General features: G+C 72.6%; 54 protein-coding genes (2 of these 54 cut by a window edge). 23 read left to right on the forward strand and 31 right to left on the reverse strand.

All coding sequences use genetic code 11. The features are described from left to right. Positions 1–1,081: the 3' portion of a low temperature requirement protein A gene (locus ACT01A_RS02780; protein ID WP_445150719.1), read on the forward strand. It extends 104 nt beyond the left edge of the window; the window shows 1,081 of its 1,185 coding nt (coding positions 105–1,185); its start codon lies beyond the left edge, outside the window; the stop codon is at positions 1,079–1,081. Positions 1,082–1,141: 60 nt separating this feature from the next. Here the strand turns inward: ACT01A_RS02780 and ACT01A_RS02785 are convergent, their stop codons facing one another. The 6 genes from ACT01A_RS02785 to ACT01A_RS02810 all read right to left on the reverse strand — a co-directional run bounded on the left by ACT01A_RS02785 (position 1,142) and on the right by ACT01A_RS02810 (position 7,297). Next, positions 1,142–1,708, reverse strand: coding sequence for a DsbA family protein (locus tag ACT01A_RS02785; protein ID WP_445150720.1), 567 nt, complete (start codon positions 1,706–1,708; stop codon positions 1,142–1,144). 89 nt (positions 1,709–1,797) lie between these two features. Further along, on the reverse strand, positions 1,798–2,958 hold the full coding sequence (locus tag ACT01A_RS02790) for a hypothetical protein (RefSeq protein WP_445150721.1): 1,161 nt from the start codon (positions 2,956–2,958) through the stop codon (positions 1,798–1,800). Between the two features lie 535 nt (positions 2,959–3,493). Then, on the reverse strand, positions 3,494–5,149 hold the full coding sequence (gene recN, locus ACT01A_RS02795) for a DNA repair protein RecN (protein WP_445150722.1): 1,656 nt from the start codon (positions 5,147–5,149) through the stop codon (positions 3,494–3,496). A 93-nt stretch (positions 5,150–5,242) separates the two neighbouring features. Continuing rightward, positions 5,243–6,097 carry an NAD(+)/NADH kinase gene (locus ACT01A_RS02800; protein WP_445150723.1) on the reverse strand — a complete coding sequence of 285 codons (855 nt, stop codon included), beginning with the start codon at positions 6,095–6,097 and terminating at the stop codon, positions 5,243–5,245. Beyond that, positions 6,094–6,894 carry a TlyA family RNA methyltransferase gene (locus ACT01A_RS02805; RefSeq protein ID WP_445150724.1) on the reverse strand — a complete coding sequence of 267 codons (801 nt, stop codon included), beginning with the start codon at positions 6,892–6,894 and terminating at the stop codon, positions 6,094–6,096. The genes ACT01A_RS02800 and ACT01A_RS02805 overlap by 4 nt, the downstream gene beginning before the upstream one ends. 31 nt (positions 6,895–6,925) lie before the next feature. Next, positions 6,926–7,297 (reverse strand): DUF2294 domain-containing protein, encoded by a 372-nt coding sequence (locus tag ACT01A_RS02810; RefSeq protein ID WP_445150725.1) that lies wholly within the window; start codon positions 7,295–7,297, stop codon positions 6,926–6,928. A 545-nt stretch (positions 7,298–7,842) separates the two neighbouring features. Between ACT01A_RS02810 and ACT01A_RS02815 the strand changes: the two genes are divergently transcribed. Next, positions 7,843–9,081 carry an EAL and HDOD domain-containing protein gene (locus ACT01A_RS02815; protein ID WP_445150726.1) on the forward strand — a complete coding sequence of 413 codons (1,239 nt, stop codon included), beginning with the start codon at positions 7,843–7,845 and terminating at the stop codon, positions 9,079–9,081. Beyond that, positions 9,078–10,292 (forward strand): EAL and HDOD domain-containing protein, encoded by a 1,215-nt coding sequence (locus ACT01A_RS02820; RefSeq protein WP_445150727.1) that lies wholly within the window; start codon positions 9,078–9,080, stop codon positions 10,290–10,292. Before ACT01A_RS02815 ends, ACT01A_RS02820 begins: the two co-directional genes overlap by 4 nt. Before the next feature lie 117 nt (positions 10,293–10,409). Here the strand turns inward: ACT01A_RS02820 and ACT01A_RS02825 are convergent, their stop codons facing one another. Genes ACT01A_RS02825 through ACT01A_RS02840 form a run of 4 tightly spaced genes read right to left on the reverse strand, consistent with a single transcriptional unit; the run spans position 10,410 to position 14,454 of the window. Then, positions 10,410–11,333: an alpha/beta hydrolase gene (locus tag ACT01A_RS02825; RefSeq protein WP_445150728.1), complete on the reverse strand. Its 924-nt coding sequence runs from the start codon at positions 11,331–11,333 to the stop codon at positions 10,410–10,412. Positions 11,334–11,336: 3 nt separating this feature from the next. Then, entirely contained in the window at positions 11,337–13,313 is a 1,977-nt protein-coding gene (gene dxs, locus ACT01A_RS02830) for a 1-deoxy-D-xylulose-5-phosphate synthase (RefSeq protein ID WP_445150729.1), read from the reverse strand. After that, positions 13,310–14,233 (reverse strand): polyprenyl synthetase family protein, encoded by a 924-nt coding sequence (locus ACT01A_RS02835; protein WP_445150730.1) that lies wholly within the window; start codon positions 14,231–14,233, stop codon positions 13,310–13,312. The genes dxs and ACT01A_RS02835 overlap by 4 nt, the downstream gene beginning before the upstream one ends. Positions 14,234–14,235: 2 nt before the next feature. Continuing rightward, positions 14,236–14,454 carry a hypothetical protein gene (locus ACT01A_RS02840; protein ID WP_445150731.1) on the reverse strand — a complete coding sequence of 73 codons (219 nt, stop codon included), beginning with the start codon at positions 14,452–14,454 and terminating at the stop codon, positions 14,236–14,238. 207 nt (positions 14,455–14,661) lie between these two features. Between ACT01A_RS02840 and ACT01A_RS02845 the strand changes: the two genes are divergently transcribed. After that, on the forward strand, positions 14,662–18,552 hold the full coding sequence (locus ACT01A_RS02845) for a LamG-like jellyroll fold domain-containing protein (protein ID WP_445150732.1): 3,891 nt from the start codon (positions 14,662–14,664) through the stop codon (positions 18,550–18,552). Positions 18,553–18,599: 47 nt separating this feature from the next. On the opposite strand, the gene ACT01A_RS02850 is transcribed toward ACT01A_RS02845, so the two are convergent. Then, positions 18,600–21,404 (reverse strand): AAA family ATPase, encoded by a 2,805-nt coding sequence (locus ACT01A_RS02850; protein ID WP_445150733.1) that lies wholly within the window; start codon positions 21,402–21,404, stop codon positions 18,600–18,602. Between the two features lie 151 nt (positions 21,405–21,555). Between ACT01A_RS02850 and ACT01A_RS02855 the strand changes: the two genes are divergently transcribed. After that, positions 21,556–25,272, forward strand: coding sequence for a LamG domain-containing protein (locus ACT01A_RS02855; protein WP_445150734.1), 3,717 nt, complete (start codon positions 21,556–21,558; stop codon positions 25,270–25,272). A 37-nt stretch (positions 25,273–25,309) separates the two neighbouring features. Here ACT01A_RS02855 and ACT01A_RS02860 read toward each other — a convergent pair whose 3' ends face one another. The 4 genes from ACT01A_RS02860 to ACT01A_RS02875 all read right to left on the reverse strand — a co-directional run bounded on the left by ACT01A_RS02860 (position 25,310) and on the right by ACT01A_RS02875 (position 27,907). Then, positions 25,310–26,212, reverse strand: a complete 903-nt coding sequence (locus ACT01A_RS02860; protein ID WP_445150735.1) for a hypothetical protein — start codon at positions 26,210–26,212, stop codon at positions 25,310–25,312. A 27-nt stretch (positions 26,213–26,239) separates the two neighbouring features. Further along, positions 26,240–26,503 (reverse strand): helix-turn-helix domain-containing protein, encoded by a 264-nt coding sequence (locus ACT01A_RS02865; RefSeq protein ID WP_445150736.1) that lies wholly within the window; start codon positions 26,501–26,503, stop codon positions 26,240–26,242. Beyond that, positions 26,504–26,983 (reverse strand): DUF2975 domain-containing protein, encoded by a 480-nt coding sequence (locus ACT01A_RS02870; RefSeq protein ID WP_445150737.1) that lies wholly within the window; start codon positions 26,981–26,983, stop codon positions 26,504–26,506. Between the two features lie 75 nt (positions 26,984–27,058). Further along, entirely contained in the window at positions 27,059–27,907 is an 849-nt protein-coding gene (locus ACT01A_RS02875; RefSeq protein ID WP_445150738.1) for a CHAP domain-containing protein, read from the reverse strand. A gap of 188 nt (positions 27,908–28,095) precedes the next feature. Between ACT01A_RS02875 and efp the strand changes: the two genes are divergently transcribed. Then, positions 28,096–28,656 (forward strand): elongation factor P, encoded by a 561-nt coding sequence (gene efp, locus ACT01A_RS02880; protein WP_445150739.1) that lies wholly within the window; start codon positions 28,096–28,098, stop codon positions 28,654–28,656. Here the strand turns inward: efp and ACT01A_RS02885 are convergent. Then, positions 28,653–29,177 carry a GNAT family N-acetyltransferase gene (locus tag ACT01A_RS02885; RefSeq protein WP_445150740.1) on the reverse strand — a complete coding sequence of 175 codons (525 nt, stop codon included), beginning with the start codon at positions 29,175–29,177 and terminating at the stop codon, positions 28,653–28,655. The genes efp and ACT01A_RS02885 overlap by 4 nt on opposite strands. A gap of 30 nt (positions 29,178–29,207) precedes the next feature. On the opposite strand from ACT01A_RS02885, the gene ACT01A_RS02890 reads away from it, so the two are divergent. Next, on the forward strand, positions 29,208–29,618 hold the full coding sequence (locus ACT01A_RS02890; RefSeq protein ID WP_445150741.1) for a transcription antitermination protein NusB: 411 nt from the start codon (positions 29,208–29,210) through the stop codon (positions 29,616–29,618). Here ACT01A_RS02890 and ACT01A_RS02895 read toward each other — a convergent pair. From ACT01A_RS02895 to ACT01A_RS02905, 3 genes are read right to left on the reverse strand one after another with little or no spacing between them, the layout of a single operon-like run. Next, complete coding sequence (locus ACT01A_RS02895) at positions 29,615–30,565, reverse strand: sensor histidine kinase (protein WP_445150742.1); 951 nt, start codon at positions 30,563–30,565, stop codon at positions 29,615–29,617. The genes ACT01A_RS02890 and ACT01A_RS02895 overlap by 4 nt on opposite strands. Continuing rightward, positions 30,558–31,643, reverse strand: coding sequence for a hypothetical protein (locus tag ACT01A_RS02900; RefSeq protein ID WP_445150743.1), 1,086 nt, complete (start codon positions 31,641–31,643; stop codon positions 30,558–30,560). Before ACT01A_RS02900 ends, ACT01A_RS02895 begins: the two co-directional genes overlap by 8 nt. 10 nt (positions 31,644–31,653) lie before the next feature. Next, a complete protein-coding gene (locus tag ACT01A_RS02905; protein WP_445152788.1) occupies positions 31,654–32,376 on the reverse strand; it encodes a response regulator in 723 nt (240 codons plus the stop codon). Between the two features lie 120 nt (positions 32,377–32,496). Here ACT01A_RS02905 and ACT01A_RS02910 point away from each other — a divergent pair, with 120 nt between their 5' ends. Continuing rightward, the gene (locus ACT01A_RS02910; RefSeq protein WP_445150744.1) at positions 32,497–32,742 is read left to right on the forward strand and encodes a hypothetical protein; all 246 of its coding nucleotides are present in this window, start codon (positions 32,497–32,499) and stop codon (positions 32,740–32,742) included. 57 nt (positions 32,743–32,799) lie between these two features. On the opposite strand, the gene ACT01A_RS02915 is transcribed toward ACT01A_RS02910, so the two are convergent. Beyond that, on the reverse strand, positions 32,800–32,997 hold the full coding sequence (locus tag ACT01A_RS02915) for a hypothetical protein (protein ID WP_445150745.1): 198 nt from the start codon (positions 32,995–32,997) through the stop codon (positions 32,800–32,802). A gap of 17 nt (positions 32,998–33,014) precedes the next feature. Next, positions 33,015–33,218, reverse strand: a complete 204-nt coding sequence (locus ACT01A_RS02920) for a cold-shock protein (RefSeq protein ID WP_445150746.1) — start codon at positions 33,216–33,218, stop codon at positions 33,015–33,017. Positions 33,219–33,331: 113 nt separating this feature from the next. Here ACT01A_RS02920 and ligA point away from each other — a divergent pair, with 113 nt between their 5' ends. Continuing rightward, complete coding sequence (gene ligA / locus ACT01A_RS02925) at positions 33,332–35,353, forward strand: NAD-dependent DNA ligase LigA (RefSeq protein ID WP_445150747.1); 2,022 nt, start codon at positions 33,332–33,334, stop codon at positions 35,351–35,353. A gap of 16 nt (positions 35,354–35,369) precedes the next feature. Here the strand turns inward: ligA and glgP are convergent, their stop codons facing one another. After that, entirely contained in the window at positions 35,370–37,475 is a 2,106-nt protein-coding gene (gene glgP / locus ACT01A_RS02930) for an alpha-glucan family phosphorylase (protein WP_445150748.1), read from the reverse strand. 113 nt (positions 37,476–37,588) lie between these two features. Between glgP and ACT01A_RS02935 the strand changes: the two genes are divergently transcribed. Then, on the forward strand, positions 37,589–38,581 hold the full coding sequence (locus ACT01A_RS02935; RefSeq protein WP_445150749.1) for a hypothetical protein: 993 nt from the start codon (positions 37,589–37,591) through the stop codon (positions 38,579–38,581). Here ACT01A_RS02935 and ACT01A_RS02940 read toward each other — a convergent pair. After that, the gene (locus ACT01A_RS02940) at positions 38,578–38,790 is read right to left on the reverse strand and encodes a hypothetical protein (protein ID WP_445150750.1); all 213 of its coding nucleotides are present in this window, start codon (positions 38,788–38,790) and stop codon (positions 38,578–38,580) included. The two genes, ACT01A_RS02935 and ACT01A_RS02940, sit on opposite strands and share 4 nt — an antisense overlap. Continuing rightward, positions 38,787–38,948 carry a hypothetical protein gene (locus tag ACT01A_RS02945; RefSeq protein ID WP_445150751.1) on the reverse strand — a complete coding sequence of 54 codons (162 nt, stop codon included), beginning with the start codon at positions 38,946–38,948 and terminating at the stop codon, positions 38,787–38,789. The genes ACT01A_RS02940 and ACT01A_RS02945 overlap by 4 nt, the downstream gene beginning before the upstream one ends. A 21-nt stretch (positions 38,949–38,969) precedes the next feature. Here ACT01A_RS02945 and ACT01A_RS02950 point away from each other — a divergent pair, with 21 nt between their 5' ends. Together ACT01A_RS02950 and ACT01A_RS02955 are read left to right on the forward strand one after the other, a co-directional pair. Then, positions 38,970–39,593, forward strand: coding sequence for a hypothetical protein (locus tag ACT01A_RS02950; protein WP_445150752.1), 624 nt, complete (start codon positions 38,970–38,972; stop codon positions 39,591–39,593). After that, positions 39,594–41,402, forward strand: a complete 1,809-nt coding sequence (locus tag ACT01A_RS02955) for an ABC-F family ATP-binding cassette domain-containing protein (protein WP_445150753.1) — start codon at positions 39,594–39,596, stop codon at positions 41,400–41,402. Here the strand turns inward: ACT01A_RS02955 and ACT01A_RS02960 are convergent. Together ACT01A_RS02960 and ACT01A_RS02965 are read right to left on the reverse strand one after the other, a co-directional pair. Beyond that, positions 41,399–41,854 carry a hypothetical protein gene (locus ACT01A_RS02960; protein WP_445150754.1) on the reverse strand — a complete coding sequence of 152 codons (456 nt, stop codon included), beginning with the start codon at positions 41,852–41,854 and terminating at the stop codon, positions 41,399–41,401. The genes ACT01A_RS02955 and ACT01A_RS02960 overlap by 4 nt on opposite strands. Positions 41,855–41,868: 14 nt before the next feature. After that, positions 41,869–42,603: an SDR family NAD(P)-dependent oxidoreductase gene (locus ACT01A_RS02965; RefSeq protein ID WP_445150755.1), complete on the reverse strand. Its 735-nt coding sequence runs from the start codon at positions 42,601–42,603 to the stop codon at positions 41,869–41,871. Positions 42,604–42,658: 55 nt separating this feature from the next. On the opposite strand from ACT01A_RS02965, the gene ACT01A_RS02970 reads away from it, so the two are divergent. The 4 genes from ACT01A_RS02970 to ACT01A_RS02985 are packed head-to-tail and all read left to right on the forward strand — an operon-like array spanning position 42,659 to position 44,678. Continuing rightward, the gene (locus ACT01A_RS02970) at positions 42,659–43,252 is read left to right on the forward strand and encodes a TetR/AcrR family transcriptional regulator (RefSeq protein WP_445150756.1); all 594 of its coding nucleotides are present in this window, start codon (positions 42,659–42,661) and stop codon (positions 43,250–43,252) included. 7 nt (positions 43,253–43,259) lie between these two features. Beyond that, positions 43,260–43,595 (forward strand): translation initiation factor, encoded by a 336-nt coding sequence (locus ACT01A_RS02975; RefSeq protein WP_445150757.1) that lies wholly within the window; start codon positions 43,260–43,262, stop codon positions 43,593–43,595. Between the two features lie 11 nt (positions 43,596–43,606). After that, a complete protein-coding gene (locus ACT01A_RS02980) occupies positions 43,607–43,984 on the forward strand; it encodes an FKBP-type peptidyl-prolyl cis-trans isomerase (protein WP_445150758.1) in 378 nt (125 codons plus the stop codon). 4 nt (positions 43,985–43,988) lie between these two features. After that, complete coding sequence (locus ACT01A_RS02985; RefSeq protein WP_445150759.1) at positions 43,989–44,678, forward strand: TVP38/TMEM64 family protein; 690 nt, start codon at positions 43,989–43,991, stop codon at positions 44,676–44,678. Here the strand turns inward: ACT01A_RS02985 and ACT01A_RS02990 are convergent. Beyond that, entirely contained in the window at positions 44,675–45,103 is a 429-nt protein-coding gene (locus ACT01A_RS02990) for an RNA-binding S4 domain-containing protein (protein WP_445150760.1), read from the reverse strand. The two genes, ACT01A_RS02985 and ACT01A_RS02990, sit on opposite strands and share 4 nt — an antisense overlap. Positions 45,104–45,122: 19 nt before the next feature. On the opposite strand from ACT01A_RS02990, the gene ACT01A_RS02995 reads away from it, so the two are divergent. Continuing rightward, positions 45,123–45,782: an alpha/beta hydrolase family protein gene (locus ACT01A_RS02995; protein WP_445150761.1), complete on the forward strand. Its 660-nt coding sequence runs from the start codon at positions 45,123–45,125 to the stop codon at positions 45,780–45,782. Here ACT01A_RS02995 and ACT01A_RS03000 read toward each other — a convergent pair. Next, positions 45,757–47,427, reverse strand: coding sequence for a dihydroxyacetone kinase subunit DhaK (locus tag ACT01A_RS03000; protein ID WP_445150762.1), 1,671 nt, complete (start codon positions 47,425–47,427; stop codon positions 45,757–45,759). The genes ACT01A_RS02995 and ACT01A_RS03000 overlap by 26 nt on opposite strands. Before the next feature lie 45 nt (positions 47,428–47,472). Here ACT01A_RS03000 and ACT01A_RS03005 point away from each other — a divergent pair, with 45 nt between their 5' ends. Beyond that, positions 47,473–48,447 (forward strand): Gfo/Idh/MocA family protein, encoded by a 975-nt coding sequence (locus ACT01A_RS03005; RefSeq protein ID WP_445150763.1) that lies wholly within the window; start codon positions 47,473–47,475, stop codon positions 48,445–48,447. Here ACT01A_RS03005 and ACT01A_RS03010 read toward each other — a convergent pair. The 3 genes from ACT01A_RS03010 to ACT01A_RS03020 are packed head-to-tail and all read right to left on the reverse strand — an operon-like array spanning position 48,416 to position 51,144. Further along, positions 48,416–48,844, reverse strand: a complete 429-nt coding sequence (locus ACT01A_RS03010) for an OsmC family protein (protein ID WP_445150764.1) — start codon at positions 48,842–48,844, stop codon at positions 48,416–48,418. The genes ACT01A_RS03005 and ACT01A_RS03010 overlap by 32 nt on opposite strands. A gap of 44 nt (positions 48,845–48,888) precedes the next feature. After that, on the reverse strand, positions 48,889–49,332 hold the full coding sequence (locus tag ACT01A_RS03015; protein WP_445150765.1) for an SRPBCC family protein: 444 nt from the start codon (positions 49,330–49,332) through the stop codon (positions 48,889–48,891). Positions 49,333–49,386: 54 nt separating this feature from the next. Continuing rightward, positions 49,387–51,144, reverse strand: a complete 1,758-nt coding sequence (locus ACT01A_RS03020) for a DEAD/DEAH box helicase (RefSeq protein WP_445150766.1) — start codon at positions 51,142–51,144, stop codon at positions 49,387–49,389. 124 nt (positions 51,145–51,268) lie between these two features. Here ACT01A_RS03020 and ACT01A_RS03025 point away from each other — a divergent pair, with 124 nt between their 5' ends. The 5 genes from ACT01A_RS03025 to ACT01A_RS03045 all read left to right on the forward strand — a co-directional run. Then, complete coding sequence (locus ACT01A_RS03025; RefSeq protein ID WP_445152789.1) at positions 51,269–52,471, forward strand: MFS transporter; 1,203 nt, start codon at positions 51,269–51,271, stop codon at positions 52,469–52,471. A gap of 69 nt (positions 52,472–52,540) precedes the next feature. Next, on the forward strand, positions 52,541–53,098 hold the full coding sequence (locus ACT01A_RS03030) for a cupin domain-containing protein (RefSeq protein WP_445150767.1): 558 nt from the start codon (positions 52,541–52,543) through the stop codon (positions 53,096–53,098). A gap of 101 nt (positions 53,099–53,199) precedes the next feature. Continuing rightward, on the forward strand, positions 53,200–53,850 hold the full coding sequence (locus tag ACT01A_RS03035; RefSeq protein ID WP_445150768.1) for a TetR/AcrR family transcriptional regulator: 651 nt from the start codon (positions 53,200–53,202) through the stop codon (positions 53,848–53,850). Further along, complete coding sequence (locus ACT01A_RS03040; protein ID WP_445150769.1) at positions 53,847–55,295, forward strand: amidase; 1,449 nt, start codon at positions 53,847–53,849, stop codon at positions 55,293–55,295. Before ACT01A_RS03035 ends, ACT01A_RS03040 begins: the two co-directional genes overlap by 4 nt. Further along, positions 55,292–56,097 carry the 5' portion of an amidohydrolase gene (locus ACT01A_RS03045; protein ID WP_445150770.1) on the forward strand. The gene runs 799 nt beyond the window's last position, so the window shows 806 of its 1,605 coding nt (coding positions 1–806); the start codon lies at positions 55,292–55,294; the stop codon falls past the right edge of the window. The genes ACT01A_RS03040 and ACT01A_RS03045 overlap by 4 nt, the downstream gene beginning before the upstream one ends.

Here is a 56,097-nt window from a genome sequence, read left to right on the forward strand (position 1 = left end):
GCTCGCGCACGACCTGACCCTCGGCGGCGCGGCGAAGACCGGGCTGCTGGTGCTCGCGGCATGGTGGGCGTGGGTCTACACGACGTGGGTCACGAACTGGTTCGACGCGGGCACGCTGGTGGTGCGCGGGATCCTCCTGGTCGGGATGTTCGCCGGCATGGTCGGTGCGATCTCGATCCCCGCCGCCTTCGGTGCCCGGGCGTGGCTGCTCGTGGCCGGCTACGTGGGCATCCAGGTCGTCCGCAACCTGTTCGTCGTCCTCGTGACCCACCGCGAGGACCCGCTGTATCGCCCGGCCCTGCGCATCTTCGGCTGGTCGTGCGCCGTGATGCCCCTGTGGATCGCCGGGGCGCTGGTCGACGGCTCGGCGCGTGTGGTCCTCTGGTCGATCGCGCTCGCCCTCGACTACGCCGGTCCGCTGGCCGGCCATGCGCTGCCGGGCCTTGGTCGCTCGCACCCGAGCGATTGGCACCTCGAGCCGTCGCACTTCGTCGAGCGGCTCGAGCTGTTCCTCATCATCGCGCTCGGCGAGTCGATCGTGGAAGCGGGCGCGACCGCCTCGCGCCTGTCCCCGACGCCCCTGCGGCTCACCGCGGTCCTGGTGGCGATGCTCATGACCGCCGCGTTGTGGTGGTTGTACTTCGACACCCATGCCGGGCGGACGCTCGAGCGCCTGCGAGGGGCGGCCGAGGAGCGCGGGCGCCTCGGACGTGATCTCAGCTACCTGTACGTCCTGCTCGTCGCCGGGATCATCGTCGCGGCGGTCGGCAACGAGTTGGTCATCGCGCATCCGAGCCGTCGCCTGGGCGACGCGGAGTTGGTCGCCCTCGCCGCCAGGCCCGTCCTGTACCTGCTCGGGAGCGTGGCGTTGAAGGTCCGTGTGCTCAGAGTCCCGTGGGAGCGGCGCTTCATCGCGGCGGTGGTCGTCGTCGGCGCGGTCGCGGTGGGCTCGTCGCTGCCAGGGCTCGCGCTCTGGGCGGTCGTGCTCTTCATCCTCGGCGGCCTCGCCACCGTCGAAGCCGTCGAGACGCGGCAGGACGCCACCGCGCCGACGCGATCAGCGTCACGTGGCTCCAGTTGACGACTGCACCACGCCGTCGGTGCCCTCGAGCTTGACCGGGTTGGGGTGGTCGCGGCGTGCTCAGCGCGTGAGGGCGGCGACCGCTGCCGCGATCGTCCGCGCGTTGGCCGGCACCGGCGTCCCGGCGACGTAGACGCTCGGTGTGCCGCTCACGCCGCGCTCGACCGCGCGCTCGGTCACGAACACCGCCCACGGCAGGTAGCGCCGGGCCATCACGCACGCGCCGAAGCTGTCGACGTCGAGCCCGACGTCCGCGCCGACGGCCACGAGCTGCTCATCGCTGAGACCGGGGCCGCCCTCCTCCGGCTGGACGGCGAACAGGGCGTCCTTGAACGCCACGAAGCGTCCGCCGTCCGACGCGCAGCCCGACGCGGCCGATGCGCGCGACGAGTAGGCCGTGGTCGACAGCCGGTCCAGGAAGCCGAGCGGGTGATAGACGAGCGTGATGAGCTGCTCGGCGACCATCTGCTTCAGCGCGTCGCCGGAGGCGGCCTCGAACTGGCGGCAGAACGGGCAGAGGAAGTCGATGTAGGCGTCGACGCGTACGCCGGTCTCGCCGACGGCGATGCCGTCGCCCTCGGCCGTGACGCCGGTGGGGAGCGCAACTTGGGTTCCGGTGGTGGTCATGCCGGTGGGCGATAGGACCCGGCGCGCGGCCAACAAGGACCCACGTTCGTCCACAGCGCCCGGCCTTGCATCGCACGGGCACAGCGGGCTCATCGCGCTTCGTCCTCCGGCGCGTACCGCAACGCCCGTTCCGCGTCGGGATCGGGGCGGTACCCGTAGGCCGCCTGACGCACGGTCTCGTCGTTCTCGAGGCCACCACCCAACGCCCCGCCGACCATCGACAGCGACGAGACGAGCCAGGCGAGCCGCAGGTAGTCGCTCGGGTGCGGCGAGTGACCGAGGGTCTGGGCTAGCTGGCCGTTGGCCAGCATGACCCACGCGCCCGCCAGGGCAATGGCGAACAGCGCTGCGTAGAGCACGAGCACGCCGAGGAAGACGGTGATCGTCGTCGCGGTGTTGAACAGCACGGCCTGCTCGCGGCGCAGGCCGTCGCCGCCGCGCTCCCACAGCTCGTGGGCCACGATCAGCGTCACGACCGTCGCGCCGACCGAAAGCACCGTGAGCCCGGCGAGCCGGATCGGTCCCAGGCTGTCGGCGAGCTTCCAGATGTCGCTGGTGACCAACGAGAACGCGACCGCCCCGACCGCTGCGGCGAGGGCACGCGACAGCCCGACCGCCAGCCGCCACGGCCGGTTCGCCGCCACCATGCCGAGCAGCAACCGCACGTTGCCCCGAAGGACGCCCGCGACGAAGCGGACGTCCTCGCCATCGGGCGAGCTGGCCGTCTCCGCGACGTCGGAGAGCCGGCGGTCGACGCGGCTGCGCCGCCGCCGGTCGCCGCGCTCGCCGGCGGTGACGGGGCGTACGGCCATGAGTCCGTCGATGAGCTGGAGGATCGTCTCGAGCGCGCGCGGGCGCAGCCGGGCCGCGCCCAGGGCGGGCAGCGACACGATCGCGACGCCGTGCATGGCGCTTGCATCGGCGATCACCGGGCGGCGGCCGTTGCGCAGCGGCAGATCGGTCAGGCAGACGGCGAGGTGCCAGCCCTCGCGCTGCATCCGCTCACGCGCCCGGTCGATCATGTCGACGCCGGAGAGCCGGGCGTCGGCGGCGAAGGCATCGGCGACCAGCGGGACCTCCCACTCGACCGCGGAGGACGCCTCCCCGCGCAGGGCCTCCGGCAACTGCGCGGCGATCTCCCGGGCGAGGTCGTGGGCGACGCCCGGCGTCGCAATCAGGCCAAGCCGGATCGTGCCCAGGCGCCGCTGGCCCGCTCCGATCGCCGCATTGGCCTCAGGCTCATCAGACATCGGCTGGGCGGAATCTATTCGCGCACCTCGCCGAGTGCACGGTCTTGCCCCGGGCTCCGGGTCTACGGTTGCGATCGTGGTGTCGCCGGCCCACGTCCTCCGGCGGCTCGTCGACGCCGTCGATCCGCCGCGGGAGCGGTTCGTGAAACTCGTAGTCGCGGCGGCATAGACGTTCGTCGGGCGTCGCCGGCTAAGCCGCATCTCCGGGCGCCTGCGCGGCGCGGGGCCCGACGCGACCTCGCGCCGCGCTGACAACGCGATGAGAGCGCTCTAGCGCTTGCGAGGGACACCGGCTCCCGCGTCGGGATGGGCGAGCGTCCGGAGGGCACCCGAACGCCGGTAATCCCCGGCGAACCAGTCACATATCTCGGAATAAAGGCCCTGGTGCCTGAAACGGAGCGGAACTCGGGGCGATTCAGGGCCACCCCTGAACGACGAAACCCCAGCAATAGCAGGGGTTTCGTCCAACATGGAGCCAGGGACTCGATCCCCCGACCTCCTGGGTGCGATCCAGGCGCTCGCGAAGGCGCGCGGCTCAGGCCGCCTTGCGCAGCTCCTTGGCATGCCGTCGCGCCGCGACGTCGTCGGTAGGTGCGCCGAGCATGCGGACGAGTTCGGAGACGATGGACTTCTCCGGGAGTTGGGTGACGGTGGTGAGGGTGGTGGAGTTGGAGGTGGACTTGGAGATGGAGAAGTGGCGGGTCGCGAGGGAGGCGACTTGAGGGAGGTGGGTGATGCAGAGGACCTGGCGGCCGGCGGCGAGGTCGCGGAGTTGGGAGCCGACGGCGCGGGCGGTGTGGCCGCCGATGCCGGCGTCGATCTCGTCGAAGACGAGGATGCTCGACCCGGTCGCGTTGGCGGCGCCGAGCAAGGCCAGCATCACCCGTGAGAGCTCGCCGCCGGAGGCGGTCTCGCGCAGGGGCGCGGCCGGCACGCCCGGGTTCGGCGCGATGAGGAACTCGACGGCGTCGACGCCCGTCGGACCTGCGTCGCGAGGCTCGATCGAGATCTCGAAGGACGCGGACTCCATGGCGAGGTCGGCGAGGCGGGCACGGACCTGCTTCGCCAAGGACTTCGCGGCCTTCACGCGGGACCCGTGCAGCTCGGCGGCCAAAGAAGCGCGGTCGGATAGAGCGGCAGCCAGCGCCGCCTGCGCGTCCTCCAGCGCCACCTCGGCGTCGTCCAGCTCGGCGATCCGCGCGCGGCACTCGTCGGCGTGCGCGAGCACGGTGGCGATCGTGCCGCCGTGCTTGCGCTTCAGGCGGTCCCACGCGGCCAGGCGCTCTTCGATGACGTCGAGACCGGCCGCGTCGTCGTCCTCCATGCCCTCGCCGTAGGAGCGCAGCTCGGCGGCGAGGTCGTCGGCCTCGATCGCGAGCGCGTGCCAGCGCGCCGTGAGGGTGTCGAGCTGAGCGTCGACGCCATCGAGCGCGTCGAGCAGCGAGGCCCCGGAGGCGAGCGCGAGCGAGACGCCGCCCTCGTCAGCCACGATCGCCTCGGCCGCGCCCAGCGCCGAGTCTCGCAGCGCCTCGACGTGCCGCAGCCGGTCGCGCTGCGCGACCAGCGACGCCTCCTCGTCCTCCGACGGCGCCGCCGCGTCGATCTCCGCCAGCTCGAACTGCAACAGGTCCAGCTCGCGATCCCGCGCGCCCGCCCGCTCGCGCAGCTCGTCCAAGGATCCCTCCAGCGACCGCACGCGCGCGTGCAGCGCCGCATAGCGATCCCGCCGCGCCGCCTGCGCGTCCCCGCACGCGCCGTCCAGCAGCTCGAGCTGCGACGACGCCAGCGTCAGCTTGCGGTGCTCGTGCTGCCCGTAGAACGCGATCAGCCCCTCGGCGGCCGCGCGCAGGTCCGCGACCGGCACCGAGCGACCGTTCATGTAGGCCCTGGTCCTCCCCTCCGACGACACGCGCCGCGACAGCACCAGCTCGTCGGCGTCCGGCGCCACAAGATCGCCCAACAACGACCGCAAACCAGAAGGCAGGTCGAAGACCCCCTCCACGTACGCCTCCGCCGCGCCTGGCCGCACGATCCCCGCCTTCGCGCGCCCGCCCAAGAGCAGGTCCAACGCGTGTGCCAAAACGGTCTTCCCCGCCCCCGTCTCGCCCGTCAGGACGTTCAGCCCGGGCGCCAGGCACAGCTCGGCCCGCTCGATCAGCAGGAGGTTCTCGACGCGCAGCTCGTGGAGCATGCGCGAACTTCTACTACCTCGGTCGGACGAACACGTGTTCGCGCAACGGAACCTGCACAACCCGAACGCACATTCGGCGCAGAGACAGACCGACTACGACGCCAAGCGCCCGAACCGCTCCCGAACCCGCAGGTAGAACGACGACCCCGGCAGCTGCGCCAGATCCGCCGCCTCGCGGACGAAGCGCGAGGCCAAGGCCTCACCGGGCGAGAGCTCCCCCGCCGGCCGGCCATCAATTGACACGTCAACCGGCTCCAGAGAGCGGTTGTGAACCTCCAGCACGTCGGTCGGCGAGACCACCAGCGCCCGCGCCGTCAGCGAGTGCGGCGCGATGAACGACACCACGTAGCCCTCCACTCCCCACGCCAGCACCGGGCCGCCGTTGGCCAAGTTGTAGCCGGTGGAACCCGCGGGCGTGGCGATCACCAAGCCGTCGCAGCGCACCGACCCGACCTCCTGCCCGTCGACCACGTAGGCCAGCGTCGCCACGCGCTCGCCGAGCTTGCGGTGGAAGGACACGTCGTTGATCGCGGCCTGGTCTCCCCCCGGCGTCTCCAGCGCCAGCGCGGGCAACGTCATGACCTCGAACTCACCGCGGAACGCCTTCGCAAAGCCCTCGCCGACCGCGTCCGGGTCGATCGTCGCCAGGAACCCGACCTCGCCGAAGTTCACCGCGAACACCGGCACCGACGTGCCCGCGTAACGCCGCAGCGCACGCAGGATCGTGCCGTCGCCGCCCAAGACCACGCACAGGTCGACGTCGTCAGACAAGGGCGCGTCCAGCTCCAGCCCCTCGGCCGGCGCAAGACCGTGCTTGGTGACCTCCTCGCGGTCGAACCGCAGCACGTACCCGGCCTCCAGCGCCGCGCGGCGCAGCGACTCCAGCGCGTCCGCGGTCTGCCCAGGGCGCCCGTGCGTCAGGACCGTCGCGAGCTTCACGCGGTTCATGACGGCTCCACCTCCTCGGCGGCAGCGACCACGCCATCGTCATCCAGAGCGCCCTCGCGCCCCGGCTCACCCAGCCACACGAAGGTCTCCAAGTTGCCTTTGGGTCCGGGCAATCCGGACGAGGCGAAGCCGAGCACCGAGGCGACCGAAGCGACCGACCGCGCGACCCCGACCAGCGCCGAGCGCCGGTCCGCGGCCTCACGCACCACCCCGCCGGAGCCGATCCGCTCGCGCCCGACCTCGAACTGCGGCTTGATCATCGCCAACGCGTCGAACTCATCAGCGGCGCAGGCCAGGACGGCGGGGAGCACTTTGGTCAAGGAGATGAAGGATACGTCGGAGACGATCAGGTCAGGCCGGTAGGGCAGCTCGTCGACCGTCATCGCCCGCGCGTTGGAGCGCTCGATCACGGTCACGCGGTCGTCTGATCGCAATGACCATGACAACTCTCCGTACGCCACGTCGTATGCGATCACGTGCGAGGCCCCCGCCTGCAGCAGGAAGTCCGTGAACCCGCCGGTCGAAGCGCCGACGTCCAGGGCAGAACGACCCGCCACGTCCACCCCGAACCCCGCCACCGCGTTCTCCAGCTTCACGCCCCCGCGCGACACGTACCGCGGCTTCTCATCCACGGTGAGCTCGATATCCGAAGCCACCATCTGCCCCGGCTTCGCCGCCCGCGCGCCGCCCGCGCCGCCGAGCCGCACCTCCCCGGCCATCACCGACGCCGCCGCTCGCGAACGCGAGTCGAACAGGCCGCGCTGGTGCAGCAGGGTGTCCAACCGAACCTTGACCACCCGGGAACCGTACCGACGCGGCGCCGCGCGGCTACTCCGGCTCCAACACGAACAGCTCGACGGCCATCTCCGGCTCGATGTGCGTTTGGCTGAAGTACGCGCGCACCCGCCGGCCGCAGGCGACCTCGACGGCGGCGCTGAACCGGTCGCGCATCACGTCGGCGAACGCAGTGCGCGTCGCCTGGACCTGGTCGCTGCGCCCCGCGGCCACCAGCGTGCGCTCAGCGGTCGTGAAGACGTCCTCCAGGACGACCAGGACGAAGTCCTCGTTGATGTGCGCGCGGGCGCGCGTTGGCCCGCGGCCGAAGTGCTCGGCGTGCAGGCGGACGATGGCGTTGGCGATCGCGGAGCGCGCGGATCCGCGGTCCGTCGTCGTCAGTTCGGGTTCGGTGCTGGATGACATGTGCCCCCTCGGGAATGAGGCCCGCTGGACGGTCGGCGTCGTAGTAGGTCGTACGCCGCGCCCAGTCCGGGCAAAGGAAGCTGTCCGCCACCGGCATCGACAGTCGGTCGCCGCCTACCGTGCGCCCCAGCCCCCGGCTAGAGCCGAGAACCGAGCGTGCCTGACAGGCGGTCAAGCGCCGCCGGGGCACCCAACGGGCGCAATGTAGCAACACGCGGAGACGTGCTGAGCGCCACGGTCAGCAGGCCACTGTGTCCGTGATCACAGTGCGTCGGGCTGACAAGGGGCATAGTGATTGCAGAGCGAACGAGACGCAGTACCGCAGGCCACAAACTTCTCTCATCGCTCGCCGCCCTCCGGGCGGACCCACATACGACACATAGCAGTATCTCTCCTCCCCTGAAACGGCCTGCCTCTCCCGGCGGGCCGTTTCTCTTTAAGCGATCGACGCCTGGGGACGCCTGTGCGCCAGGCCCCACCCAAAAGGCCGGACGTCCGTCGAGCCCACCTCCAGTTCCACGCGCGGGCGACCGACGAGACGAGAGATGGCCGAGCAAACCGCTCTGGCGGCCACCGCGCCCCCCGTTTCCGAGACCGAAGTCCTCTTCGCCCGCCAGCCGATCCTGGACGGCGATGGCCGCCTGGCCGGCTACGAGCTGCTCTACCGCGGCGAGACCGGTACCGAGTCGCCCCACGCTGCGACCTCGCGCGTCGCGGCGTCCGCCCTGAGCGACCTCGGCCTGCGCCAGGCCACCGGCGGCGCACCGGCGTTCATCAACGTCACCACCGAGTTCCTGCTGGCGATGGACCCGCTGCCGTTCGGCCCGGACGGCGTGGTCCTGGAGATCGCCGCCGACCGCGTGCCCGACGAGCCGCTGGTGGAGCGCCTCGGCCGCCTGCGCCAGCACGGCTACATGCTCTGCCTCGACGGCTACGCCGGCCAACCGGCCGCCGACCCGCTGCTGGACTACGCGACGCTGGCGAAGATCGACGCCAACGGCGTCGGGCCGTCAGGCCTCGCGGTCCTCGTGTCGATGCTGCGCGGCCGCGGCATCCGGCCGATCGCCAACAGCGTCGACACCCATCTCGACCACGACCGCTGCGCCGACGCCGGCTTCGAGCTCTTCCAGGGCGACTTCGTCTGCCGCCCGCGCGAGGTCGTCGGCACCAACGTCCCGACCGCGTCGATCGGCGCGCTGCGCCTGGCGGCCGGCATCAGCGCCGCGGGCGACGATGGCATCGACGAGCTCGAAAAGGCGATCTCGCTCGATCCGGGCCTCAGCCTCCGCCTGCTCCGATTCGTGAACTCGGCCGCGTTCTCGCTGCGCCACCAGATCAAGTCGATCCGCCAGGCGATCGTGCTGCTCGGGCCGCGCACGGTCCGCCAGTGGGCGATGCTCCTGCTGCTCAGCGGGATCGACGAGAAGCGCGGCCCGCTGCTGATCACGGCGCTGTCGCGCGGGCGGACCTGCGAGAGCATCGCGCGCCGCCTGGGCGCCGACGACGCCGAGGCCTACTTCTTCACCGGGATGATCTCGGTCGTCGACGCGTTGCTGGATCTCCCGATGGACGAGGCGATTCGCGACCTGCCGCTGAGCGAGGACGTCGTCGCGGCGCTCGTGCAGCGCGCGGGCGGCAAGGGCCGCACGCTGACGATGGCCGAGGCGTGCGAGCGCGGCGCGTGGGACGACGCGGCGCTGCCGTCGCTGTCGGCCGCTGAGCTGGCGGTCCTGCACGTCGAGGCGATCACCTGGGCCGACGGAACGGCGGCGGGGCTCACGTGAGCCTCGCGGCGGCGCCGGCGACGGACGCCCCGCGCGTGCTGTTCGCCCGGCAGGCGATCGTCGACCGCCGGGGACGGCTCGCCGGCTACGAACTGCTGTACCGCGGTCCGCGCGGTGCCGACGGCGAGATCCCGGACGCCGAGCACGCGACCTGCAGCGTGCTGGTCGGCGCGTTCGCCGAGGTCGGGTTCGGCGCGGCGGTCGGCGGCTCGACCGCGTTCCTGAACGTGACCGAGCGCTTCCTGCACGAGGTCGACCCGCTGCCTTTGGCGCCGGAGTCGACGGTGCTGGAGCTGCTTGAGGACGCCAAGCCGACGCCGGAGCTGCTGAGCCGCTTGCGGGCGCTGCGCGCTCAGGGCTTCCGCGTGGCGCTGGACGACTTCGCGCCCGGGCCGATGTCGACGCCGCTGCTCGAGGTGGCCGACCTGGTCAAGGTCGACCTGCGCGCCCACTCGCGTGCCGAGGCCGAGCGCTTGATGGGGTCCTTGGTCGCGCGCGGCGTGACCGTGGTCGCCGAGAAGGTCGAGGACCAGGCCGAGTTCGAGTGGAGCAGCGCCGCGGGCGCCAAGCTGTTCCAGGGGTACTTCTTCTGCAAGCCGGTCGAGCTGGCGGGCACCGAGCTGCGCGCCGCGTCGATCGAGCGCCTGCGCGCCGTGGCCGGGCTGACCCATCCAGACGCCGGCATCGAGGAGATCGAGCTCGCCATCCGGACGGACCCGCACTTGTCGTTGCGGTTGCTTCAGCAGCTGAACTCCGCCGCGATCTCGCTCCCTCATCGGATCTCGTCGATCCGCCAGGGCGTCATGCTGCTCGGCCCGCGCACCGCCCGCCAATGGGCCTTGGTGCTGCTGCTGAGCGGCATCGGCGAGCACCGCGGCCCGCTGCTGGCGACGGCTCTGGCCCGCGCCCGCACGCTGGAAACGTTGGCCCACATCAAGGGCGCCACCGACCCCGACGCCTGGTTCTCGGTCGGCCTGCTCTCCGTCAGCGACGCCCTCGCCGGAGCACCGCTGCCCGACGTCGTCTCCCAACTGCCGCTGGCCGAGGACGTCATCGACGCGCTCGTCCACCACGCCGGCCCCAAGGGCGCCGCCCTCCAGGCCACCATCGCCTGCGAGCGCGCCGAGCTGCCGGAGACCGACCGCCGCCTGGTGCTGATGGCCTATGGCGACGCGATTGCCTGGGCCGACGCCCACGCCCAGGGCGCCTGAGCGGCGATCGCCGAGATCAGCCTGGGCCGACGCGCACGCTCAGGGCGCCTGAGCGCCGAGCGCTCCACTCGATCGCGCGTAACCCGCGATATGCGCGGGTTAGGTGCGACTCACCGATCAGGCCAGCGCGTCGCGCGCAGCGGCGCCCAGCCAGCGCAGGCAGTCGCCGGCGTCGTCGACGGCGCCACCCCAGCGGATGAAGCCGTGGACCATGCCGTCGAAGGTGCGGACGGTTGCGTCCGGGAGGTGGGTGGCGAGGGTCGCCCCGTCGTCGTGGAGGAGGTCGATCTCGGCGAGGGCGATGGTGGTCGGCGGCAAAGCCGAGAGGTCCGTGGCGAGGAGCGGGGCGATGTCGGGGTTCTCGCGGGGCGTGTCGCCGAGGTAGTAGGACCAGCAGCGCTCCATGTCCTCACGCGTCAACATCGGGCCTTCGGCGTAGCGTGCCGCGGAGGCGCTCGACAGCGTCGGGTCGAGGGCCGGATAGGCCAACAACAACGCGCGGAGCGGCGGCGCGGAGGCATCAGCCGCATGCCGCGCCGCGACCACCGCCAGCTGGCCGCCGGCCGAGTCGCCACCCAACACGACCCGCGCCGGGTCGATCGAAAGCTGCTTCGCCCCCGCCCCGCGCGCCCACGCGACCACCGCGTCGGCGTCGTCGACCGGCGTCGGCCACGGATGCTCCGGCGCCAGGCGGTACTCCACCAACAACACCTTCGCCCCGCTCGCGTTCGCCAGCACGCGCGCGACGCGGTCGAAGGACTCGATGTCCCCCACGTACCAGCCGCCGCCGTGCAACCACACCAACAACGCGTCGGTGTCCTCGTCGTGCAGCGGCGCGTACACCCGCGCCGGCAGCCGCGCGCTGTCGGACGCCGGGATGACGACGTCCTCCGTCGACGCCACCTGCTCCGCCGCCCCGCCCAAGCGCAACGTGGCGTCCAAATACGACGCCCTCTCGGCCGCCAGATCCGCCGGCGGCGGCGCGCCGTCTTCGTCCATCGCCCGCAGGAGCGACCGCACCTGCGGGTGCAGGTCGCTCAAAGCCTACGCCTCGGACAGCACTTCGCCGCGGCCCGCAAACAGCGCGGCCTCGACGCGGCGGGCGATCTCGCGCCCCGTGAAGCCGACCTCGGCGTGCAGCAGCGCGGGCTTGCCATGCGTGACGTACCGGTCCGGCAGGCCGATCCGCAGCATCCGCGGCACCGCGACCCCGCGGTCGTTGAGCGCCTCCCAGACGCCGGACCCGAAACCACCGGTCAAGACGCCTTCCTCCACGGTCACCAAAAGCTCGTGGTCGGCGGCCAGCGTCGTCATCAGCTCGACGTCCAACGGCTTGGCGAAGCGCGCATCGACGACCGTGACGTCGAGGTCGTGCTCGGCCAGCAGCGCCGCGGCCTCGAGCGACTTGCCCACACCGGACCCATAGCCGACCAAAGCGACCCGCGAGCCCTCGTGCAGGACCTCGCCGCGGCCGACCGGGATCGCCGCCACGTCGCCCGCGCCGGGCAGCGGCACGCCGACGCCCTCGCCGCGCGGGTAGCGCAGCCCGAACGGGCCGCCTGTCGTCAGCGCCGTGCGCAGCAGGTGCTTCAGCTGGGCCTCGTCGCGCGGCGCGGCCAGCACGATGTTCGGCAGCGGCCGCAGGTAGGAGATGTCGAAGACGCCGTGGTGCGTCGGGCCGTCGTCGCCGACCAGGCCGGCGCGGTCCATCGCGAAGACGACGTCGAGCTCCTGAAGGCAGACGTCGTGGACGATCTGGTCGTATGCGCGTTGCAGGAACGTCGAGTAGATCGCGCAGACCGGCTTGGCGCCCTCGAGCGCCAGGCCGGACGCGAACAACACGGCCTGCTGCTCGGCGATGCCGACGTCGAAGTAGTGCTCGGGCTCGGCCTTCTGGAGGATGTTCAGGCCCGTGCCGGAGTTCATCGCCGCGGTGATGCCCACCACGCGACGGTCCCGGCGGACCTCGTCGACCAGCGCGTCGCCGAAGACCTGCGTGTACTGCGGCGGCGCGGTCGCCGCCGCGGCCACCGCCGCAGGCGACGGCACGGTAACGGTCGGCGCCCGGTTGACGATCGACTTCGGCTTGGCGGCATGCCACTTCTCCATGCCCTCCAGGCCACCGTCCTCGGCAGGAGTGAAGCCCTTGCCCTTGACCGTCGCCGTGTGGACGACGACCGGGCGCCCCGCAGCCAACGCAGCGGCCAGAGCGCGGCGCAAAGCCCGCACGTCGTGGCCGTCGATGACACCCATGTAGGCCCAGTCGAGCTCCTCCCAGAAGAGCCCCGGCGCCCAGAACGACTTGATCGACTCCTTCAGCTGCGGACCGAGACGGTCAAACGCGGCGCCGATCCCGCCGGGCAGCGTCGTGAGCTTCTCCTCCATGCCCTCGCGGGCGTGCCACAGCTTCGGGTTCAGCCGAACGCGGTTGAAGTACCGCGACAGCGCGCCGACGTTGGGCGCGATCGACATCCCGTTGTCGTTGAGGACGACGACGATCGGCGTACCCAGGCCACCGGCCTGGTGGATCGCCTCGAACGCCACGCCGCCGGTCATCGCGCCGTCGCCGATCACCGCGACGACCTTGCCGGCATCGATGTCCCCGGCGATCTTCATGCCCTCCTTGATCCCGACGGCGTAGCCGATCGAGGTCGAGGCGTGGCCCGCGCCCATGATGTCGTGCTCGGACTCGTGGATCGCGCAGAACGGGGCGAGCCCCTCGTACTGGCGGATCGTCGACAGCTCGTCGCGGCGCCCGGTCAGGATCTTGTGCGGGTAGGCCTGATGGCCCACGTCCCAGAGGATCTTGTCCTTCGGCGAGTCCAGCAGCGAGTGCAGCGCGACCGTGACCTCGCACATGCCGAGGTTGGCGCCGAAGTGGCCGCCGATCTCCCCGACCGTGTCGATGATGTGCTCGCGGACCTCCTGCGCGACGCGCTGCAGCTCCTCCTCCGACAGGCGGTGCAGATCCTGCGGGCGGTCGATGGAGTCGAGCAGGCGTTCGTGAGGAGGTTCGGTCATGAAGTCCGCGTGTAGATGAAGTCGGTGATCTGCTCCAGCTCGGGCGCGCCGTGCGGAGCGGAAGAGCTAAGGGTAGCCCTGGCAGCGGCATGGGACTCCTGCGCGAGCTTCTTGGCGCCTTCCAGCCCGAACTCCGTGACGTAGGTGCGCTTGCCGTGGCGCTCGTCAGAACCCTGCGGCTTGCCGAGCGCGTCGTCAGTGCCCGTGACGTCAAGGATGTCGTCGACGATCTGAAACAGGACGCCCAGTTCGGACGCGAAGCGGCGCCACGACAGCGTCTCGTCGGCGTCTGACGGCGAGCCCGAGAGCAGCAGCACGCAGATCACCGACGCGCCGATCAGCCGGCCGGTCTTCAGCTCGTGCAGCCGCCGCAGGTCGCCGGGCGTCTCGGAGACGCCCGCGACGTCCAGGTACTGGCCGCCGACCATGCCGTCGACGCCGGTCGCACCGGCCAGCTCGCGCGCTGCGGCCAGCACCCGCGCCGGATCACCGGGCTGCGCCGTGAGCAGGTGCCGGAACGCCTCGGCGTAGAGCGCGTCGCCGGCCAGGATCGCGACGTCCTCGCCGAACTTCACGTGGCACGTCGGCCGCCCGCGGCGCAGGTCGTCGTCGTCCATCGCCGGCAGGTCGTCGTGGATCAGCGAGTAGGTGTGGATCAGCTCCAGCGCCGCGGCCAGCGGGAGGATCGAGGACCGCTCCAGCCCGACCGCGCCCGCGGTGGCCAGCGCGAGCACCGGCCGGATCCGCTTGCCGCCCGCGAGGAGGCTGTAGCGCATCGCCTCCTCCAGCCCGTCGGTGCGCGGCGCGCGCGACGGGAAGCGCAGCGCGTCGAGGTAGACGTCGACCTGCGCGCGGAGGTGGTCGGGATACCCCACGGCCGCGGCGGCCGCGTGCGCTTCAGTCTTGGTGGACGGCGCCACGGCTAAAGCAGCCCGCCCTGGCCCGGATGCGGCTCCGCGGCGGCCGCGCGCGACAGACGCTCCAACTCCGCCGAGGCCTGGGACGCCAACGACGCGGCGTCCTCGACCAGGGTCGCGGCCGCGTCCGGGGACACGTCGCCGGACCGCAGCTGCTCGGCCGTGCGCTCCAGGCGCGTCACCAGGGCGTCGAGCTGGGAGGCGGCGTCGTCGGTCGTGCTCATCGCCTCGCATTGTGCCGCAGGCCGCGGCGGGGAGCGGTCAGACGCACCGGTGACGACCCGAAAAGCGGACGCATGGAGCGCGGACATGGTTTGGACGTTTGTCGGTCTTGCGGACTCAAGATCGCTCAGTACCCTCATCGCCGCCGAGCGCTGCGAACGCTCTCCCTCGGCATCCCCACCCCTCTTCAACGAACGGTCCAGTTCTTCATGTACGCCCTTCTGCGCGACCCGCGTCGCGTCGTCTTGCTCTGCTCTCTGGCGCTCGCCGCGCTGCTCGCGCTCGCCACCGGTCCCGTCGCCCCGGCACGCGCCGACTACGACTCTGCCGTCCGCGCCGACGCACCCGCCAGCCGCTGGCAGCTCAACGACGCGACCACCACCTCTGCGCCCGACAGCGCCGTCGGTGGCACCCGCACGCTCACCGGCATCACGACGTACGGGACGATCACCACCAACGTGACCGGCCCGTTCGCGGGCTCCAAGGGCGTCGCGCTCAACGGCGGCTACTACACCGGCACGTACTTCAACAAGACCGACAACTTCGCGATCGAGCTGTGGGCGCGCTCCAACCGCGCCTCTGGCCTGCAGGCGATCGCGTCCAACGGCTGGGTCGGCAACACCGCCAACAACCGCTGCTGGAACGGCGCCGTCCTCGCCGCGATGAGCGCCGACGCCCACGCCTGGGACAACACCACCTGTTACAACGTCGGCAACACCGGTGGCGGCACCAACGTCTTCGCCTCGGCGACCGACTGGCACCACCTCGTCTTCCAGCGCACCGCCGGCACCACGACCCTGTTCGTGGACGGCAACCCGCGCGGCGGCCAGGACACCCACACGATCACGCTCTCGGGCGGCAGCTTCCGCATCGGCAGCTGGCAGGACCCGTGGAACGCCGGCGGCATCGGCGACTCGGGCGGATCGTTCGGCCAGTTCACCGGCGCGGTCTCCAACGTCGCCTTCTACGACAAGGCGCTGAGCGCCGCCCGCATCGCCGCGCACTTCAACGCGACCATCGGCCTGCCGTCCAACACGACGGCGCCGACCGCCTCCCCGACGACGGCGATCGGCCCCGGCTCGCGCCTGCGCGCCACGACCGGCCAGTGGACAGGCGCCGGGCTGACCTACGCCTACCAGTGGCAGCGCTGCGACGCCGACGGCACCGGCTGCACGGCGATCGCCGGCGCCGACAAGTCCATCTACACGGCGACGGCCGACGACGCCGGCCACCTGCTGCGGGTGCGCGTCACCGCGACCTCCAGCGAGGGCGACACGAGCGCGGCCTCCACCGCAACCGCCGCCGTCTCGGCCAGCACCCCGTACGGCCAGGCGCTCTACGGCCAGACCGTGCTCGGCGACAGCCCCCTCGGCTACTGGCCGCTGGACGACGTCACGCTCGACACGGCCGCCGACCTCACCGGCCACGGCTACACGCTGACGCGCCAGGGGACCGTGACGCCGGGCACCGCCGGCCCGTGGCCGGGCGCGACGTCCGCGCGGTTCACCGGGGCGGGCGACCTCTCGCGCCCCTACTTCAACAACCCCAACGACTTCGCGATCGAGTTCTGGGCGCACTCTGACCGCTACGTGGCGCGTGAGGCCATGGTCAGCAACGGCTGGGTGACCTGGCAGGGCGCCAACCGCTGCTGGTACGGCGTGATCGTGGGCACCGACCAGACCACGGCGAACACGAGCTCCAACCTGTTCGGCTTCGACGCGGCCGGCTGCTCGGCGGCCAGCAGCCTCGGCAACACCGCCGGCTTCCCGACCGCGCAGACCTGGCACCACGTCGTGGTCCAGCGCACCGCGGGCCTGACCTCGATGTTCGTCGACGGCGCCCAGCGCGGCGGCAGCACCGACCGGACGCCGACGCTCAACGGCGGCACCTTCCGCGTCGGCGGCTGGCAAGACGCCACGCAGTCCGGCGGCATCGGCACCTCGGACTCGTTCACGCGCTTCCACGGCGACGTCTCCAACGTCGCCTTCTACGGCCAGGCGCTGTCGGCGGCGCAGATCCGCGCGCACTACGGCGCCGGGGTCGGCGTCCCGGCTGTCCTCACGCGTCCGTCGGTCACCCCGTCCGGCGCGGTCTACGAGGGCGACACGCTCACCGCCGACCGCGGCACGTGGGCCGGCGCCGGGACGTTGTCCTACACCTACCAGTGGCAGTCGTGCACGACGGAGTCCTCCTGCGCGCCGATCGCCGGCGCCACCTCTGGCACCTACACGCTGACGGCGGCCGAGACCGGCAAGACGATCAAGGTCGTCGTCACCGCCACCAACAGCCTCGGCGCGAGCACGTCGACCAGCCCGGCGACGACCACGGTCCGCGCCGGGATCCCGGTCGCGACCGCGCCGCCCGTGATCTCCGGCACCACCGCCGACGGCCGCACGCTCACGGCGACCGACGGGACCTGGACCGGCGCGTCGACGATCACGACGACCCGGCAGTGGCAGCGCTGTGACGCCGACGGCACGGGCTGCGCCGACATCGCCGGCGCCACGGGCAGCAGCTACACGTCGACGAGCACGGACGTCGGCCACACGCTGCGCGTCGTGGCCACCGCGACCAACGCGCTCGGGTCGACCACCGCGACGAGCGCCGCGACCGATCCGGTCGTCGCGGTCGCCCCGCAGCCCACGACCGCCCCGCAGGTCTCCGGCACCGCGACGGACCTCACCACGCTGACCTCCACGCTCGGCGAGTGGACCGGCACGACGCCGATCGCCTACGCCCGCCAGTGGCAGCGCTGCAACGCCGAAGGCAGCGACTGCGCCGACATCACCAACGCGACCAGCGACACGTACACGTTGACCAGCACCGACGTCGGCCATCCGGTCCGCATCGTCGTCACCGCGACGAACGTCGCCGGCACCGCGTCGAAGGCCAGCGCGCCGACGACGGCCGTCAGCGGCATCGCGCCGAGCAACGCCACCGCGCCCGTGATCTCGGGCGACACAACGGCCGGCGCGACGCTTTCCGCCACCGCCGGGACCTGGACCGGCACGACGCCGATGACCTACACCTACCAGTGGCAGCGCTGCAACACCGGCGGCATCGGCTGCAACGACATCGCCGACGCCACCAGCAACACCTACACGCTGACCGCCACCGACGTCGACCACACGATCCGCGCGGTCGTCACCGCGACCAACGTCGCGGGCTCCACGACGAAGACCACCGCCGCCACGGCGGTCGTCGTCGCCGTCGTGCCCAGCGTCACGAGCCTCCCGACGATCTCAGGCACCGCGGTCAACTACAACACGCTGACGGCCACCGACGGGACGTGGAGCGGCACCACGCCGATGACCTACGCCCGCCAGTGGCAGCTCTGCAACGTCGACCTCTGGTGCTGGGACATCCCCGGCGCCACGGGCAGCTCCTACACGTTGACCAGCACGGCCTTCCAGTACCGGGTCCGCGTCGTCGTCACCGCCACCAACGTCAAGGGCAGCGCCACGATGGTCAGCGAGCCCACCGCCGAGGTCGCCGCGGCGCCCCCGCGCAACCTCACCGCGCCGACCCTCGCGTTCGGCGACGCGTACGAGGGTGGCGACAAGCTGACCACGACCGGCACGTGGGAGGCCACCTCGCCGATCACCTACACCTACCAGTGGCAGCTCTGCGACGCCGACGGCGCCAACTGCGCCGACATCTCCGGCGCCGCCGCGAAGGAGCCGTCGTTCTACGCGACCAGCGCCTACGTCGGCCACCGGCTTCGCGCGGTGGTGACCGCGACCAGCGCCGCAGGCTCCACGTCGAAGGCCGGCGAGCTGACCCCCGTCATCCTCAGCGCCCGGCCCTTCAACACCTCCCCGCCCACCATCTCCGGCCAGCCTCGCGCGAACACCGCGCTGACCGCGAGCCCAGGCGCCTGGAGCGGCCAGCCCACCTTCTCCTACAGCTACCAGTGGCGGCGCTGCAACGCCGGAGGCACCGGCTGCGTCAACATCTCCGGCGCCACCGGCACCACCTACATGTTGGACTCCAACGACATCGACCAGACCGTTCGCGTCGTCGTCACCGCCCTCAACCCCGGTGGCACCGCTACCGCCACCAGCGCGCCCACGGCCGAGATCCGCTCCGCGGCGGACTAGCCCCTGGCCCCCGAGGTCGCGCGGCGACGGCCGCGCGGCCACGGGGCTCAGCCCTGATCCAACGCGCCGCCCAGGCGCCGCCGCGCGCCTGGGCCCGACAACCCCAACTTGGCGTAGATCCGCGTCAGGTGCGTCTCGATCGTCTTCAAGGACACGAACAACTCCTGCGCGGCGTCGGCGTTGGTGCGGCCGCCGGCGATCAGCCGCGCCACGCGTGCCTCGCTGGCGGTCAGCGCCTCGACGCCAGTGCGCTCCGGGCGCCGCGGCCGTGCGCCTGCCGCGCGCAACTCCTCGACCGCCTGCGCGGCGGTCCCCTCCGCCCCGCAGCGGTGCGCGAGCTCAAGCGCCGCGGCCAGCGGCTCACGGGCGTCGGCCCGCTGCCCGCGCCGGCGCAGCGCGGACCCCAGCGCGACCAGCGACCGCGCGTGTTCCAGCCGCGCTCGCGTTCCCTCCAGCAGCGCGACCGACGCGCGCAGCCGGTCGACCTCCTCGTCACCGCCGTCCACCAGCGCCAGCGTCCGCAACGCGATCCCGTGCGGACGCGCCAGGCCCGACGCCTCGGCCAGCGCGACCTCCTCGGCCGCCAGCGAGTGCCGCTCGTCGGCGGCGTCAGCGCCGAGCGCGAGCGCCAGCGTCGAGCGCCACGTCCCGCGGCTGGGCGCGAAGCGCAGGCGCCGGTAGGGGTGCGCGGCGGCGCGCAGGTCGGCGATGCCCGCCGCGCGGTCCCCGGCCTGCAACCGGTGGCGCCCACGCGTCTCGACCATCATCGCGCCCGCGGCCGTGCGGGCGAACTCGTCGCGCGGCTCGAACAGCGCCGCCGGGGCGACGAGCGCGTCCAGGCTGGCCCGCTCGCCGAGCACGTCGTTGAAGAACCAGTAGACCGACGCGACCTCCATCTGCAGCGCCGGCGGCAGCTCGACCGCGGCGACGGCCTGCATGTCGGCCTCGGCGGCGACGAGATCGCCGCGACGGACGTGGATCCAGGATCGGAACGCGGTCGACAGCGCGGTGCCGACCAGCGAGCCTTCCGCGCGCCCGAGCACCAGCGCCTCGTCGATGACCTCCAGCGCCAGCACGTCCTCGTCGGCCGCGATCAGCCCGCCGAGCACCTGGGCGACCGGCCACGCGCCGCTGCCGCGCTCGCGCAGCAGCGCGCCGTCGCGCAGCGCGTGCTCGGCCAGCGCCCGCAGGTCGGCGCTGCGCTCGCCGCGTCCGCCCCAGGTGATGGCCAGGACCGACGCGATCGCCCGCGCCGGCCATTCGGGCCCGCGCGCGAGCGTCTCCAGGCGCGCCTCGTCGCGGTCGTAGAGCTCGATCAGCTCGCTGTCGTTGGACAGCGCCCCGGCCCGCAGGGCCTCGACCTCCAGCGCGAGCTCGTGGTGGCTGTCGCCCAACCTGGCCAGCACCTCGTCCACGAGTGCGATGAGCCGGTCCCACTGCCCGAGCGCCGCCAGCAGCGCGGCCAGCGAGATCGCGACCCGCGCGCAGCCGCGCGGGTCCTCGGTCAACTCATAGGCCTCGGTCAGGTGCTCGAGCGCGCGGAGGTCGCGCGCGGCCATCTCGATCTCCCCGAGCTCGAGCAGCAGCTCGGCGCGTGGCGGCGCGGGCGCGTCCTCCTCCAGCGCGCGGCGCAGCGCCGCGGCGGCAGCCTCCGGCGCGCCGCGACCGATCGCCTCGGCGGCAGCGCCCCGCAACCCGGCGACGACCTCCGAAGAGCGCGCGGGCGCGAGCCGCACGAGGTGCTCGGCCACCGCGCCCGGCGCGGCGCCGCGGGCGGTCAGCAGTCGTGCGGCGGCGGCGTGCCGGCGCTCGCGCTCGGCCACCGTCAGCGCGTCGTAGACCGCGCGGCGCACGAGCGGATGGGCGAAGGCGACCGGATCCTCGTCGCTGAGGATCTCCACGCGACGCAGTCCGGCCGCGACCGACGCGGCCTCGACGGCGTCCAGCTCCGCCACCGCGGCGGCCTCCGCCAGCCGCGCGCCGTCGCCCAGGACGGCCATCGCCTCCGCCAGCGCGACCGCGTCCGGTCCAGCGGCCGCGACACGCCGGGCGATCCGGTCGCCCAACTCAGGCAGGGCGACCTCGCGGGCGCGGGCGGCGCTCGCGTCGCCGTTCATCGACGCCAGCAGCTCGCGCAGGTAGAACGGGTTGCCGGCGGTGATCTCCGCGCACGCCGCGCAGAGCGCGTCGTCGGCCGTCGGGACCGCGGCGCGCACCAGCGCGGCCACCGCCTCGACGGTCAGCGGCGGCACCGAGACCGCCGCGGCGCCGGGCTCCGCCCGCAGCGCGTCGAGGAGGTGGTGCGGCGCGCCGGGCTCGGCCGGGCGCAGCCCGACGACGACGCCGATCGGGACGTCGGCCAGGCGCCGTGCGAGGTAGACGATCGCCTCCAGCGACGGCTCGTCGACCCAGTGGACGTCATCGACGATGATCAACAGCGGCTGTTGCAGCGACAGGTTCGTCGCCAGCCAGTAGACCGCGTGCAGGACGCCGGGGCCGGCGGCCGCCCCTGAAGCGCCAGCCCCTCCGCTCGCCACCAGCGCCGCGGCCGGCGCCGCCGCGCCGGACAGCAGCGTGGCGCGGGCGTCCGGATCGGTCTCGGCGACCGCGCGCTCGAAGAGCTGGCGGATCGCCCCGAACGCGTAGGCGCGCTCCAGCTCGCCGCCGCGGGCGTGCAGGACGCGCAGCCCCGCGGCAGGAGCCTCGGTCGCCAGCGCGGCCAGCAGCGTGCTCTTGCCGCGTCCCGCGGGTGCCTCGACGATCAAGAGCCGGCCGCGGCCATCACGGATATCCGGCAGCGGACCACGCAAGGCCGTCAACTCGGCCTCACGCTCCAGCAGCGTGCTCGTCACGCGCCCCCGCAAAGATCAGGGGCAACCCCCGACGCGCAGCCCCGCTGTCCTGTGAAAGGTTGCCGCCGCCGTAGTGGCCGCTCGCGGTCCATCGGTCCAGCCAACCATGCGCAGCCTCCGGGAGCAACCCATCATGCGCCTAGGTATTGCCGTGCTCGTCGCTCTCCTGCCGACGGTGCTCGGGGTGGGGATCCCCGCAGCGCACGCCGCAGCACCACTCGTCGCCCAATACCACGTGGACGACTTGTCCGGTGCGGACTCGTCCGGCAATGGGCTGAACGGGGCGGCCGGGCCGGGTGCGACGCTCGTGCCCGGCCGCTTCGGCAACGCGGTTCACCCGGCGTCAGGCTCCGGTCTGACGGTCCCGGGCAACGCGCTCTTCCGTCCGGCGACGGTGAGCCTCGTGCTGTGGTTCAAGCAGAGCGGCGACCCGGGCACGTTGAAGTACTTGGCCAGCGGCGGCGGTGAAGGTCCGGGCGGCTGCAACGGCTCGCCGTACGCGATGTACACGCACTACCAAGCCGGTCAGGGGCTGAGCTTCTACGTGCGCGGGGTCTCCGGCGCGCCGCACCTGGTCAGCGCCGGCACCGGCGTCTGGGACGGCAACTGGCACCTGGCCGTCGGCACGTTCGACGGGACCTACACGCGCCTGTACGTCGACGGCAAGGAGGCCGGCGGCAGCGCGCCGCCCTCGCCCGACACCATCAACTACGGGGTCGCCACCGACCAGACGTTCCGGATCGGCGAGTACAGCGCGCAGGCCGGCTGCGGACCGAGCAGCTCGTTCCCGGGCGCGCTGGACGAGGTCCGCATTTACGACCGCGCGCTCAGCGCCACCGAGATCGCGCGGCTGGCCGCGGCGACCGGGTCCGAGCCGCCCGCGCTGGTCCCGGACGGCGGTGGCGGCGGCGACCCTCAGCCGATCCCGGTCGGCCCGTCGCCGATCCCGCTCGGCCCCGGCCAGGGCGCCAACCCGCCGCGGCTGTTCGGGCTGAACCCGAGCGCACCGGTCCGCGCCGGCGGCCTCTCGACGATCGGGCTCGGCGTGGAGGGTGCGTCGCAGATCAACGTCGACGCCAACGGCGACGGCAAGGACGACGGCTCCTGCCCCGGCACCTCCAACGCGATCGCGCTGCGCGCGCCGACCGCGGCCGGTCGGTCGGGGATCAACCGCGCGGCCGGCGTGCCCACCCTGACCTCGCGCATCAACCTGTCGGCCATCGGCCTCAACGGCGTCCGCTCGCCCGCGCAGCAGATCATCGTGCCGACCCTGCCGGCGCCCGCCGCGCCGGCGGGCGGCGGCCAGCTGATCCGCCCCGCGTTCATGTTCACCTGCGGCCACGTCTCGACCCCGGGCGACATCTCCAACGGGATCGGCAACGTGCTGTCCGCGCAGATCAACTGCATCGACCAGAGCCTGACGTTCGGGATCCTCGAGGTCAGCGGCTGCATGGTCCACGCCACCAGCCGCAGCGCGATCCCGACCGAGGACCGCAAGCTGATCGACGAGTGGACCAAGAACGGCGGCAACCCCAACGTGCCGATCGACGTCTGGGCCTCGGCCAAACCGGTGAAGGTCAACGGGTTGACGGTCGACGCTGACGGCGCCCGGTTGACGTACGTCTTCCCCAACCTCGGTCGCGTCGTCGCGAGCAAGGGCACGGTGAAGTTCGGGACGTTCACGGTCCGCGAGGGCGCCATCAACCTCGACGCCCGCGCCCAGCCCGGCACGCGCCACGACGGCATCCCCACGGTCGCGCCCGCGACCTACAACCCGGCGATCCGGGAGGGCGGCGCGACGATCGACGGCGGCTTCGACGCCAAGAAGTCGCTCAACGCGATCGGTGGCTTCCCGCTCGACGCCAGGGCGCAGCTGCAGCTGTGGTCCGAAGGCGGCCGCCACTACTCCGAGGCGATGCTGCACCTCGGCCTGCCCGACATCTTCACCGCCTTCGGGGGCAAGCCGCCAAGCGCGGCGGCGCGGATCACCGCCGACAACCGGGGCGGGCCGTCGATCGACGGCCTCGACATCAAGGTTCCCAACTTGGAGCTGGGAAGCGTCCAGCTGACCGACGTCGCGTTCCACTACAACGTCAACGGCCACGCCCAGGAGCCGACCTGCGGCGCGAAGTACTGGTCGGCCACGGCCAACATCTTCATCGGCGACAAGTCCTCGGAGAACGGCCGCGCCGGCTTCCGGTTGGCGCCCGACCCGCCGCAGAACGGCGTGCACTTCTGCGGCGGCGGGTTCTTGGCCGCGGGCGGCACCGTCGACTTCGGTGGGCCGATCCCGCCGCCGGTGATCTTCCCTGGCGTGACGCTTCAGAGCGTCTCGCTCCAGGTCCAGCTCGACCCGCCGCTGCTGCACGGCGGCGTGACGATGGACGTGGCGGAGGTCGCGCGCGTCAAGGGCGACCTGCTGGTCGTGCTCGCCTCGCCCGGTTCGCCGTACACGATCACCACGGCGGACGCGGCCAGTTTCCAGGCGGTCAGCGGGACGCGGCTGGTGGCGCCGACCGTGGCCGTGGGCGGCGAGGTCTCCGTCAAGCTCCCGGGCGGTGGCGAGCTCGGGATGGGCTCCGGGCACTTCTTGTACGAGTACCCCGACTACGTCGACCTCGGCGGCTCGGTCTCGCTCGCGGTACCGGGCATCCGGCTGACGGGCTCGCTGCGCGGCCAGTTCAAGGGCTCGACCAAGCAGTTCAACATCGAAGGCCGCGTCGACGCGTGCCTCGGCGTCGACCTCTTCTGCGGCACGGTCGCGGGCTGGATCAGCGACCGCGGCGTGGCGGTCTGCGTCGGCGACATCGTCAAGGACGACTGGGTGCCGGGCGTCGGCTACGGCTGGGGCAACCTGCTGCCCGACATCTGGTTCCCGACCGGCTGCAAGCCGAGCCGCTACTGGGACCACAACATCTCCGCGCCCCGCTCGGCGCGCGCCGCACAAGGCGCCGCGCCGGTGACCTTCGAGGTCTCCGCGGACGAGGAGCGCAAGTCGGTGATGTTGATCGGCGCCGACGGCAAGGCGCCGGACGTGACGCTGAAGGCGCCCGACGGCGAGACCGTCACGCTCGGGGCCGACAAGGCGCCGCCGCGGATCGTGCACGGCAAGCGCATCGGGCTGGCGCAGGACGCGTCGCAGGGGATCACGGTCGCCGGCGTGTTGAAGGGCAAGCCGGGCACCTACACGGTGACGCCGCTGCCGGGCTCGCCGTCGATCGTCAAGGTCAAGGAGACGCGCGAGGACGACGGCGAGGGCGTGACCGCGAAGGTGACGCGCGGCAAGGGCGAGTCCTACGTGTTGGAGTACGACGCGGGGCCGGTCGGTGGCAAGGAGGTCACGTTCGCCGAGGCCGCCAACGGCGTCGCGCACGACATCAAGACGGTCAAGGGCGGCAGCGGGAAGATCGCCTTCACGCCCCAGGACGGCCGCGGCGGCACGCGCGAGCTCGTCGCCCGGACGACGCTCGACGGCAAGCCGATCCCGGACGAGGAGGTCGCCAAGTACGCGGTGGCCGACGGCGTCACGCCCGGGACCGTGCGCGACCTGAAGGTCAAGCGGGTTGGCAAGGACCTTGAGATCTCCTGGGCCGAGGCCAAGAACGCCGAGCGCTACGGCGTCGCGCTGCGCCAGGCCAACGGCGCGCTGAAGCTGCTCTCCGCGCGCGCCGAGCACATCACCATCAAGAACGTCTCACGCGAGTTCGCCGGGACCGTGACCGTCTCGGCCGAGGGCGGCCTGCCCGGCGTCTACGGCACGCAGGACAAGGCGTCGTTCTCTGCGCCGGAGCGCCCGGACAGCGCGTTCTTGGACTACAAGAAGCTCGGGACGGGCCAGGCGAAGCTGGGGAAGGCGACGTCGAAGTAGCGCCCTTTTTGACGCCCGCCCCGTCCGTCGCGCGCCCTTAGCGGCGGCCGTTCGCGCCGCCGCGCGCCGCGCGGGCCTTCTTGGCCGTCGGCGTCTTCTTCACCAGCTTGGCGACCTGCTTCTGCAGCGTGGCCAGCGACTTGGACAACTTCGCGTTGGACTTCTCCAGCGCAGCGATCCGCCGGTCGGCCGCGGCAAGCGTGGCGAGGTCGGCGGTGGCGGCCGCGCCAGCGTCGCCCTTCGCGCCGGCCGCGCCAGACGATCCTGCCTCGCCCTTCGTCCCCGTGTCGCCCTTCGGCCCCGGGGTCAGCGCGATCGCGGTCACGCGCGCGTCCAGCGCCTTGACCGCGGCCAGTGCGACCGTGGCGACGTCCTGAGGCGCGAGCCACTGGTTGCTCGCCGCGCCCAGGCCGAAGGCGGAGTTGAACGCGACCGGGAGCGCGTGCGTCTCGCCCGCCGTGGTGTAGGTGTTGAGCGACAGCCCGCGCACCCCGGCCAGGACGCCGTCACCGTCGATCGCGCCGGTCGGGGCAACCGACTGCACGCTCTGCTGGACGAGCCCCGTCGTGTTGACCGTGCCGCTGGTCTGGATGTCGATGCTGCTGGTCGGCGCGCCCGGCCGGATCCGGAACGGCAGCTTGCTGCCGCCGGTGAGGTCGCGGATGAAGAAGTTGGCCTCGTTGCCGGCGACGTCCCAGGTCTGGGCCGTGTACCCACCGCCGTTGCCCTGCGCCAGCCGGATGCCCGGCGTGTCGTTGGACTTCTCCCACAGCAGCGGGCCGGTCATCGCCTCGCCGTCGGCGCAGGTCGGGCCCAGGCACTGGAAACCCTGGACGATCTGGTTGTTGGGGACGACGGTGTCGGCACCCATCGCGACGGCGGGCGCGAGGACGGCTGCCGACAGCGCAGCAGCAGCGGAGACGAGCAGGCGATGGCGCATGAGCACCAAAGCCTACGGGTTGCTTTTTCAGCGATCGGACACCGGTCCGCCGCCCTCAAGCACAGGCTCCGGCGACCGATCTCCTTCGTCTGAAACCCACTCCAACAGGTCGCCCGGCTGGCACTCCAGCACCGCGCACATCGCCTCCAGCGTGGAGAACCGGACTGCCTTCGCCCGCCCGTTCTTCAGCACCGCGACGTTGGCCGGCGTCAGCCCCACGCGCTCTGAGAACTCGCCCACGCTCATCTTGCGCTTGGCCAGCTCGACGTCGATGCGCACGACGATCGGCATCTAGATGACCGCGTCCATGTCGGTGCGCAGCATGGTGGCCTTGCGCAGCAGCGCGCGCATCACCACCATCAACAACCCGGCCACCGCGACGCCGACCGACAACAGGAACAACAGCAGCGGCAGCCCCGGGTCGTCGGCCGTGAAGCCGACGTAGAGGAAGACGCCGATCAGCGTCACCCACCCGGCGGCGATGGCGTACACGATCGCGTCGACCCATGCGAACGACGCGTCGCTGAAGATCCGGTCGCGCTCCACCCGCCCGAGCAGCTTCCAGATCGCGACGATCACGACCTGGACGCAGACCACCCAGAACACGGTCACGACCGTCAGCGGCCACCGCAGGTAGGCCAGGTCCGGCTCCTCGTCGGCCATGTGCGCGAACTGCCCCGGCAGCGACAGCGTCTGGAACACGACCAGCACGCCGAACAGCACCACCAAGAACGCCCGCAGCGCGACCACGACCCGATGCTCCGTGAACATGCATCGAGTCTCGCCCGTTATCTATCGAATGTCAATAGATACAGACCGATCGCGCTGCGGTGCCCTTGCCCTTACCTAGAAGCGGAAGTGGATGAAGTGGTCCCAGTCGCCGTTGGGGGCGCGGCTGATCCAACGCGTGCCGTAGCCGTGGTCGACGTTGTGGTTGTACTCCTCGACCATGAACTGGGTCTTGGTCACCTTGGAGACGATCGCGACGTGGCCCCACGTGCCGCTGTCACGGACCATGACCGAGCCGACCGTCGGCGTGGTGTCCACGCGGTAGCCGAGCGCGCGGGCGTTGTCATCCCAGTTGCCGGCATCGCCGAAGTGGCCGCCGTTCATGCGGTTGCTGAAGGTGAAGCCCTTGAGGCGGTTCAGGCGCGAGGCGACGAAGCTCGTGCACTCGCGGTAGTAGAACCCCCACTTGTCGGCATCCTTCGGCGACGCGTTCGGGAACGGGTAGTCGTCCTTCAGCGTCACGTCACGCGGCCGCCCCTTGGGCTGGGCCGGGGGCTGCGTGCCGGGCGTCGGGTGCGAGGCCTTCGGGCACTCGGGCGCGACGCGGCCGTCGGAGCCGGTCGAGACGTAGGTGTCGCTGACGTAGCCGCCGTGGATCAGCTTGTCCCACAGGCGCGAGGTGCCGAACGTGCCGGTCGTGCTCTCGCCCTCGGTCTGGCAGACGATGATGACCCCGGCCCCGTCGGCGAGCTTGCGCACCGCGCGCGCGCCGCTGCGGGGGCCCTTACGGACCGTGAGCGTGTAGCCCGCGGCGACGTCGACGGTGCCCTTTGCGTTCTTCGGGCCCTGCGGACACGGGTTGCCGCCCTCGCCGCACACGGGCATGGCGTGAGCCCCTGAAGCGGCGAGCGCCGCGGCGGCCATGCCGGCGGCCGCGGTGAGGGTCAATGAGCGAACGTTGATCACGAACAGCTTCCTTCCTGCTGTGGTTTGGACCACGGCGACCTCCCCGGCCGCCGAACAGGATCTTCAGTGCCCGGTGCGCCAAGTTCCGGTGAGCGCTCTCACAGTGCTCTCATGAGCGCGGTCCGCACGCCGACCACGCCGGGCGCAGCACAGCCGAGCCGTGCGCTGCGCCATACTGGGCGGCGGTCATGATCAGCACGAACCAGCTTAAGAACGGCAACCACATCGAGGTCGACGGGACCATCTACAAGGTCGTCGAGTTCCAGCACGTCAAGCCCGGCAAGGGCCCCGCGTTCGTGCGCACGAAGCTCAAGCGCTCTAGCGACGGCAACGTGATCGACAAGACCTTCCGTGCCGGCGAGAAGTTCCGGGCGGTGCGCACCGAGGCGCGCAAGATGCAGTTCCTGTACTCCGACGACACCGACGCGCACTTCATGGACACCGAGTCCTATGAGCAGATGGCGGTGCCGGTCGGCGGCATCGCGGACGCGCTGCGGTGGACGAAGCCCTCCGATGAGGTCGACGTCGTCTTCATGGACGGCAACCCCTCGTCGATCCAGCTGCCCTCCTCGGTCGAGCTCGAGGTCACCGAGACCGAGCCCGGCGTGCGCGGTGACACCGCCTCCGGCGGCGGCAACAAGCCAGCGACCGTCGAGACCGGCGCAGTCATCCAGGTCCCGTTGTTCGTGAACATCGGCGACCGCGTGAAGATCCAGACCGAGACCGGCGACTACATGTCGCGGGCCTAGGCCTCCGGCTCGCGCCCTCGCAGCTCCTCCGCCTCGCGCACCAGCGCGAAGCCGCGCGACCGGTAGTGGTCCAGCGCGTGCGGGCCGTCCAGCTCGCACGTGTTGACCGTGACCCTCGTCGCGTCCATCCCCCACGCGCGCTCGATGGCGGCCGTCAGCAGCACGCCGCCCGCACCCTGACCGCGAAACGGCGCCAGGATCCCGAACGTCCAGACCTCGACGGCGCCCGCGCCGTCGGCGTCAGCCCGCAGCTCCGCGTAGCCGGCCGGCGTCCCGCGCACGAGCGCCAGCCACGTCTCGACCGCCTCGGCGTGCGCCTGCCACTGCTCCGCGCTGTCCTCGCGCCGGTCCACCCAGTGGTGCCCGCGGCCGATCTCCAGGTACATCATGCGGTTCAGCGGCCCGAGCGGGATCTCCGCGCGCACCACCTCGACGCCCTCGCGCGGCGCCGCAGGGCGCAGCCGCTCCGGGTCGTTCATCTCCAAATACCAGACGCGGGTGGGTAGGCGGTCGGCCATCATCACCATCTTGACGCTACGCTGATCCGCTGCATGTCCCGCCGTTCTGATCAGCGCCGCGCCGCCGCTTTCGCCCTCTACCAGCACGACGTCACCAGCCGTGAGTTGGACGACGTGTTCCCGCGCGAAGCCACGACCTTCACCCGCGCGCTGGCGTACGCCTCTGCGGACTACTCCGAGGACCTCGACGGCATCATCGAGCGTCACGCCAAGGGCTGGACGATCGACCGCATCGCGCCGTTGGAGAAGGCGATCATGCGCGTTGCCCTCCTGGAGATGATCCACCCCGACGCGGTCCCGGCCGACACGCCGATCCCGGCCGAAGGCGCGATCGACGAGGCCGTGGAGACCGCCAAGGAGTTCTGCGGCGCCGACGCGCCGGGGTTCGTCAACGGCATCCTCGCCGCCGCGCTGCGCGAGCAGCGCGCCAGCGCCGACGCCTAGCGCCCGTCGGCCGGCAGCGTCGCCCGCACGCGCCAGCCTGCGCCGCCCTCTTTGGGCCCGACATCCAGCCGCCCGCCGGCCGCGGTAACGCGCTCAGCCATGTTGCGCAGGCCGTGCCCGCCGCCCGGGCCTTCTCCACCGCGCTCGGCCGGACCGTTGACGACGTCGACGACCAACGTGCCGTCCCGGTGCTCCAACAGGACCTCGACCGGCGCGCCGGGCGCGTGACGGACCACGTTGGTCAGCGCCTCCTGCACGACGCGAAACGCCGCCTGGTCGGCTTCCGGCGCGAGCGTCGCGGTCCCGCCGCCGCCCCGCACGCGCACGTCCACGCCGGCGGCCGCGGCACGCGCCACGACCTCGGCCAGCGCGTCGAGACCCGGCGCCGGCCCCGCCTCCAGCACGCCGCGCAGGCGCTCGACCTCGGTCCGGGCCTGGTCGCCCGCGGTGACGATGGCGGCCAGCGCCTGCGCCGCCGCGTCCGGATCGCTGCGGGCCAGGTGGCGCCCGGCCGCCGCCTGCAGGACGATCAGGCTCATCGCGTGGCCGACGACGTCGTGCAGGTCACGAGCGATCATCTGCCGCTCGCGCTCGACGGCGAGCTCGACGTAGGCGGCGCGCTCGGCCTCCAGCGCGGCCGCGGTCTCCTCCAGCTGCGCGGCCAGCTCCCGGCGCGAGCGCACGACGCGCCCGATCAGCCACGGCCCGGCCACGGCGTACAACAACGGCGGCGTGCCGTCTCCGGTGAGCGCGAGCTGCGCCCCGTAGCTCCCCGCGAGCAGGACCGCCGACGCCGCGATCGACGCGCCCAGCCCCGCCCACGCGCTGACGACGCCCACCGCGACGAGCATCACGTAGGACTCGTCGCGCGCGCCGAGCCCGGCCGCGAACGCGACGGCGCACGCGACGCCGGCGCCGATCGCCGCGATGTCCCGGCGGTCAGGCACCACCGGCGGCGGCCGCCGGCAGCAGGACGCGCGCCACGCCGCGCCGCAGGTCGATCGAGCCGCCGACGGCCGCCACGCGCTCGCGCGCCGCGGCGACGAGCGCGGGATCCGACTCGACGTCTGCACGACCGTCCAGCTCGACCGCCAGCTCATCAGCGCCGTAGCGGACGCGCACGCGCACGCCCGCGTCGCCGGGGTCGACGACGCCGAGCAGCAGCTCCACGATCCGGCACGCCGCGACCTCGACGCCCGGGGCCAGCGGCCGGCGCTCGCCCTCGACCGCGAGCGTGCTCGCGCCGCGCTCCGCCACGAGGTCGTCCAGCTGCGCCAGCGTCGGCGCGGGCGCGGTGCCTTGCAGCCCGTCGACGACGCGCCGCATCTCGGCCAGCCCGGCGCGCCCGTCGGCCTCGATCGCCGCGAAGTCGCCCTCGCGAGCGCCGGCCAGGACGCCCTCCAACCGCTCGTCGACCGTGCGCCCGACCTGGCCGCCGATCCGCACGCGCTCGTTCTCGACCGCCAGGCGCGCGGTCTGCTCGCGCTGGGCCTCCAGCGCACGCGTCCCGTCGGCCAGCCGGGCGACGGCGATGTCGCGCCGCCGCACCACGCGGCCGCCGACGACCGCGCCGCCGAGCACCAGCACGCAGGCCAGGATGCCTTCGGCGCCCAGCTCGAAGACGACCGTGAGCGTCCCGATCGCCGCCATCAGCCCGGCGATCGCCGCCAGCTGGAGCCGGTCGTTCGCCCGCCGTGCCGCGGCGAACCCGAGGTAGGCGGCGCTCGGCAGCACCACGCCGCAGCGGACGTGCTCGCCGAACGCGGCGATGTTGATGAGGTCGGCGAGCGCGAGGCCGGCCAGTCCCAGCAGCGGCGCGGGCCGGCGCGCCAGCAGGGCCAGCGCGACGAGGGTCATCCCCAACCCCGCCGCGGTGCTCCCGCCGGCCTTGTCGCCGTCGTCCCCGGTCACCATGAAGAAGCCCAGCACCGCGACCAGGACGGCCAGCGGCACGTCGCCCGCCGCGGGACCCCACCGCCCAACCGGCGTTCCGAGGGTCTTCTTCACCGGCAGGAGAGCGGTCATGGGCGCCACGCTACGGGCGTCCTGCGCCCGCGCCATCGCTCTCAGGAGCGATCTCGCCCGCCGCCTGGTCCTCCCCAGGAGCGACGAACCCGCTCTCATAGGCGAAGACCACCAACTGCACGCGGTCGCGCAGCCCGAGCTTCATCAGCAGCCGCGCGACGTGCGTCTTGACGGTGTGCCGCGTGACGACCAGCGCCTCGGCGATCTCGGCGTTGGAGCGTCCGCGCGCGACCTCGGCAAGCACCTCCCGCTCGCGCGCGGTCAGCTCGTCGGGCAGCGACGCGCGCGGTGTCGCGCCGCGTTCGGGCAGCGCCGCGAAGCGCTCCACCAGCCTGCGGGTCACGGCGGGCGCGACGATCGCGTCCCCGCGCGCGACGACGCGGATGGCGGCGACGAGCTCCTCCTCCGGGGCGTCCTTGAGCAGGTAGCCCGACGCGCCGGACCGCAGAGCCTCGAAGACGTAGGCGTCGGCGTCGAAGGTCGTCAGCACGAGGACCCGGAGCGCGTCGCCGTGCCGGCCCAGCAGCTGCCGCGTCGCCTCCAGCCCGTCGACGTTCGGCATGCGGATGTCCATCAACACCACGTCGACCGCGCGCCGCTGCGCCAGCGCGATCGCCTCCGCCCCGTCCGCGGCCTCGCCGGCGACCTCGAGGTCGTCGTGCTGCTCCAGAAGCACGCGCAGCCCGGCGCGCACCAGGCGCTGGTCGTCGGCGATCAGGACTCGGGTCGAGATGTGAGCGACCCTAATCGCTCTGGCGAGCGACGCCAAGATCGCTCGCAGGGGCGACCGCATCGTCGTGCACGGCGGGCTCTTCGACGCGGGACGCAAGCGCCTCGGCGCGATCTCCGTGTCGTGCACGGCCGTCGGCCCGACCCGGCCCGGCCCGTGGGCCGCGCCGAGCTGCTCTGCGACGCCACCTACGACGTCACCGGCCGCGGCCAGATCCTGGCCGCCGGCCACTTCTACCTCGACGGCCGGATCCCGATGCCGATCATCGGCGGCAGCGGCGAGTTCGCCGGCGTGACGGGATCGGTCGCGTCGAACACCGCGCCGGCCAAGGGCTTCGAGGACGTAGACGTCCTCACCCTTCAGCGCTGACCGGGCGGGGCCCGCGCGCGCTCCGCGCCGAATCTCGGCGCGGAGCGAGGACCAGCCCTAGAGCTGGTCCGGGTCCAACCCGCGCGTCAACTGCCAGGCCTCTTCGACGGGCTCGTCGCCCTCTTCGGAAGGGGCCGGCGTCAGCTCGCCACGCTGGCGAGCCTCCTTGCGCGCGTTCTTCTGCTGGCGCTTCTCCCGCTGACGGTTCTCGCGGTTGAGCTTCGCCATCGTCGTCTTCTTGTTACGCGCGGCCATAAGCAGCGACCGCCCGTCTAGATGGTCTGCACGTTGGCGGCGGCCGGGCCCTTCGGCCCCTGCTCTGCCTCGTAGCTCACCTTCGCGCCCTCGGGCAGCGAACGGAAGCCGTCGCTCTTGATCGCGCTGTGGTGCACGAACAGATCCTTGCCCCCGTCATCCGGGGTGATGAAGCCGAAGCCCTTGTCGTCGTTGAACCACTTGACGGTTCCGGTAGCCATGATGAGTTCCTCTGGTGGTGAGTGATGCGAACGCGGAGGATGCTCGGAGGCAACGACTGCAAACGCGGGATCCGAGTAGTCTAGCGACCGACCGGCGCGTCAACATGGTCGGGGTGAGCAAGAAGGACATCGCCGCCCGTATCCAGGAGCTGAGCGCGGAGGTCAAACGCCTCAACGACGCGTACTACGGCGAGGGCGACAGCGCGATCCCAGACGCGGATTACGACGCCGTCAAAGACGAGCTCACCGCCCTGGTCGCCGAGCATCCCGAGCTCGAGCCCGAGGACTCGCCGCTGGACAAGGTCAACGCCCCAGAGCAGTTGCAGGGGCCGACGGTCCGGCACGCGCGACCGATGCTCTCGCTGGCCAAGGCGACCACCGAGGAGGCGATCACGACCTTCTGCGAGCGCTACCCGGGCCAGGTCTTCCGCGTCTCGGAGAAGCTCGACGGCCTGAGCATCTCGATCGTCTACGAGGGCGGCAAGCTCGACTACGTCGCCACCCGCGGCACCGGCGCGATCGGGGAGATCGTCACCGAGAAGGCGATCCACGTGCTCCCGGCGCTGCCCAAGAAGATCAAGCCCAAGGAGCGCGTCGAGGTACGCGGCGAGGCGCTGATGACGCGCTCGACGTGGCAGGCCTACAACGACCTGCACCCCGACAAGCCGCTGACCAACCCGCGCAACGGCGCCGCGGGCACGTTGATGCAGAAGGACGCCAAAGCGGCCGCGGAGGCCGGCCGGCTGCTGCGCTTCTTCGCCTTCGGCGCCGAGCGCGACGTCGACTCGCGCAGGCCCGAGGACATCGACCCCGAGTCGATCGGGTTCGAGCTCGTCCACCAGACGCTCGCCGACACGCCCGAGGCGGTCATCGAGGCGATCCACGCGATCGGCACGCGCCGCGACAAGCTCGACTACGACATCGACGGCGCCGTCGTGCGCCTCCATGAGCCCGCCGCCTTCGAGGCCGCCGGCTTCAACAGCGCCGAGCCGCGCGGTGCGATCGCTTTCAAGTACCCGCCCGAGGAGAAGCTCACGAAACTGCTGGCGGTCGAGTGGCAGGTCGGCAAGGTTGGCCGGATCGCGCCCCGCGCGAAGGTCGAGCCGGTGTTCGTCGGCGGCGTCACCGTCGAGAACGTCACGCTGCACAACCCGCGGCTGATCCGCGAGCGCGACCTGCGCATCGGCGACACGGTCGCGGTCGTCCGGCGCGGCGACGTGATCCCGTTCGTCGGGCGCTCGATCCCGGAGGACCGTGACGGCAGCGAGAAGGTCATCAAGCCGCCGAAGGACTGCCCGAGCTGCGGGACCGAGCTGGAGATCCGCGGCACCGGCGAAGAGCGCTGGTGCCCCAACCTCCAGTGCCCGGCCCAGATCACGCGCCGCCTGATGCACTGGGCGTCACGGCCGGCCGCCGACATGGAGGGCGTCGGCGACGTCTGGATCGAGAAGCTCGCCGAGGACGGCATCCTGAAGTCCCGCGCCGACTTCTACACCAAGATCACGACCGAGCTGCTCCAAGGCTACGAGCGCATGGGCGAGGTCTCGGCCCGCAACATGGTGGACTCGATCGCCGGATCCAAGGACATCGGGTTGCGCCGCGCGCTGATCGGCCTGGCGATCCCGATGGCGTCCGACGGCGTCGCCAAGCGCCTCTGCCTGGCGGGCTACGAGGACCTGGAGGACGTCGCCGCCGCGCGCGTCCCCGAGCTGGTCTGGATCAAGGACATCGGCCCGAAGGTCGCCGAGTCGGTCGTCGCGTTCTTCCAGCGGCCCGAGGTGCGGACCGAGATCGAGGAGCTGCGCGCCGCCGGCGTCGACCTCGACGTCCACGACGAGGACAAGCCCGTCGACGTCGCCGCTGCCTCGGACTCGCCGCTGAAGGGCAAGACGGTGGTGATCACCGGCGCGTTCACCGACCCGCGCTCGGGCGCGAAGGTCTCCCGGCCGGACATGACGCGGATGGTCGAGCAGGCCGCGGCCACCGCCACCTCCAGCGTCAGCGAGAACACCGACTACCTCCTGGCCGGCGCGAACACCGGCGCGGCCAAGACCAACAAGGCCAACAAGCTGGACGTCGAGATCGTCGACCAGGACACGCTCTGGGCGTGGCTGGCGGAGGCCGGCGTGGCGTAGGCGCGGGCGCCCGCGCCTACGCCGGCACGTCCGCCGTCGCGTACATCTTGCTCTCGTAGTCCTGCAACATGCGCGTCGCCGAGAACTGCGGCCCGCACGTCTTCAACGAGGCCTTGACGCGCCGCACCCAGGCGCCGTCGCCGGCGTAGAACTCCGGGACGACCTCGTCCTCGAGCAAGCGGTACAACGTGGCCGCGTCGCGGGCGTCCTGGGCCTGGTGGTCGTGGTCGACCTCGCCGGGCAGCGCCCAGCCGTTGGTCCCGTCGTAGCCCTCGGCCCACCAGCCGTCCAACACGGACAACTGCAAGCCGCCGTTGAGCACGGACTTCATCCCCGACGTGCCCGACGCCTCCAGCGGCGGCCGCGGCAGGTTGACCCAGACGTCGCAGCCGCCGACCAGCCGCGCGGCGCTGGCCAGGTCGTAGTCCGCGAGGAAGATCACGCGCGACTCGGTGCCCTCCGCCCCGCGCAGGTGCAGGAGCTGCTGGATGAGCTGCTTGCCGGGCTCGTCCTTCGGGTGCGCCTTGCCGGCGAGGATCAGCTGCACCGGCCGGTCGCCGCGGAACAGGTCCAGCGCGCGCTGGGCGTCGTGGACCATCAGCGACAAGCGCTTGTAGGTCGCCACGCGGCGGGCGAAGCCGAGCGTCAGCGCGTCCGGGTCGAAGGCGACCTCGGCCGCCTGCACGAAGCTGCGCTCCTCGCCACGCACCAGCCGGTCGCGCGGGATCCGGTCACGCACGAGGTCGACCAAAGCGCTGCGCTGCTCGCGGCGCACCGCCATCAGCTCGTCGTCGGGGATCGCGTCGACGCCGTCCCACGTCGCCGGGTCCGCCGCGCGCGTGATCCAGCCGTCGCCGAGGTAGCGGTCCAGCAGCCCGCGCATCGGCCCGCCGATCCAGGTCGGCACGTGCACGCCATTGGTGACGTGCGTGATCGGGACGTCGTCGACCGGCGTCCCGGGCCACAGCTCCTGCCACATCTCGCGCGCGACCTCGCCGTGGCGGCGGCTGACCGCGTTGGTCGCCCGTGAGGTGCGGATCGCCAGCTGCGTGATCCCGAACGGCTCGTGCTCGTCCTCGGGGTGCGTGCGACCGAGCGCGAGGACCGACTCGTCGCCGAAGCCGCGCTGCTCGATGAGCGGCTCCAGCAGCAGCGCGACCTCGCCGCCGGGATAGGCGTCGTTGCCGGCCGGGACCGGCGTGTGCGTGGTGAAGACCGTGTGCGGGCGGGACGAGGCGACCACGTCTTCGATCGTCGCGCCCGGCTCCTCCAGGGACCCGAACGCGGCATGGCCCTCGTTGAGGTGGATGACCTCGGGCTCGATCCCCAGCGCGGCCAGCGCGCGCCGGCCGCCGATCCCGAGCAAGGCGTATTGGTTGAGTCGCACCTCGGGCGAGCCGACGTACAGCTGCGAGGTCGTGAAGCGCGCGAACGCGGAGTTCTCGGGCCGCTCGGCGTCGAGCAGGTACATCGGGACGCGGCCGACGTCGACCCGCCAGATCTGGGCGACGATCGTCTCGTCGCGTACCGGGACGGTGACCGTGAGCGGCTCGCCGTCGTCGCCGCGCACGAGCGCCGCAGGCAGCCGCTCGGCGTCGGTGTCCAGCCAGTACTCGCGCTGCCAGCCGGACATGTCGATCCGCTGGCGGAAGTAGCCCTGGCGGTAGAGCAGGCCGATCGCCACGAACGGCAGCGCGCGATCGCTGGCCTCCTTGACCAGGTCGCCGGCCAACGCGCCCAGGCCGCCGGAGTAGATCGGCAGCGAGGCGTGGATCGCGTACTCCGCGCAGAAGTAGGCGACCGGGGCGCCCGGCCGCGACGGCGGCGCGGCGCGGTGCTCGGCCAGCCGCCGATCCAGCGCGTCGGCGCGCTCAAGGATCGCGGCGTCGGAGGCCGCGGCGCTCAGCCGCTCCGCGCTGGCCTCCTGCAGCAACCGCACCGGGTTGCCCGCACACGAGACCCACCGATCCGGGTCCACATCCCCGAACAGCGCATCGCCATCCGGATCCCACGCCCACGCGTAGTTGTAGGCCACCCGCGCGAGCACTTCCAACTCACCGGGCAACTTGCCCGCGAGCCCAGCAATCGCACCATCGATGTCACGGCGTCCGGCGTCGGTCATCAAGCCTCCTCTACCCCGCCCTCCAGGGAAAACACGTCGCTGGGCGGTCGCGAACCTTGTCGTGCCCGGCCCTTTCGCGCAACCCCATCGCCAGTGAGCCGTTCTCACTGTCCATGAGACGCCTGCTCCTCGCCCTCACGCTGCTTGCCGTGACCACGACACCCGCCTCCGCCGCCGACCGCTGCCAGCGTCACGCCGGCGAGCAGCTCCTCGCCCGCTCCGCGCAGGCGACCGTGCTCGCCAACACCGTCCGCTCCACCGCGCGCCAGACCGTCACCGGCTGCTCTCGGCGCACCGGCCGCCGCCGGACGATCGTCGTCCTCGACCGATACGCCGACCAGCCAACGGCCCTGGTCGGCCTGCGCCTCGCCGGGACGCGCGTCGCTTACGTGATGCGCTTCACCGACCCCTACGCCTTCCCGCCGCAGATCCTCGTGGTCGACGACGCCCTCCACGGCGGTCGCCGGCACGACATGGGAATGGAGGCGACGTGGTGGACCGTCGATCCCGCCGGCGGCGTGGCCTGGACCGCCGGCAACGGGCTCATGGCCTGGCGACCGGGCCTCGGGCGCCGCAAGATCGACGGCCGCGCGCGCCTCGATCAGATCACGCTGCGTGACGGCATCCTGCGCTGGCGGCGCAACGGCGCGCCGCGTCTCGTCGACCTCTCCGCCGTCCGACCGTCCGCGTGCTTCTGGAGCGACTACGGCACCCTCGACATCGACTTCGACCGGCAGGCCTGGCCGCACACGGCATGTCTGCGCGCCACCGGGCGCACGACCTACCTGCCGCAGGCCGAATGGGCGCAGGTGCTTGACGTCGAAGGGCAGCACGTCGTCTTCGGCTGGATCCAGAAGGTGCACCAAGGGGCCTACCTCCTCAACGCGTCCACCGGGTGGATCACCACGCTCACCGAGCAGTACGAGCCCAACGACGCCGTCGTCGACGCTCACGGCTCCGTGGCCTGGCTCCACGGCGAGGAGCTGTGGGTCCGGGACGCGCTCGGCACTCGCAGCATGCCGGCCTCCGGCGTCGGCGGCCTGCTGCGCGACGACGCGCTGGTCACCCGCGAAGCCGGTGACCTCGCGGTCACGCTCAACCCCTAGGTCGTGTCGCCGAACGGATCCGGGCGCCGCAGCCAGGCTCGTACCTCCGAGGCGCAGACGACCGGCTCGCCGGTGGAGGTGTAGCCCATGACGGGCAGGTCCTCGCGGGTGATCGCGGTCACGACCCAGGTCTCGTCGACGTCCAGCCAGGCAGCGACGTCGGAAGGGCGCAGGAGCGCGTCGTCCGGCGGGTCGGCGGTCGGCGTCACGGCGCGGGTTTGACCTCCGCGAGCCGTTGGTGGAGGCGATCGCGCAGCACGTCGGGCGGGACGTCGGTGGTCGCGCGGCGGCGACGGGCCACGACCACGCCGGTCGCGGCGACGCCCGCCAGGCCGGCGAGCCCGAGGAGCTTCCAGGGCAGGGCCATCGGTCGCGTAGGTTACGGGTGGTGACCGACCGCGTCCCCGCGTTGTCCCTCGACGAGGCCGTCGCCACCGCGGCGACCGGCGACGTCTGGCTGTTCCGCGGCCGGTCGTTCGCCGATCGCGCGATCCAGACGATGACCAACGCGCCCGTCAACCACGTCGGGATGGCGATCGCGATCGACGACCTGCCGCCGCTGCTGTGGCACGCCGAGCTGGGCCGCTCGCTGCCCGACGTGTGGTCCGGCGAGCACCAGCGCGGCGTCCAGCTGCACCTGCTGCGCGACGCGGTCACGACCTGGCACGACAAGTACGGCCAGCGCGCGTGGGTCCGCCTGCTCGACGGCGGCGCGCTCACCCGCGATCACGAGGACCGCCTCATGGAGGTCCTCGACCGCTTCGACGGCCGCACGTTCCCCACCACCGCCGGCCTGTTTCGCAACTGGCTGACCGGCCGCGTGCGCCGGCGCGAGGCGCAGCTGGAGACGATCTACTGCGCCGAGCTGGTCGCGACCACGTTCCAGCACATGGGCCTGCTGCCCAAGAAGCGCCCCGCGTCCTGGTATGACCCGGGCAAGTTCTGGAGCGGTGACCGCGTCGGCCTCGTCCCGCCGTTCTCGCTCGGCGGCGAAGTGGCGGTGACCCAGTAGATGGCCGCCCCCGCGCGCAACCTCGTCAACCTCAAGGACGTGGTCAAGGGCTACGCGGCCCGCACCGTCCTGACCGGCGTCACGCTGGGCCTCGCGGAAGGCGACCGCGTTGGCGTCGTTGGGCGCAACGGCGACGGCAAGTCCACGTTGATGGCCTTGATCGCGGGCTCCGAGGAGCCGGACGCGGGCGCCGTGACGCGCTCGGGCGGCGTCTCGATCGGCGTCCTCGGCCAAGGCGATGATCTTGATCCGACGGCCACGATCCGCGCCGAGCTCGTCGGCGGCCGCGCCGACCACGAGTGGCAGGCCGACGCGCGTTTCCGGACCGTGCTCGACGGGCTGCTCGGCGGTGTCGGGATCGACCGTTTCCCGCAGGGCCTCGACACGACGATCGCCCCGCTGAGCGGCGGCGAGCGGCGCCGGATCGCGCTGGCGAAGTCCTTGATCGACAACCCCGACCTGTTGTTGTTGGACGAGCCGACCAACCACCTCGACGTCGAGGGCGTCGCCTGGCTGGCCGCCCATCTGGCGGCGCGCCGCGGGACGCTGCTGGTCGTCACGCACGACCGCTGGTTCCTGGACGCCGTGTGCACCGCCACGTGGGAGGTCCACGACGGCGGCGTCGATCAGTACGAGGGTGGCTACGCGGCCTATGTCCTGGCCCGCGCTGAGCGCGACCGACAGGCCGCCTCGCGTGAGGAGCGCCGCCAGCAGCTGATGCGCAAGGAGCTGGCGTGGCTGCGGCGCGGGCCGCCGGCGCGGACGTCGAAGCCGAAGTTCCGGATCGAGGCCGCCAACGCGCTGATCGCCGACGAGCCCGAGGCGCGCGACGCCGCCGAGCTGCTGCGCTTCGCCGCGCGGCGGCTGGGCAACAAGGTCCTGGAGGCCGAGGACATCAGCTTGCGTTATGGCGCCGACGCGCCGCCGCTCCTGCGCCACCTCACGTGGCGCCTAGGCCCAGGCGACCGTGTCGCGTTGGTTGGCGTCAACGGCTCGGGCAAGACGTCGCTGATCCGGATCCTCGCGGATATCCAAAAGCCCGACGGCGGCCACGTCGACCGTGGCCAGACCGTGCGCTTGGCCTACCTGTCGCAGGAGGTCACCGAGATCCCGGGCGACCAGAACGTCCTGGAGTCGGTGGCGTCGGTGCGCGGGCGGGCGACGCTGGCCGACGGCGTCGAGATCACCTCCGGGCAGCTCGCCGAGCGCTTCGGGTTCCGCGGCGAGCGGGCGCGGACGTTGGTCAAGGACTTGAGCGGCGGCGAGCGACGGCGCTTGCAGTTGATGCGGTTGCTCATGGACGAACCCAATGTGTTGGTGTTGGACGAGCCGACCAACGACCTCGACATCGACACGCTCACCGCGCTGGAGGACCTGCTCGACGGCTGGTCGGGCACGATGATCGTCGTCAGCCACGACCGCTACTTCGTCGAGCGCGTGACCGACAACGTGTACGCCTTGATGGGCGACGGCGATATCCGCCACCTGCCCGGCGGGATCGACCAGTACCTGGAGCTCCGCCACGCCGCGGAGGCGACGGACTCCGCGGTCGCCGCAGCAGCCGCTCCCGCCGAGCGCAAGGCCGGCGCGGGCGGCGCCGCGCGCGACGCCCGCAAGGAGATCGCCCGCCTCGAACGCGCGCTCGACAAGCTCGCCACCCGCGAAACCGAGCTCCACGAGGCGATGGCGCAGGCCGCCACCGACTTCGATCGCCTCCGCGCGCTCAACGAGGAGCTGGCCACGCTGGCCGGCGAACGCGACGACCTCGAAGCCGCGTGGCTCGAGGCGAGCGAGGCCGCGGAGGGCTAGCGCCCGAGCCGGCGTTCCAGCTCGTGCGCCGCGTGCGGCAAGGGCCCCAACAACGCGCGCGTCTCGGAGATCCCGGCCCGCACCTCGGCGTCGCCGACCTCGACCGGCAGCATCGAGTCCTGTAGCTCGCCCAGCTCGGCGCCGGCCCGCTCCAGCGCGGAGACGGCGTTGTCGATGTGGTCCTTCGGTCGGTGGGCGTGCGGCGCGCTGCCCGGGGCAAACGACCGCGGTGGGAAGCCGTGCTTGGTGGCGAAGTCGCCGTAGGTGCGCTTCGCCCGGCCCGACGCCGCCTGCGCCGGGCGGAACAGCAGCTCCTCGAGCTTGTCGGCGGTCTGCTCGTCGAGCAGCTCATAGGCCTCGCCGAGGGCGGCGATCGCGATCGCGATCGCATCGACCGCGCCGCCGAGCTCGTCGAGCAACTGCTGCCGGCCCTCTGCGTTGGTGTACGCCATGGCCCGGAGCCTACTCACGCCGCATACGTGTTCAAGGCACCCCCATCCACGTCGATCGTCGCGCCGTGCACGAACCGAGCGCCGTCGGAGGCCAGCCAGGCGACTGCCGCCGCGACGTCCTCAGGCTCGCCGACACGCCCCGCGGGCGTCCGGGCGGCCATCGCGTCGAGAACCGCCGCGGCGCCCGCCGTGCCCTCGGTGCGCGTCACACCCGGCGAGACCGCGTTGACCCGCACGCCGGAGGACCCGAACTCCGCGGCCCACGAGCGCGTCAGCTGCTCGACAGCTGCCTTCGTCGCGCCGTACAGCGCGCCCTGCGGCATCCCGACGCGCGAGATCCACGAGCCGACGTTGACGATCACGCCGTCGCCGCGCGCGGCCATCGCGGGCGCGATCGCCGCCACCAGCGCGTGCGGCGCCCGCACGTTGACGGCCAGCAGCGCGTCCGCATCGGCATCGCTGAGCTCCGCCGTCGCGCCGCTCGGGTAAACGCCGGCGTTGTTGACCAAGACGTCGATCTGCCCACCGAGCGCCTCGGTCGCGCGCGCCGCCAGCGTCCGCGCCGCCGCCGCGCTCTCCCCCAGGTCCGCGGCGACGAAGACGCCGCCGATCTCCTCCGCGACCGCCTCACCGCGCGCCGCGTCGCGCCCGCTCACCGCCACGCGCAGTCCGTCGGCGGCCAACGCCACGGCGATCGCGCGGCCGATGCCGCTGGTCGATCCGGTTACCAAAGCTGTTCTGGACTCCATGGTCCAAAAGAGATAGCACACGACTGGACCGCACGGTCCACTATCGTGTCAAGACGTGACGACGCAGCAGCAGCAGCTCACCGCCAAGGGCGAGGCCACCCGCGCCCGGATCGTCGAGGCCACCGCCGACCACATCCTTGCCGCCGGCATCGGCGGCACCAGCCTCGACGACGTCCGCGCCGCCACCACCACGAGCAAGTCCCAGCTCTTCCACTACTTCCCCGGCGGCAAGGCCGAGCTGGTCCGCGCGGTCGTCGCCTTCCAGGCCCAGCGCGTCCACGACGCCCAGCAGCCCGCGCTCGCCGCGCTGGACACGATCGCGTCCTGGGAGCAGTGGGCTGCCGCGATCCTCGCCCACTACCGCGCCCAGCCGCGCTTCGGCTGCCCGATCGGCTCGCTGTCGGCCGAGGCCGCCGCCACCGATGCCGAGCTCGCCCACGACGTCGAGGCCTACATGCGCGACTGGCGCCTCCAGCTCCAGGCCGGCCTGGAGCGCATCGGCGCCCGCGACCCCGAGCGCGTCGGAGCCGCCATCTTCGCCACGCTCCAAGGCGGCCTCCTGCTCACCCGCACCGAGCAGGCGATCTGGCCGCTCGAAGCCGCGCTGGACGGGATCCTCACGCAGGTCCGCGCCGCGGTAGCGTCCTGAGGCGACGATGCCCAAGCGCAGCAGCGAGCCCAACATGGTGTGGTCGTCCTCCGACGGCGACCTCCGCAAGGCCCGGGACCCCAAGACCGTCAAGCGCGCCACGAGCGGCCCCGTGAAGGTCCGCCGCGAGATCGCCGGCCGCAAGGGCAAAGGCGTCACCACCGTCTTCAACCTGCCGCTCAACGACAACGAGATCCGCGACCTCGCCGCCAAGCTCAAGAAGCGCTGCGGCGTGGGCGGCTCGGCCAAAGACGGCGTCATCGAGCTGCAGGGCGATCACCGCGACACCGTCATCGCTGCCCTTCAGGCAGATGGCTACGACGTGGTGCGCGCGGGTGGATAGCCTGGCGCCTCATGGCCCCTAACGAGAAGCCCGAAGTCAGCGTCCCCGGCGGCGCCCCGTCCTACCAGCTCGAGATCGAGGACATTGAGGTCGGCGACGGCCCCGAGGCCGCGTCCGGCCACCTCGTCGAAGTGCATTACGTCGGCGTCTCATGGGCGACCGGTGACCAGTTCGACGCGTCATGGGACCGCGGCGACACGTTCAAGTTCGGCCTCGGCAAGGGCCAGGTCATCCAGGGCTGGGACCAGGGCGTCGCCGGGATGAAGGTCGGCGGCCGCCGCCGGATCACGATCCCGCCGATGCTCGGCTACGGCAAGCGCGGCGCCCCGCCGGTCATCGGTCCCGACGAGACGCTGGTCTTCGTCGTCGACCTCGTCGGCATCCGTTAGTGCCATGGGCGCCCGGCGGTCGCACCTCGCCGCGATCGCCGGGACCGTCGTCCTCCTGGTTGGCCTCTGCCTGCTGATCCACCCCGTGCGCGAGGCGCTCTCGCACGCCGCGCACGGCGACACGACCGCGCTGCGCGAGCAGCTCCGCGGCACCGGCGTCGGTGGCATCGTCTTGTTGTACGCCTTGATGCTGGCGCACGCGGTCGTGATCTTCCCGGCCGAGATCACCAACTTGGTCGCGGGCTTCACCTACGGGATCGCGGGCGGGCTGGTGATCTGCGCGACCGGCTGGTGGCTGAGCGCGCTCATCACCTACGCCATCGGCCACGTCGCCGGCCGGCCGCTGCTGACGCGGATCGCGGGCGACGAGCGCACCGCCTCGGCCGAGCGCGCGATCGAGCGCGGCGGCTGGCTCGCGCTCTTGTTGATGCGGTTGCTGCCGATCGTCCCGTTCAGCTTCGTCGGCTACGTCGCCGGCGCGACGCGCGTGCCGTTCGCCCGCTTCGCGTGGACGACCGCGATCGGCGAGCTGCCGCTGATCGCGATCGCGGTGATCCTCGGCTCGCGCCTGGAGCACTTCTCGGCGACCGACCCGCTGATCTGGGCGACGATCGGCGGCTTCATCCTGCTGGTCGCGATCTCGCATCCGGTCGTGCGCCGGATGCAGCGCGCGCGCCAGCGCGAGCGGGTCTAGTCCTCGTCGCGCGGCTGCCGGGCGGCGCTGCGCTGCTGGTCGAAGCGACGCCGGTCGCGCTTGGTCGGGCGCGCGCCGCCGTCGTCGTATTGCGAGCGCGGGATCGACTGCAGCTCCAGCCGCCGCTGGTCGCGGAACGCCTCGCGCGCGGCGACCGACTCCGGCGTCTCGTCGAAGAGCGTCGCCGCCACGGCTGCGGAGCCGCGCCGCTCGGCGGTCGCCTTGATCCGCACGACGATCTTCACCGGCCCGTTGGCGTAGACCAGCTCGTCGCCGGGCTTGACGTCCTTGCTCGGCTTGACGACCACGCCGTTGACCTCGACCCGTCCGCCCTTGGCGGCCTCGGACCCGAGGGCGCGCGTCTTGACCAGCCGCGCGGCCCACAGCCACTTGTCGACCCGCACCGGCGCGGAGGCATCGTGCATCGCGACGTATGGTGGCACGGTGCCCGACGACGAGGTCCTGGAGATCGACACGCCGCACGGCCCGGCCCGTGCGCACATCCGCGCTGCCGCCGGCGACGCGCGCGCCGCGCTGCTGCTCGGTCACGGCGCCGGCGGGACGATCGACGCGCCGGACCTCCTGGCCGCGACCGACGCCGCAGTGGAGGCCGGCGTCACCGTCGCCCGGATCGAGCAGCCCTACCGCGTGGCGGGCCGACGCAGCGCGGCGCCCGCCGGACACCTGGACTCCTCCTGGCTGGCGGTGCACGCCGCGCTGACGGCGGACGGCGGCGTGCTCCACGGCCTGCCCACGCTGAGCGGCGGGCGCTCGTCCGGCGCGCGCGTGGCGTGCCGGACCGCCGCGGCGACCAGCGCCCTTGGTGTGTTGTGCTTGGCCTTCCCGTTGCACCCGCCCCAGCGCGATCCCGACGCCGAGCCCAAGACGCGTCTGCCCGAGCTCGACGCGGTGCGCGTGCCGATGCTGATCGTCCAGGGCGTCAACGACCGCTTCGGGATGCCGCCGGCCCGCCGCGGACGCGGCCGCCGCCAGGTCGCGCAGATCCCGGGCGACCACGGGCTCAAGAAGGACCTTCCGGCCGTCCACGCGGCGGTCGCGGCGTGGCTGCCGAAGGTCCTCACCAGCGCAAAGCCGGCGTCCTGACGGGCGCGTCCCAGAGCGTGGTCAGCTCGTCGTCGAGCGCGGTCAAGGTGATGGACATGCCCGCCATGTCCAAGGACGTGACGTAGTCGCCGACGAGCGAGCGCGCGACCGTGAGGCCGCGGTCGCCGAGGGTGCGTGAGAGCGCGCGATAGACGATGTACAACTCGAGCGCGGCGCTGCCGCCGAAGCCGTTGACGAACGCCAGCAGCGGCGTGCCGTCGGCGGGCTCCAGATCGCCGAGCAGCCGATCGACGATGGTCGTGACCAGCTCGTCGACCGGCGCGTACGGGATCCGCTCGGTGCCCAGCTCGCCGTGGATGCCGACGCCCATCTCGACCTCCTCGTCGCCGAGCGCGAACAGCGGCCCGGCGCCGGGCGGCGAGCACGGGTGCAGCGCGAGGCCCATCGACGCGCTGCGGTCCGCCGCGCGCCGCGCGACCGCCGCGACCTCCTCCAGCGACCCGCCCGCCGCGGCCCGCGCGCCCGCGACCTTCTCGACCACGAGCGTCGCGCCCGTGCCCCGTCGTCCGACCCCGTGCTCTTCGCCACCCGACGCCACGTCGTCGGCGACGATCACCGCATCGACCTGTAGGCCTTCCTCGCGCGCCAGCTCGCCCGCCAGGCGGAAGTTGAGGACGTCGCCCGTGTAGTTCTTGATGATCTGCAAGACGCCCGCGCCGCCGTCGGCCGCGCGGATCGCCGCGAGCACCTGGTCGACCGACGGAGACGCGAAGACCTCGCCCGGCGCGACCGCCGTCAGCATCCCGTCGCCGATGAACCCGCCGTGCAGCGGCTCGTGCCCGGAGCCGCCGCCGCTCATGAGCGCAACCGCGTCGCGGGCCGGCCCGTCTGCACGCGTCAGGATCCGCCGCTCGCCGTCCCACGCGACGAGATCGCCGTGCGCCAGCGCGAGCCCTTCGAGCGCCTCCCGCGCGGCGTCCTGGGGCCGGTTGACGAGCTGCTTGGTCGTCGCGCGCTTCGCCGGCGCATCGGCGTCGCCGGAGCCGCTCGCAGCCGCTTCCCCGGCGTTCTCGCCCACCCGGTGCAGCGCCTCCAGGCGCTGCGCGTCCCCGTCGCCCGCGCTTAACGTGACCGCCAGGACCGCGATCGCCACCGCACCCGGGTCGGCGGTCCCGACCGTGCGGTGGCCGGCGTAGGCCCCGCGGCCGCGCCGGGCACGCAGCTCGCGGGTCGCCTCGGCGCCCTCCAGCGCGGCGCCGGCCACGTCGCCGTCGCCGCGCGCCGCTTCGGCCGCGGGGATCAAGGCATCCAACAACGTCTTGTCGCCGCGCTGGGCCTCGCCCAGCGCTTGGATGCCGTCGACCGCGGCGGTGAGCATCGCGTCCACGTCACCGCCCTCGCCGGCCACCACGCCCGCGCGCAGCACGCCGACCGACCAGATCGGCCCCGACGTCCCGCCCATCGCCGCGGCGAGCACGCGGCTGACGTCGGCCAGGAACGCGCGCTCGCTGTCGCGGTCCAGCGCGTCCCAGCCCTCGAGGACCGCCGCGAAGCCGCGGTGCAGCGTGGAGCCGAAGTCGCCATCGCCGGTCGCGGCGTCCAGGGCGTCCCACTCGGCGCGGCGGGTGGCGGCGGTATCGGCGACCGTCCGGACGGCGGCCTCCAGCTCGGACAGCGTGGGCATGACCCGAGACCTACCCCTAGGCTCACACCCCTAGGCTCACGGACAATGCGCTGGGGACTGCTGTCAACCGCCCGGATCAACGACGCGATCCTCGGCGCGGGCAACGCCGACGTCGTCGCGGTGGCCTCGCGCGACGCGGCGCGGGCCAGCGAGTACGCCGCCGCTCGCGGCATCCCGCGCGCGTACGGCTCCTACGAGGCGTTGCTCGCCGACCCGGACGTCGAGATCGTGTACATCTCGCTGCCCAACAGCCTCCACCTGCCGTGGGCGATCCGCGCGCTGGAGGCCGGCAAGCACGTGCTCTGCGAGAAGCCGCTCTCACGCCGCGCCGCCGACGTCGAGCGCGCGTTCGACGTCGCCGACGCCTGCGATCGGATCCTCGCCGAGGGCTTCATGTGGCGCCACCATCCGCAGGTCGCGGCCGCCCAGCGCCTGATCGCCGACGGGGCGATCGGCCGCCTGCGCCTGATCCGCGCGACGTTCGCGGGCGGCGGCATCGTCGCCGACGGCGACCCGCGCCTCCAGCGCGCGCTGGACGGCGGCGCGCTCATGGACGTCGGTTGCTACTGCGTCTCCGGCGCCCGCACGCTGGCGGGCGCCGAGCCGGTCGCCGCCCAGGCCCAGCGGATCCGTGGCGGCGACGACGTCGACCTCGCGCTCACCGGCCTGCTCGCCTTCCCCGACGACGTCCTGGCGACGCTCGACTGCGCGTTCCTCGGCCCGCCCCGCGGCGAGCTGGAGGCGATCGGCGAGACCGGCTCGCTCCGCCTCCCGGATCCGTGGCACGCGTCCGAGCCGGTGATCGAGCTGCGACGCGACGACGGCGCGCCCCTGGAACGCATCGTCCAGGAGCGCGCCAACCACTACGCCTTGCAGATCGCCGACCTCGAGGCCGCGATCCGCGGCGAGCGCCCGTCGCTGCTCGGCCGCGCCGACGCCGTCGGCCAGGCCCGCGCGATCGAGGCGCTCTACGCGAGCGCCGAAGCGCCTAGTCCGACGCCAGCGACGCCTCCAGGGTGATCTCCTCCACGCCCGCCAGCGCCTTGCTGACCGGGCAGCCCGCCTTCGCCGCCTCTGCCGTCTCCACGAACTTCGCCTCGTCGATCCCCGGCACGCGCCCGACGGTCGTCAGCGCGATCTTGGTGATCGTCGGCGCGCCGTCGACCAGTCGCAGCGTCACGACCGCGTCGGTGTCGACCGAGTCCGGCGGCGTGCCCGCCTCCGCCAGCATGTTGGAGAGCGCCATCGAGAAGCACGACGCGTGGGCGCCGGCGATGAGCTGCTCGGGGTTCGCGCCCGGTCCGTCTTCGAAGCGCGACTTGAAGGAGTAGTCCCCCGAGATCGAGTCGCCTGCGGTGAACGTGCCGCTCCCGCTCTTCAGATCGCCCTTCCACTGCGCGTGGCCCTTGGCCGGCATGCTGTGCGTCCTCCTGTGGGTCGGTTCCAAATGGGATTGGACCCTCAGGCTAGGCCGCGCAAACCCGGGTCGGCCAGTAGCCGCTCGATCGCGTCCAGCGCCCGCGGCAGCCGCCGCGCCTCCGCGCGCCGCAGCACCGCGCGGTCCAGCGCAGCGCCGGCCCAGCCGAGCGCCGGGTGATAGCGGACGATCAGCTCTAGCCACGTGCCGTCGGCGCCGTCGGAGCGCAGCTCGAAGATGCGGTCCAGCGAGTGCCTCAGCCGCGCGTGCTCGGCGCGGTGGACCTGGCGGCGGGGCGAGTCGAACTCCACGATCCGCCACTCCCCCGCGCGGGTCTCGTAGCCCACGCCGAGCCCGGCCGGGCCGCCCGGATGCTCGACCGTGCGCGCCCAGGGGCACCAGTCGGGGTACCGCTCAATGGTACTCAGCAGCTTCCAGACGTCTTTCGGCGCCGCAGCGATCCAGCGCCGGTCCCGCACTTCCGTCACGTGAGGGCTCCTGATCGGGTAAGGCCGCTTTCCGGTGCGGCCCGCCCGCAGAAGCTACCACCGTCGCGTGCGGGCGCCCTCCCGGCGGACGGTCGTCTTGCGGCCCTTGATCGTCCGCTTGCTCAGCGCGGCCACGACGTGGTCGGCCGCCGCCTCGGGCACCTCGACCAGCGAGAACCGGTCGGAGATCTCGATCGAGCCGATCTGCCGCCCGCTCAACCCGGCCTCGTTGGCGATCGCGCCGACGAGGTCCTGCGGCCGGATCCCGCGCTCGCGACCGGCGCCGATGAACAGCTTCGTCGTGGGCGCGCCGCCGGCGTCGCGATGCCCGCCGCGCTTGCCCGGACGCTCCGGGCGCTCGCTGAACCCGCCCCGCTCGCCGCGCTCCGGCCGCCCCTTGCCCGGACGTCGGTCGTCGAAGCGCTCCGGCCGCGGCCGCGGCGCCGACAGGTCCGGGATCTCCTCGTGCTCCTCGACCGCCGCGCCACCGCCAGCGGCGCGATGCGCCATCGCCACGGCGGCCAGCGCGATCTCCATCGGGTCGTGCTCGTCGCCGAGCGTCTCGACGACCACCCGGAACTGGTCCAGCGCCTCGCCGCCCTCGGAGAGGATCGCGGCCAGCGCCTCGGTCGTCGCCTCCAGGCGGCGCGCGTGCAGGTCGGCGACCGTCGGCAGCTTCTCGATCGCGATCGGCTGGCGCGTCGTGCGCTCGATCGCCTTCAACATCCGGTGCTCGCGCGGCTGGGCGAGCGTGATCGCGGTGCCCTCGCGCCCAGCGCGCCCGACGCGCCCGATGCGGTGCACGTAGGCCTCGGGCGCGGCCGGCACGTCGTAGTTGACGACGTGGGTGAGCACGTCGACGTCGAGCCCGCGCGCGGCGACGTCGGTGGCGACGAGCAGCTCGATCGTCCCGTTCTTCAGGCGGCCGATCGCGCGCGTGCGCTGCTCCTGGCTCATGCCGCCGTGCAGCGCCTCGGCGCGCTGGCCGCGGGCGTTGAGCGTCTCGGTGAGCTGGTCGACCTCGGCGCGCGTGCGGCAGAAGACGATCGTCGCGCCGGGCGACTCGACGTCCAGCACACGGCCCAAAGCCGCCGGCTTGTGGGCGCGCTGGACGACGTAGGCCTTCTGGCGGACCTTGGGCGCCTCGCCCGGCGCGTGGCGCTCGCCGCCGAGCTGGATCCGGACCGGGTTGTTGAGGTGCGTGCCGACGATCTTGTTGATGCGCGGCGGCATCGTCGCGCTGAACAGCACGGTCTGGCGGTCGGTGGGCGTGTCGGAGAGGATCGCCTCGATGTCCTCGGCGAAGCCCATGTCGAGCATCTCGTCGGCCTCGTCGAGGACGATCGTCTGCAGGCCCTCGGGCTTCAGCGTCCGGCGCCGGATGTGGTCCAGCGCGCGACCGGGCGTGGCGATGACGACGTCCACCCCGCGCTCCAGCGCCTTGAGCTGGCGGACGATCGGCTGCCCGCCGTAGATCGCCAGCGTGCGGACGCCGAGATCGCGGCCGTAGCGGTGGACGGCCTCGGCGACCTGCGTCGCCAGCTCGCGCGTCGGGACCAGGACCAGCGCGCGCGGCGGGGCGCCGTTCGCTCCGCGGCCCAGACGCTGTAGCAGCGGCAGCGCGAACGCCGCGGTCTTGCCGGTGCCGGTGGCCGCCTGGCCGAGCAGGTCGCGCCCTTCCAGCAGCGCCGGGATCGCCTCGCGCTGGATCGGGGTGGGCTCCTCGTAGCCGAGGGAGGCGAGGGCTGCGACCAGCTCGGGGGCGAGGGAGAGGTCGGCGAAGCCGACGGTGTCGCCATCCGGCGAAGTCATAGTCATGCGGCGCGCCAGGGTAGTGGGTCGATGGCCCAAAAGCGGACTGATGGGACGTGAAGGTGTGTGAAGTCCGACGTTCGGTCCGCCGCACGTCCGCTACACGTGTAAGGGCGTGTCCGCTCTGCTCAGCGAACCTCGGACCCGGTCCTCTGCTCCCGCTCCCGCCGCGCCGCCCCTGCGCGCGGCGGTGCTGGCGCTCGCCCTCGGCGGCTTTGCGATCGGGACGACCGAGTTCGTGGCAATGGGCCTCCTGCCCCAGATCGCCGACGGCGTCGACATCTCGATCCCGACCGCCGGCCACGTCGTCTCGGCCTACGCGGTCGGCGTCGTCGTCGGCGCGCCGGTGCTCGCGGGCCTCGGCGCGCGCTTCCCGCGCCGCACGCTGCTCATCGCGTTGATGGTGGCCTACGCGCTCGGCAACCTGCTCAGCGCCTTCGCGCCGTCCTACGCCACGCTGATGGGCGCGCGCTTCCTCGCGGGCCTGCCGCACGGCGCCTACTTCGGTGTCGCCTCGCTCGTGGCCGCCGACCTCGCCCCGCCCGGCCTGAAGGCGCGCGCGGTCTCGCGCGTGCTGCTCGGGCTGAGCGTCGCCAACGTCATCGGCGTCCCCGCGGCGACCTGGATCGGGCAGGGCTTCGGCTGGCGCGTCGCGTTCGCGGTCGCCGCCATCCTGGCCGCGGCCACCGCCGCCAGCGTCCTGCGCGTCGTCCCGTGGGCGCCCGCCGACCAGGCCGCGACCTTCCGACGCGAGCTGACCGCGCTGCGCCGCCCGCAGGTCTGGCTGGCGATCGCGACCGGCGCGATCGGCGGCGGCGGGATGTTCGCCGTCTACTCCTACATCTCGCCGATCCTCACCGACCGCGCGGGCCTGAGCCTCGGCTTCGTCCCGGTCGTGCTCGCGATCTGGGGCGCCGGCATGGTCGCCGGGAACCTGCTCGCCGGACGGCTGATGGACTGGCGCCCGCACGCCGCGATGATCGGCGCGTTCCTCGCGATGGCCGCGATCTTCGGGACGTTCGCGTTCACCAGCGCGAGCCCGATCCTCGCCCCGATCACGGTGTTCTTCCTCGGGATGGCGCTGATGCTGCCGACCGGACTGCAGATGCGGCTGATGGAGGTCGCGGGCGACGCCCAGACGCTCGGCGCCGCGCTGAACCACTCGGCGTTCAACCTGGCCAACGCGCTCGGCGCGTGGATCGGCGGCGTCGTGCTCGCCGCCGGCCTCGGGCTGACCGCGCCGATGGTCGTCGCCGTCGGCCTCGCGCTCGCCGGCCTGGCGATCTTCATCGTGTCGCTCGCGCTCGAGCGGCGCACCGTGCGGTAAGCCCCACCTGGGAACGAACTGGGGCACCCCCCGATGCGGGGACGGACGCCGTCAAGCACGCTGCTCGACATGACCCCGACCCTGACCGCCGAGCCGATCGCCGCCCTCACGCCGCCGCCGATCGAGACCATCACCTTCGCCAGCGGCCAGCGCCACGAGGTCATGGCCGCCGACGCCGACCACCTCGTCATCGTCTTCAGCGTCGCGCCGATGGACCGCCCCAACGTCCCGCACGTCCACGACGACAGCGACGAGGTCTTTGAGGTCCTCGGCGGCCACCTGCTGTTCACGCTCAACGGCGTCGCCCACCACCTCGCAGCCGGCGACTCGATCGTCATCCCCCACGGCGCCGAGCACTCCTGGCAGGTGGTCGGCGACCAAGACCTACAAGCTCGCGTCACGTTCACGCCCGGCTGTCGCTTCCACGACTTCCTGCGCGACCTCGCCGCGCTCGAGCGCGCGGGCCGCCTGCGCGCCGACGGCGCACCCGCCTTCCGCGACTTCGCGCTGTTGCAGCGCCGCCACTGGGCGCACCTGCGCGTGACCAAGCTGCCGCGTCCAGTCCTGCGCGCGGTCGTCGTGGTGGGTGTGACCTGCGCCACGCTGACGGGACGGCGGCTGCCGTAGGAGAAGCGGTCGCGCCGCCCGGTCCACCGCCGCCGGCCCGCGCGTCCACACCGATGTCAACACTGTTGACTTTCGCGTAGGCGGCCGCATAGGGTCGGCCCGTGCCGACCTCCGCCCGCCCGCGCCTCGACCGCCCGCGGATCCTCGATGCCGCGCAGGCGATCGCCGAGACCGAGGGCGTCGCCGCCGTCACGATGCGGCGGATCGGGACCGCGCTGGGCAGCGACCCGACCGCGGTCTACCGCCACTTCGCCAGCAAGGACGAGCTGCTGCGCGAGCTGGCCGACCGGCTCTTCGGGACGCTGCCCGACGCCGACCCCGCGCTCGGCTGGCGGGAGACGATGAAGGCCGAGCTGCGCCACGCGCTCAACCGCTACCGCCACCACCCGGACCTCGCGCTGCTGCTGGCCACCCAGCCCGACGACACGCCGAGCCTGCAAGCGATCGCCGACCGCATGCTCGGCCTGCTGCGCGAGCGCGGCCTCAGCGACGCCGACGCCGCGCGCTTCACCCAAGTGCTGGAGAACCACGTCGTCGGCACCGGCCTCTACTACGCCGCCAACGGCAACGAGCTGCGCGACGCGACCGCGATGCGCCGCGTCTACGCGCTGCTCGACGAGACCACGCACCCGCACGCGGCCGCCGTCGCGCCGCACCTGTTCCCCGACTTGGACGCGACCTTCGACCTCGCGACCGACGCCCTCCTCGACGCGATCGAGGCCCACGCCGACCCCACGAAGAAGGACCGATGAGCAGCGAGCTGTACGCCATGAGCGCGACCGAGGCGCTGAGGCGCTTCCGCGAGCGCAGCCTCTCCCCCGTCGAGTTGCTCGACGCGCTGATCGCGCGCGCCGGCGAGGTCGAGCCGACCGTCAACGCGCTCGTCCACGAGCGCTACGAGGAGGCGCGCGCCGAGGCCAAGGCCGCCGAGCAGCGCTACGCCGCCTGGGCGGAGCGCGGCGGCCCCGAGCCGCGCGCGCTCGAAGGCATCCCGCTCGCAGTTAAGGAAGAAGAGGCGGTGGCCGGCCAGCCCTGGACCCAGGGCTCGTTGACCTACAAGGACCTCGTCGCCGAGCACTCCTCCAACTTCGCCCAGCGGATGCTCGACGCGGGCGCGATCGTCCACGCCCGCACCACCGCGCCGGAGTACTCGTGCGCGTTCTTCACGCACTCGAACATCCACGGGATCACGCGCAACCCGTGGAACCCGGAGTTCGGCGTCGGCGGCAGCAGCGGCGGCGCCGGCGCCGCGCTCGCCTCCGGCACCACGACGCTGGCCTCCGGCAGCGACATCGGCGGCTCGATCCGCGTCCCTGCGTCGTTCAACGGCGTCGTCGGCTTCAAGCCGCCCTACGGCCGTGTGCCCCAGGAGGCGCCGTTCAACCTCGACGTCTACTGCCACGTCGGACCGCTCGCGCGCACGGTCGCTGACACCGCGTTGTACGAGAACGCGATCGCCGGCCCGGACCCGACCGACATCGTGTCCTTGCGTCCGAAGTACGTGTTGCCGGTCGACGCCTACGAGTCGGTGCACGGCCTCCGCATCGCGGTCTCCACGGACCTCGGCTCGTGGGCCGTCGACCCCGAGATCCGCGCCAACACGCTGGCCTGCGCCGAGGCGCTGCGCGCGGCCGGCGCGATCGTCGAGGAGGTCGACCTCGTCGTCCCGCGGGACAAGGTCCGCCGTGCGAGCGCGATCCACTTCCACTTGGGCTTCGGCGCGTGGATCGGCGAGGAGACCGCCGCCCACCCCGACGAGGCCACCGTCTACGCCGCGCACTTCGCGCGGCAGGTCGCCCACTACGCCGAGGGCGGCACGATCATGGAGAAGCAGACGCTCGAGGCCGAGCTGTACCTGCCCGTCGGCGCGTTGCTGGAGAGCTACGACGCGCTGCTCTGCCCCACGCTCGCCACCCGCGGCCTGATCGCCGGCGACGACTACACCGACACCAAGCTCGTCGTCGACGGCACCGAGCTCGACTTCTACTTCGACGGCTCGCTGACCCCGGTGTTTAACATCATGTCGCGCTGCCCGGTGCTCAACGTGCCCTCCGGCTTTGCGGACAACGGCGTCCCGACCGGCGTGCAGATCGTCGGCCGCACCTACGACGACCTCACGACGTTCCGGATCGGCGCCGCGCTGGAGCAGGTGCGGCCGTGGCCGCTCGTCGCGCCGGCCGCGGAGGTCGCCGCGTGAACGAACAGCTCGACCTCGCGCTGGTCAACGGCCGGGTCCGGACGCTCGACCCCGATCATCCGAAGGCGACCGCGATCGGGATCAAGGGCGACCGGATCGCGGTCGTCGGCGACGACCGCGACGTCGCGGGCGCGGCCGAGACGCTGGACCTCAAGGGCGCCGCGGTGCTCCCCGGCCTGACCGACAGCCACGTCCACCCGTTCCTGGGCGCGTTGGATGCCCGCGGCGTCGACCTGCTCGACGTCCACACGCTGGACGGCATCCGCGACGCGGTCGCCGCCGAGCGCGCCAAGTGCGCGCCCGGCCAGTGGATCCTCGGCTTCGGCTTGGACTACAACGCCTTCGAGCACACGGGCATCAGCGGTGAGTTGATCGCCGACGCGGCCGGCGGGGCGCCGGCGATGTTGACGTTCATGGACTTCCACACCGCGTTGGTCACGCCGCGTGCGCTGGAGCTGGCCGGGATCGACGGGCCGCGCACGTTCGCCGAGCACGCCGAGATCGTCGTCGACGACGCCGGCACGCCCACCGGCGAGCTGCGCGAGATGGGCGCGATGCGCCTGGTCCGCGAGGCGATGCCGGCGCTCACGCCCACCGAGATCTACGCCTTCAACAAAGGCAACCTGGAGCGCTTCGCGGCGGCGGGCCTCACGGGCGTGCACGGCATGGACGGCACGGTCGCCTCGCTGGACACGCTGCGCGAGCTGGAGGCCAACGGCGACCTGCGCACGCGCATCGTGATGCCGTTCTGGTCCAACCCCGACACGCCCGAGGAGACCTGGGAGGAGTACGCCCGCCACCG

It is taken from the genome of Baekduia sp. Peel2402 (assembly GCF_052567285.1).

Coding starts and splice junctions, on each gene's coding strand:
- ACT01A_RS02900 (WP_445150743.1), bottom strand. CDS start 31,643: ATGACCGCTCTCCTGCCGGTGAAGAAGACCCTCGGAACGCCGGTTGGG.
- ACT01A_RS02810 (WP_445150725.1), bottom strand. CDS start 7,297: ATGTCATCCAGCACCGAACCCGAACTGACGACGACGGACCGCGGATCC.
- ACT01A_RS02975 (WP_445150757.1), top strand. CDS start 43,260: ATGCCCAAGCGCAGCAGCGAGCCCAACATGGTGTGGTCGTCCTCCGAC.
- ACT01A_RS02985 (WP_445150759.1), top strand. CDS start 43,989: ATGGGCGCCCGGCGGTCGCACCTCGCCGCGATCGCCGGGACCGTCGTC.
- ACT01A_RS02965 (WP_445150755.1), bottom strand. CDS start 42,603: ATGGAGTCCAGAACAGCTTTGGTAACCGGATCGACCAGCGGCATCGGC.
- ACT01A_RS02915 (WP_445150745.1), bottom strand. CDS start 32,997: ATGGCCGCGCGTAACAAGAAGACGACGATGGCGAAGCTCAACCGCGAG.
- ACT01A_RS02920 (WP_445150746.1), bottom strand. CDS start 33,218: ATGGCTACCGGAACCGTCAAGTGGTTCAACGACGACAAGGGCTTCGGC.
- ACT01A_RS02790 (WP_445150721.1), bottom strand. CDS start 2,958: ATGTCTGATGAGCCTGAGGCCAATGCGGCGATCGGAGCGGGCCAGCGG.
- ACT01A_RS02840 (WP_445150731.1), bottom strand. CDS start 14,454: ATGAGCACGACCGACGACGCCGCCTCCCAGCTCGACGCCCTGGTGACG.
- ACT01A_RS03005 (WP_445150763.1), top strand. CDS start 47,473: ATGCGCTGGGGACTGCTGTCAACCGCCCGGATCAACGACGCGATCCTC.
- ACT01A_RS02990 (WP_445150760.1), bottom strand. CDS start 45,103: ATGCACGATGCCTCCGCGCCGGTGCGGGTCGACAAGTGGCTGTGGGCC.
- ACT01A_RS02870 (WP_445150737.1), bottom strand. CDS start 26,983: ATGTTCACGGAGCATCGGGTCGTGGTCGCGCTGCGGGCGTTCTTGGTG.
- ACT01A_RS02800 (WP_445150723.1), bottom strand. CDS start 6,097: ATGAACCGCGTGAAGCTCGCGACGGTCCTGACGCACGGGCGCCCTGGG.
- efp (WP_445150739.1), top strand. CDS start 28,096: ATGATCAGCACGAACCAGCTTAAGAACGGCAACCACATCGAGGTCGAC.
- ACT01A_RS03040 (WP_445150769.1), top strand. CDS start 53,847: ATGAGCAGCGAGCTGTACGCCATGAGCGCGACCGAGGCGCTGAGGCGC.
- ACT01A_RS02945 (WP_445150751.1), bottom strand. CDS start 38,948: ATGGCCCTGCCCTGGAAGCTCCTCGGGCTCGCCGGCCTGGCGGGCGTC.
- ACT01A_RS02845 (WP_445150732.1), top strand. CDS start 14,662: ATGTACGCCCTTCTGCGCGACCCGCGTCGCGTCGTCTTGCTCTGCTCT.
- ACT01A_RS02890 (WP_445150741.1), top strand. CDS start 29,208: ATGTCCCGCCGTTCTGATCAGCGCCGCGCCGCCGCTTTCGCCCTCTAC.
- glgP (WP_445150748.1), bottom strand. CDS start 37,475: ATGACCGACGCCGGACGCCGTGACATCGATGGTGCGATTGCTGGGCTC.
- ACT01A_RS02785 (WP_445150720.1), bottom strand. CDS start 1,708: ATGACCACCACCGGAACCCAAGTTGCGCTCCCCACCGGCGTCACGGCC.
- dxs (WP_445150729.1), bottom strand. CDS start 13,313: ATGACCGAACCTCCTCACGAACGCCTGCTCGACTCCATCGACCGCCCG.
- ACT01A_RS02960 (WP_445150754.1), bottom strand. CDS start 41,854: ATGGCGTACACCAACGCAGAGGGCCGGCAGCAGTTGCTCGACGAGCTC.
- ACT01A_RS03020 (WP_445150766.1), bottom strand. CDS start 51,144: ATGACTTCGCCGGATGGCGACACCGTCGGCTTCGCCGACCTCTCCCTC.
- ACT01A_RS02860 (WP_445150735.1), bottom strand. CDS start 26,212: ATGCGCCATCGCCTGCTCGTCTCCGCTGCTGCTGCGCTGTCGGCAGCC.
- ACT01A_RS03010 (WP_445150764.1), bottom strand. CDS start 48,844: ATGCCGGCCAAGGGCCACGCGCAGTGGAAGGGCGATCTGAAGAGCGGG.
- ACT01A_RS02865 (WP_445150736.1), bottom strand. CDS start 26,503: ATGCCGATCGTCGTGCGCATCGACGTCGAGCTGGCCAAGCGCAAGATG.
- recN (WP_445150722.1), bottom strand. CDS start 5,149: ATGCTCCACGAGCTGCGCGTCGAGAACCTCCTGCTGATCGAGCGGGCC.
- ACT01A_RS02815 (WP_445150726.1), top strand. CDS start 7,843: ATGGCCGAGCAAACCGCTCTGGCGGCCACCGCGCCCCCCGTTTCCGAG.
- ACT01A_RS02885 (WP_445150740.1), bottom strand. CDS start 29,177: ATGATGGCCGACCGCCTACCCACCCGCGTCTGGTATTTGGAGATGAAC.
- ACT01A_RS03030 (WP_445150767.1), top strand. CDS start 52,541: ATGACCCCGACCCTGACCGCCGAGCCGATCGCCGCCCTCACGCCGCCG.
- ACT01A_RS02980 (WP_445150758.1), top strand. CDS start 43,607: ATGGCCCCTAACGAGAAGCCCGAAGTCAGCGTCCCCGGCGGCGCCCCG.
- ACT01A_RS03000 (WP_445150762.1), bottom strand. CDS start 47,427: ATGCCCACGCTGTCCGAGCTGGAGGCCGCCGTCCGGACGGTCGCCGAT.
- ACT01A_RS02955 (WP_445150753.1), top strand. CDS start 39,594: ATGGCCGCCCCCGCGCGCAACCTCGTCAACCTCAAGGACGTGGTCAAG.
- ACT01A_RS02935 (WP_445150749.1), top strand. CDS start 37,589: ATGAGACGCCTGCTCCTCGCCCTCACGCTGCTTGCCGTGACCACGACA.